Source organism: Streptomyces sp. NPDC006463, assembly GCF_042870715.1.
GTDB lineage: Bacteria > Actinomycetota > Actinomycetes > Streptomycetales > Streptomycetaceae > Streptomyces.
Genome location: NZ_JBIAHP010000038.1, coordinates 1 through 46,349 on the forward strand (window position 1 = coordinate 1; position 46,349 = coordinate 46,349).

A 46,349-nucleotide genomic window follows, 5' to 3' on the forward strand; every position below is an offset into this window, starting at 1 on the left:
CCCCGCCCCGCATCTGTGATGCCGCCCCGTGGACGTCCCGCCCCCGAGGCCCCCGCCCCGCATCTGTGATGCCGCCCCGTGGACGTCCCGCCCCCCGAAGCCACCACCCCGCATCTCTGATCCCGCCCCGTGGACGTCCCGCCCCCCGAAGCCACCACCCCGCCTCCCTGATGCCGCCCGGTTGAGGTCCCGCTCCCCACACGACGGGCAGCAAGGTTGGGCAGGCGTCTGCGACGCCCAGGATTGGACCGCTGCGGTAGTCGTGCTGAGGCAAACCCTGACGGCTCTATTTGAAGATGTGATCGTCAGGGTTGTCGGCGGGCGTGCAGGCACTGGATGCAGTCGGGGCGGCGAACGCGGAAGCAGAGAGGGAGAGGCATCCGCAGGCGAGTGCGGTCGCGGCGCCGAGGAGGGTGAAGCGCCGGGTCCTTGTGGGCATGAGAATCAGGTCCTTTCGTACGGACTCCATTGCGCGTCGAGCGGGCCACCTGGTCACGTGACGAAATCTCGGGACTTGACAGCCGCTATCGAGGGCACGGCGATACGCACGTCAGAGGTGATATCGCTTCCCGCTTGGGGCGTCTGGGGCCCACACGAAACGCAAACGGCTCCTCAGAGGTCGTTTTCATCGACGAAGCCCGTCTGCTCCCGATTTGGGCCCGCGTCCAGGCATCGCTGGAGGGCGGCGAGGTGCTCATGTGTCGAACGATGCGCCTGGGAGAACCGTATTGCCCGTCTCATCCCGCAGGGTCTGTCTCATTCCAAGAGGCGCTGACTCCATCCCTTTCGCCCGAGGTAGGCGCCTCTTGGAAATGAGACGTAAGAGGCGCCAGCAAGCAGATGGGGCACCAGAGGCGACGCAAACTATCTGAAAACGACCTCTCAGGGTCTCTGTTGGGCCCGATTCAGGCGGCAAAGGGGCCAGACGGAGTCTGATGCCGGATTTTTCAACCTCTCACTCCGCCAAGGCGTCTCGCAGTCCTCAGGTGGCCGCCAAATAGCAGAAACTGTCCGCTGTCGCGGTCTTGGGGCGTCTTGCCGTCGTGGGGGCCGTGCCGGGACTCGTGGCAGTGGGCGGACCGCGCCCCATTCGGCGTCCGTCATGTCCGACGGATAGCGTCGCGGCCTCCCGCCCCGCCCGACACCCCCTGCCACCCTGTCAGTTCGTGCCATACCTCTGGCCCCGACGCCGGTTTCTGACGTACCGTCAAATCTGATCCGCACGTCCCGTCCCGGAGGTCCGCCATGCCCGCCGACCGGCCCATCGGCCTCGACGAGTACCCCATCCACCAGGCGCCCCTGTCGATGAAGCACCTCGTCAGTGGTGACCGCAACGCCTACGACCGTTGCATCTTCCACGTCTTCGACCACGCCGGCCGCGCCGTCCTCATCCTCGGCCTCGGGGTCTACCCCAATGCCGGGGTCATCGACGCCTACGCCACCCTCCGCGTCGGCGACGAACTCCTCGCCGTCCGTGCCTCCGACGCCCTCACCGACGACCGGATGAACCTCTCCGTCGGCCCTCTGGCCATCACCGTCGACGCCCCGCTCAAGCAGCTCACGCTGCGCTGCGCCGCCGACCCCGACGACCCGGACGGGCTCTCGTACGACGTCACGTGGACCGCCGAGTTCCCCGCCGTCTGGGAGCCCCACCACATCCAACGGCGCGGCGACCGCCTCATGCTGGAGGGTCGCCGGTTCGTCCAGGCCGGCAGCGTGAGCGGCGTCATCCGGGCCAAGGGCGAGGAGTTCATCCTCGCGCCGGGGGAGTGGACCGGTACCCGCGACCGCAGTTGGGGCGTGCGGCCGATCCCCGGTGAGGACGGGGGGCGGGCCGCCGAGGAGTACCGGCCCGAGGGCTTCCACTGGCTCTGGATCCCGGTCCGCTTCGAGGACCGCTTCCTGATGGTCATCGCCCAGGAGGACGCCGACGGCCACCGCACCCTGAGCGAGGCGGTCCAGGTCTTCCCCGAGGACAGCGGCCGCCACGACGTCCAGCTCGGCTGGCCGCACACCGAGATCCGCTACCGGCCCGGCAGCCGGCACCCCGAGAGCGCCGTCGTCCACCTCACCGACCCGGCCCGCAAGCCCCTCGAACTCGGAGTGGAGATCCTGAACTCCTCCCCGCTCGCCGTCGGCGCCGGCTACCCGCCCGCCGCCGACTGGCAGCACGGCAGCTGGCAGGGCCGCGGCTGGACCGACCGCCGCGTCTACGACCTCTCCGACCCCACCGCCCACCCCATGGCCGCCTTCGGGGTCACCGACCACTCGGCGCGCTTCACCCTCGACGGGCAGATCGGCCACGGCATCTTCGAGCACGGAAGCTTCGGCCGCCACGACCCGAGCGGCTTCGCCGACTACTCCTCCGTCGCCCAGTAGAAAAGGGGTACCCATGGCCACCGCTCCACGTCCGCGCACCTCCACCCGGGAGCCCGAAGAGCTCGGCCGGCGTCTCGCCGCCTGGCTGGACACCAGGCTCCCCGGCGCGAAGGTCACCAACGTCTCCGTTCCCGGATCCAACGGCATGTCCAGCGAGACCCTGCTCTTCGACATAGACCACCCCGACACCCCGCTCCGCGCCTGCGCGCTGCGGCTCGCCGCCGACCCGGCCGCCTACAGCGTCTTCCCGACGTACGACATGCCGCGCCAGCACCGTGTGATGAGCCTGGTCGCCGAGCACACGGACCTGCCCGTTCCGCGCGTGCAGTGGCTGGAGGAGGACCCCGGGCCGCTCGGGGCGCCGTTCTTCGTGATGGCCCGGGCCGAGGGGCGGGTCCCGCCGGACGTCATGCCCTACACCTACGAGGGCAACTGGCTGCACGCCGCGACCGACGCCGAGCGCGCCGAGCTCCAGGAGGCGAGCATCTCCCTGCTGGCCCGCCTGCACGACCAGTTCCCGTGCGCGGAAGCGGAGTTCCTGCTCCCGAAGGGCGAGGGGAGCCCGCTGCGCCGCCACGTCGACGCCCAACGCGCCTACTACGCCTGGGTCGTGGGCGGGCTCGCCCCGTCCCCGCTCATCGAGCGGGCGTTCGCCCGCCTGGAGGAGCTGTGGCCGCGGGACGAGGGCCCGGCCGTCCTGAACTGGGGCGACGCCCGCATCGGCAACGTCATCTACGACGGCTTCACGCCGGCCGCCGTCCTGGACTGGGAGATGGCGGCGTACGCCCCGCGCGAGCTGGACCTCGGCTGGACCGTCTACCTCCACCGGTTCTTCCAGGACCTCACCGTCGGCTTCGGACAGCCCGGCCTGCCGGACTTCCTGCGCCGTGAGGACCTGGAGCGGCGGTACGCCGAACTCACCGGCCACACCCCGCGGGACATGGAGTTCCACACCTTGTACGCGGCCCTGCGGCACGGGATCGTGATGCTGCGCATCGCCTACCGGCAGGCGTACTTCGGAGAGGTCGAGATCCCCGCGGATCCGGACAGCCTGATCCTGCACCACGCCAGCCTGGCCGCCATGGTGCAGGGAACGTACTGGGAGTAGGCCCGGCGGAAGGCCGGGTCAGGCCGCCTGCACGTGCTGCTGTCGCGTCTGCGGCGGCACGGGGCTCACGATGCGGACCGGACGCGAGCCCGGACCGCCGACGTGCGAGAAGGGCTGCGTCCGCCAGTCGAGCCCCTGCGGCAGGCTCAGGAGCACCACCGGCTCCAGCTCCTGCGCCCCCACCGGCTGGATCATGCCGACGGTGGGCAGCGCGTCGCAGACGGGGCGCCCGGTGCCCGCGCACACCGTGAGACCGAAGGGGTTCCACGGGGTCAGGCAGAGCGCGTGCTGCGGCAGGTACTCCTCGTCGGCGACGAGAGCGATCGACTGGCCGCAGTCGGGGCAGACGGCGTGGTGGATCTCGAAGCCCTCGCCGTCGTCGAGGTGTTCGGGATACTCACCGTCCTCGGAATCGACGAGTTCGAGGGGCTCCGGTTCGGTGCGACCGGCGCGGGTGGTGTTCTGCATGGATGTACTCCCCCTTGGGTGGGCCGGGCGGGCTGGTTCTTCGGCCTCGGCCAAAGCAAGCACTTCCCGCCGCGCGGCACGAGTAACCACAACAGCCCTGCGTACGCCTGCATACCCTTGTGGCCTTGGTCACATGCCCGGCGCAGATGCCTCCAGTGGGCGGACAGCACTGTGCCTGGGATGCCCTTGGGCCTTAGGTTGAGCGGCTATGAGCGCAATGGAGGAGCTGGACCGCCAGATCGTGGATCTGCTCGTGCGGGACGGGCGGATGAGCTACACGGATCTGGGCAAGGCCACGGGACTGTCGACATCGGCGGTCCATCAGCGAGTACGCCGCCTGGAACAGCGCGGGGTGATCCGCGGCTACGCGGCCGTGGTCGACCCCGAGGCCGTCGGGCTGCCGCTGACGGCCTTCATCTCGGTCAAGCCGTTCGACCCGAGCGCCCCGGACGACATCGCCGACCGGCTGGCCGGCGTGCCCGAGATCGAGGCCTGCCACAGCGTCGCGGGCGACGAGAACTACATCCTCAAGGTCCGTGTCGCGACGCCGCTGGAGCTGGAAGACCTGCTGGGCCGCCTGCGCGCCCTCGCGCACGTCTCGACGCGCACCACGGTGGTCCTGTCCACCCCCTATGAGGCCCGCCCGCCCCGGGTGTAGCCGCCTCGGGGGGACCCGGCGGTCGGGCGGGCCGTGGGGACGCGGGAGACTGGTCCCCATGACTGACCGCACCGCCGCCTCCGCCGACGCCGCCGGAGCACCGACAAGGACCGTCCTCCTGCGCGGAGGCGAGGTACACAGCCCCGCGGACCCGTTCGCCACCGCGATGGTGGTCGAGCGGGGCCACGTCGCCTGGGTCGGCTCCGAGGGCGCGGCCGACGCCTTCGCGCAGGGCGTCGACGAGGTCGTCGACCTCGGCGGGGCGCTCGTCACGCCCGCCTTCACCGACGCGCACGTCCACACCACCTCCGCCGGCCTCGCGCTGACCGGACTGGACCTCTCCGGAGCGCGTTCCCTCCCCGCCGCGCTGGACCTCGTACGCGCGTACGCCGCGAGCCGCCCGGCCGACCGGGTGCTCCTCGGGCACGGCTGGGACGCCGCCCGCTGGCCCGAGCGCAGGGCCCCGCGCCGCGCCGAGCTCGACCAGGCCGCCGGCGGCCGCCCGCTCTACCTCAGCCGCATCGACGTGCACTCGGCCGTCGTCACCACCGCCCTGCTGGACCTCGTCCCCGGCGTGACCCCGGACGGCGACGAGCCGCTGACCCGCGACGCCCACCACGCCGTGCGCGCCGCCGCCCTGGCCGCCGTCACCCCCGCCCAGCGCGCCGAGGCCCAGCGGGCCGCCCTGGACCGGGCCGCCTCGCTCGGTATCGGCTCCGTGCACGAGTGCGGCGGGCCCGACATCTCCTCCGCCGAGGACTTCCGCGACCTGCTGGCACTGGCGGGGGAGCGGCCCGGGCCGCGTGTCTTCGGCTACTGGGCCGACCGGGACCTCGACCAGGCCAAGGCCCTCGGCGCCGTCGGGGCCGCCGGTGACCTGTTCGTCGACGGCGCCCTCGGCTCGCACACGGCCTGCCTGCACGTTCCGTACGCCGACGCCGCGCACACCGGCACCGGCTACCTGGACGCGCGCGCGGTCGCGGAGCACGTGGCGGCCTGCACCGAGGCGGGGCTCCAGGCCGGGTTCCACGCCATCGGTGACGCGGCGCTCACCGCCGTCGTGGAAGGTGTCCGCGCGGCCGCCGAGAAGGTCGGCCTGGCGCGGGTCCGCGCCGCCCGGCACCGGGTCGAGCACGCCGAGATGATGACCCCCGCCACCATCGCCGCCTTCGCGGAGCTGGGCCTGACGGCGTCCGTGCAGCCCGCCTTCGACGCGGCCTGGGGCGGCGAGGATGGCATGTACGCCGACCGGCTCGGCGCCGAGCGCGCCCGCACCCTGAACCCGTACGCGGCCATGCTCAAGGCCGGTGTCCCGCTGGCCTTCGGCTCGGACGCGCCCGTCACCCCGCTGGACCCGTGGGGCACCGTCCGCGCGGCCGCGTTCCACCGGACCCCTGAGCACCGCATCTCCGTGCGGGCCGCCTTCACCGCCCACACCCGGGGCGGCTGGCGGGCGCTCGGCCGCGACGACGCGGGCGTCCTGATTCCGGGCGCTCCGGCCGACTACGCCGTCTGGCAGACCGCCGAACTGGTCGTCCAGGCCCCCGACGACCGGGTCGCCCGCTGGTCCACGGACCCCCGTTCCGGCACCCCCGGACTGCCCGATCTGACCCCCGGCGCAGACCTGCCGGTGTGCCTGGCGACCGTGGTCGGTGGGCGGGAGGTATTCGTACGCCCACAGGGGTGATCCGGTGTGCCTCGGTTCGATACGGGCACCCGGACCCGGATAGGTTCGGCCGGGTCCACCACAGGACGCCCGTGCCGGACGGATCCGCCTTCACCCGCGCCCGCGCCTCGGGGGCGACGGAAGGTTTGGCCGGTTGGGGCACCTCCAGCGGTAGTTGGGGGAGGGTGGCCCCGGGGTCGGGGCCCGGCGGTCCAGTAGACAACGGTCACGGCGGCCCGCAGCCAGCGGGAGTCTGACCGGCCCGAAGGACCGCTGGCCCCGATCGCTGTTCTAAAGTCATCCTCTGCGACCAGACGTACAGGACGTGCAAGAGCACAAAGGGGACTCAGTGAGCGACGGCGGACAGCGGACCTACGGGCCGCTCGGTACAGCCTTGGTGATCATTCCGACCTACAACGAGGCGGAGAACATCGGGCTGATCGTCGGCCGCGTCCGCGCGGCGGTGCCCGAGGCCCATATCCTGGTCGCGGACGACAACAGCCCCGACGGCACCGGCAAGCTCGCCGACGAGCTGGCGGCCGGCGACGACCACGTGCACGTCCTGCACCGCAAGGGCAAGGAGGGACTCGGCGCCGCCTATCTGGCCGGCTTCGTCTGGGCCCTGGAAGCGGGCTACGGCGTGATCGTCGAGATGGACGCCGACGGCTCCCACCAGCCGGAGGAACTGCCCCGCCTGCTCACCGCGCTGGCCGGCGCCGACCTGGTCCTGGGCTCCCGCTGGGTGCCGGGCGGCCGTGTCGTGAACTGGCCCAAGAGCCGCGAGATCCTCTCGCGCGGAGGGTCCACGTACTCCCGGCTGATGCTGAACGTCCCGATCCGCGACGTGACGGGCGGCTACCGGGCCTTCCGCCGCGAGACCCTGGAGGGCCTGGGCCTGGAGGAGGTGGCCTCCGCGGGCTACTGCTTCCAGGTCGACCTGGCACGCAGGGCGGTGCAGAAGGGTTTCCGCGTGGTGGAGGTCCCGATCACCTTCGTCGAGCGTGAGTTCGGCGACAGCAAGATGAGCAAGGACATCGTGGTGGAGGCCCTGTGGCGGGTCACCCAGTGGGGCCTCAAGGCCCAGGCGGCCAAGCTGCTCCCGGGCAAGGGCGCGGACAAGGACAAGGGGCAGGCCTGACCTGCCGAAGCGGCCCGGACAGCCCTTAGGGGATGTCCGGTACCTCCGGCTGAGGCCGCTTTTACGCGGACCCGTGCACACTGGGGGCATGACGACCGGCGTTCCCACATCGACGGCCCCCCGGCGGCGCTCCCCCGCCCGTACGTTCCTCCCCCTGGCGATCGCCGCCTGGCTGATCCTGGAGATCTGGCTGCTCGGCCTGGTCGCCGACGCGGCCGGCGGGCTGGCCGTCGCCGCGCTGCTCGCGGGCGGGATGATCCTGGGCGTGGTGGTCATCAAGCGGGCCGGGCGACGTGCCTTCAAGAACCTCGCGGAAACCTTCCAGCAGGCCCAGCAGGGTCGGCAGCCCGCCGCGCAGCAGCCCGGCCAGGGCAACGGCCTCACCATGCTGGCGGGCCTGCTCCTGATCATGCCCGGCCTGATCTCCGACGTGGCGGGCCTCCTCTGCCTGCTCCCGCCGGTCCGGGCGTGGATCGGCCGCCGCGCGAGCCGGTCGCTGGAGCGCAAGATGGCTTCGGCCCCCGCAGGCTCCTTCGGTGACGCCTTCACGCAGGCCCGCATCCACTACCCCGACGGCAAGGTCGTCCAGGGCGAGGTCATCCGTGAGGACCGGCCGCAGCAACCGGGCGACACGGCGTACCGGCCGCCGCTCGCCCCGTAGGCGACGCGACCGGTCGGGGACGAGCCCGCATCAAGCGGGCGATACCTGACAAAGCCGACGGGCAACTGCAACGCCGAGGGGCCCCCCCCCCCCCCCCGGGGGGGGGGGGCCCCCGCGGGGGGGGGGGGGGCCGCGGGGGGGGGGGGGGGGGGGGGGGGCCCGCGGCCGCCCCCCCCCCCCCCCCCGCGCCCCCCCCCCCGGGGGGGGCCCCCCCCCCGGGGGGGGGGGCGGCGCCCCTCGGCTTGTTCGTTTCGTCCGGCTGTCAGGCGGACTTGCGGCTGTCCCGCGGATGCACGGCAATGTTCATGGCGCCGGAACGAAGGACCGCAAGCCTCTCGGCCAGCACTTCCTCCAGCTCCTCGCGGGTGCGCCGCTCCATGAGCATGTCCCAGTGCGTTCGCGCAGGCTTGCCCTTCTTCTCTTCGGGCCCGTCCCCGTCAACCAGGAGTGCCATGGCGCCGCACGCCTTGCACTCCCACTCCGGCGGAATTTCTGCCTCAACCGAGAACGGCATCTCAAATCGATGTCCGTTCTGGCATGCGTACTCCACCGCCTGGCGCGGGGCCAGATCGATGCCGCGGTCCGTCTCGTAGCTGGTAACCACGAGGCGCGTACCGCGGAGAGCTCGCTCACTCATGAATCGTGCCTCCCGGGCTTTGTCGCCCACAGGACAGGTGTCGCTGTCGTCGTCATCCGGTCAACGTCCGGTCGGCGGTATAGATTCCCGCTCCGGGTCATGCGTCGCCCGTCGTGCCGCCCCTTGTTGTACCCACCAATGCCCGTTTTGTCACATCTGGCAGCAGATGTCACCCAACGTCCATGCTTCTTTAGCGCGCAGTAACGGTCCGCCTGGCAGGCCAAAGGCGTACACTACCGGCCCTTTGCTTCAACGTCTAAATTCGTTCGGAATTCGTTCGTGGATCCGGGCCGGGCGCGCTCGCGGATCCGGTCTCAGATCCGCTCGGGTACAGGATTGCCTGCCGCCTCCACCGCGCGCCGCACCGGCACTCTGGCCAGCAGCACGAAACCCAGTGCGAAGAAGACCACCAGCGAGATGATCGCGTCCCGGTAGCTCCCGGTGAGCTGGTAGGTCAGGCCGAAGACCAGAGGTCCCACCCAGCTCAGCCCGCGGTCGCTCATCTCGTACGCGGAGAAGTACTCGGCCTCCTTGCCCGCCGGCACCAGGTGCGAGAAGAGCGAGCGCGACAGCGCCTGGCTGCCGCCCAGCACCAGCCCGATCATCGAGGCCAGTGCGAAGAACCACACCGGGGTCCGGGCCGGCAGGAAGTATCCGGCCGCCAGCGTCAGCCCCCACGCGGCCAGTGAACCCAGGATCGTGCGCTTGGCACCGTAGATCCGGGCCAGCCGGCCCATGCCGAGGGCGCCCGCAACCGCGAGGACCTGCACGAGCAGCACCGCCCCGATCAGCGTGGACTGCTCCAGCTCCAGTTCCTCCGACCCGTAGATCGAGGCCTGGGAGATCACCGTCTGCACGCCGTCGTTGTAGATCAGGTAGGCGAGCAGGAACGACAGGGTCAGCGGGTAGCGCCGCATGTCCTTCAGGGTCGCGACGAGCTGCTTCCAGCCGCTGACGGCCGGACCCGACCCGGGCTCGCGGACCACGGCCCGGTCCCGCAGCCGGCGCAGCGGGATCAGCGCGAAGGCCCCCCACCACAGGCCCGCCGAGGCCAGGCAGATCCGTACCGCCTCGCCCTCGGACAGGCCGAAGGAGTCGTGGCCCTGGAAGAGCACCAGGTTCACCACCAGCATCACGGAGCCCGCGGTGTAGCCGAAGGCCCAGCCCCGGGAGGAGACCGTGTCCCGCTCGTCGGGAGTGGAGATCTGCGGCAGGTAGGCGTTGTAGAGCACCATCGAGACGGACAGCGCGGCGTTCGCCACGATCAGGAGCAGCCCGCCCAGCAGGTAGCGCTCACCGCCCAGGAAGAACATCCCGGCGGTCGCGGCGGCGCCCGTGTACGCGGCCACCGCCAGCATCGGCTTCTTGCGTCCGGTCCGGTCGGCGACGGCCCCCACCAGCGGCATGAGCACCACGGCCAGGATCACCGAGGCCGAGACCGAGTAGGCGAAGAAGGACCCCGCCCGCACCGGAATGCCCAGCGGGTGCACGAAGCCCTCGGTGTCGGCCGCCGCCTTGGCGATCGAGGTCAGATACGGCCCGAGGAACACCGTCAGCACGCTCGCCGAGTACACCGACACGGCGAAGTCGTAGAAGTACCAGCCCCGCTGCTCGCGCTTGCGCGCCGCCGTCGCGGTCGCCGCGGCGGCCGATCTGCCGTCCTCGGCGCCGGATTCCGCTTCGTCTTCCGTCTGCGCACTCATTCGGTGCCCCCTCGCTGGTCCCCGTACCGCGCGGCCCCCGGGTGCCCGCGCGGGCACCCCTGCCCTTGTCAGGCCCAGGCCCCGCGCCGGTCCAGCACCGCGCGCAAGATGTCGATCCGGTCGGTCATGATGCCATCGACACCCAGGTCGAGGAGAGACTCCATACGTTCCGGTTCGTTCACGGTCCACACGTGCACCTGCAGGCCGCGCTCGTGCGCGGTCCGCACGAAGCGCCGGTCGACCACGCGGATCCCCGCCTGGGTCTCGGGAACCTGGGCGGCCACCGCCCCCACGCGCAGCGCCGCCGGGATCGCGTACGAGCGCAGCCGCAGGCCCAGCACCCCGCGCACGCCGTACGAGGTGGCCAGCCGGGGCCCGGCGATCTTCTGGGCCCGCGCCACCCGGCTCTCGGAGAAGGAGCCCACGCAGACCCGGTCCCAGACACCTGCCCGCGCGACCAGGTTCACCAGCGGGTGCAGCGCCGACTCGGCCTTGATGTCGATGTTCCAGCGGGCGTCCGGGAACTCCTCCAGCAGGTCCTCGAAGAGGGCCAGCGGCTCGGTGCCCCCCACCCGGGCCTCGCGGATCCGCTTCCAGGGCAGCTCGGAGATCCGGCCCTGCGCGTCGGTGACCCGGTCCAGCGTGGAGTCGTGGAAGGCGACGAGTTTCCCGTCGGCGGTGGCGTGCACATCGGTCTCGAAATACCGGTAGCCCGCCTCGGCGGCGCGGCGGAAGGCTGCGGCGGTGTTCTCCAGCCCGTCCGCGGCCCCTCCCCGGTGTGCGAAGGGAATCGGAGCCGGGTGGTCCAGATACGGATGGCGAAGGCGTACGTGCGTCACGGCGGCAGTATCCCTCGTGGCGAGGGATGGTGCTGGTACGCCGGGTGAACGGGGGGCGGAGGCGGGTACGCCGCTGGTGCAGGTGGACCGGCCCGTGGCAGTCTGTGTCCGCAGACTTCAATCCAATCCCGGCCTCCGGCTCCCCCGTCGAGGCCAATCCGACGAAGGTGGACCGGACGCAATGGCCGAATGGACCTCAGCGGTCGGTGCCGCACAGCTCGCCCGCCTGATCACCTCCCAGCAGGGCCGCACCGCCGCACCCGGCTCGCGCAAGCTGCCCGCGTACCGCACCCTCGCCGACGGGATCCGCCTCCTCGTCCTCGAAGGCCGCGTCCCGGTCGCCGCCCGGCTGCCCGCCGAGCGCGAGCTGGCCGTCGCCCTCTCCCTCAGCCGCACCACCGTCGCCGCCGCGTACGAGGCCCTGCGCGGGGAGGGGTTCCTGGAGTCCCGGCGGGGCGCCGGCAGCTGGACCTCCGTACCGGCCGGGAACCCGCTGCCCGCCCGGGGCCTGGAGCCGCTGCCGCCCGAGTCCCTCGGGTCGATGATCGACCTCGGCTGCGCGGCCCTGCCCGCCCCCGAGCCCTGGCTCACCAAGGCCGTCCAGGGCGCGCTGGAGGAACTGCCCCCGTACGCGCACACCCACGGCGACTACCCGGCCGGCCTGCCCGCCCTGCGCCGGATGCTCGCCGACCGCTACACCGAGCAGGGCATCCCCACCATGCCCGAGCAGATCATGGTCACCACCGGCGCGATGGGCGCCATCGACGCCATCTGCAGCCTCTTCGCCGGGCGCGGCGAGCGGATCGCCGTGGAGTCCCCCTCGTACGCGAACATCCTGCAGCTCATGCGCGCGGCCGGTGCCCGCCTCGTGCCCGTCGCCATGGCCGACGGGCTGTCCGGCTGGGACATGGACGTGTGGCGCCGGGTCCTGCGGGACTCCGCCCCGCGCCTCGCCTACGTCGTGGCCGACTTCCACAACCCCACCGGAGCCCTCGCCTCCGAGGAGCAGCGCCGTGCGATGGTCGAGGCCGCCCGCTCCGCGGGCACCGTCCTGGTCGCCGACGAGACCATGCTGGAGCTCCAGCTGGACCCGGATCTGGAGATGCCCCGCCCGGTCTGTTCCTTCGACCCGGCCGGCAGCACCGTGATCACCGTGGGCTCCGCCAGCAAGGCCTTCTGGGCCGGCATGCGGATCGGCTGGGTCCGCGCCGCCCCCGACGTCATCCGCAGCCTGGTCGCGGCCCGCGCCTACGCGGACCTGGGCACGCCGGTGCTGGAACAGCTCGCGGTGAACTGGCTGATGAGGTCCGGGGGCTGGCAGGAGGCCGTGGGGATCCGTCGCGACCAGGCCAGGGAGAACCGGGACGCGCTGGTCGCCGCGGTGCGCCGGGAACTGCCCGACTGGGAGTTCGAGGTCCCCCAGGGCGGTCTCACCCTCTGGGCCCGCGCGGGCGGCCTCTCGGGCTCCCGGCTGGCCGAGGTGGGGGAGCGGGTCGGCGTACGGGTTCCCTCGGGGCCCCGGTTCGGCGTGGACGGGGCCTTCGAGGGCTACGTCCGGCTGCCCTTCACCGTGGGGGGCCCGGTGGCCGTGGAGGCCGCCACCCGGCTGGCGGCGGCGGCCGCCCTGGTCAGCACGGGCGCGGCAGGCAGCGGCGCCGAGCCCCCGCGGACGTTCGTGGCGTAAGGGCCGTCCGGTACGGGAGAGCCCTTGGCGCCGGTGCCGGGCCGGGTCACGGGATCTCCGAAGTGGTGACGGCCTGCCCCCGCCGGGCCTTGCCCAGCGTCACGTCACCCTGCCGCTCCGGCAGGAGCTCCAGCACGGCCTGGCGGAACGCCGGGTGCGCGGCGTCGTCGTACGGGTCCGGGGTGGCGGGCACCTGGAGCCGGTGCACCGGCCCCGAGCCGAGCCGCGCGTAGCCGCGCCCCGGCGGCACCTGGGCCGTCGGCGTGGTGTGCGGCGGCAGCCCCAGGACGTCGGCGATCTGCTGGATCGCGGCGGGCCCGAGTACGACCCGGGCTCGGGTGTGCTGCCACACGGCGTCGCTCAGCAGCTCCAGGTGGTCGAAGTGTTCGCTCACCACCACGGTGATGTGGGCGGCCCGCCCGTGCCGCAGCGGCACCTGCAGCTTGGCGAGCGGGTCGGGTGCCCCCTCGGCGGCCGCGAGATGTGTCAGCACGCTCGGCCGGTCGAGCAGGATCCACAGGGGACGGCGGGTGTCCTCGGGCGCCGGGCGCCCGGCCTCGCGGGCCCGGTGGGTGGCGATGAGGCGCCGCTCGGTCTCCTGGGCGGCCCATTCCAGGGTGGACAGCGCCCCGATCGGCCCGCACTCCACGCCGAGGACGCCGCTGCGCCCGGACAGGCAGGAGTACTCGCCGCTGCCGCCGCCCTCGACGATCAGTACGTCGCCCCCGTGCCGCAGGGCCTGCAGGGCGACGGAGCGCAGCAGGGTGGAGGTGCCGCTGCCGGGCTGCCCGACGGCCAGCAGGTGGGGCTCGGTGGAGCGGGGTCCGGTACGCCAGATAACCGGCGGCACGTCCCGCGGCTCGTCGCCCTCCAGCACGGGCAGGGTGCGCTGGACGCTCCCGGAATCGGTGAAGCCGAGGACGGTCTCGCCGGGGGAGGTGACGAACGGCTGGGCGGCGATACCCGTCGGCAGCGCCGCCAGCACCATCAGGTCGAGCTGGTTGCCCTCCTCGTCCCAGTCGAAGAGATACTCCCGTCCGCGCCCGGACTTGGCGTGCAGCAAAGCCTCGATCCGGGCCCGTGAGGTGGCCTCGCCATCGGTGAAGTAGGCCGGGTAGCGGATGTGGAGCCGGGTGACGCGGCCCGCCTCGTCGAACTCGTAGCCGCTGAAGGCCTTGTCCCAGTCCCCGCCGTGGGCGAAGAGCGGGCTCGGGTCCTCCGGGATGGAGAAGTACGGCACGAGGGCTTCGTAGAGGGAGCGGAGCCGTTCGGTCTCGGCATCGCTGGGCACGGTCTTCACCGGGGCGCGGTCGCGTCCCTGCCAGGCCGCCGCGGCCATGAGGGTGATCAGGGCGGCGAGCGGTCCGTAGGGGACGAGCGCGACCACGAGGACGCAGGCGGCTCCCAGGAACAGCGCGGGACCACGCCTGTCCTTGGGGGTTTCGGACCATTTGCGCCGCCCGGCCGAGGCCAGGACGCGCAGGCCGCGTCCGATGGTGAGGAGCGGATGGAGGACGTCCGTGGCGCTGTCGGCGGCCGTGCGAGCGATGTCGCGGCCCCGGGCCAGCGACGCGGTGCCGCGCTGAAGGATGCGGGGAAGTGGGCGCCGGGCCACGGGCGTCTCCTGGAGTTGTGGATGCTCGGGTACTTCGGGTGGGGCTGGGCGTCTTCGATCGGCGGCGGCCTAGAGCTTGATCCCGCCGAGCAGGCTCGCGAGGCTCGCCGTGCTCGCCGTGATGCTGGGGGCGATGGCGGAGCCTGCGAGGAAGAAGCCGAAGAGCGAGCAGACGAACGCGTGCGTCAGCTTCATCCCGTCCTTCTTGAAGAACAGGAAGCAGATGATGCCGAGCAGGACGACGCCTGAGATGGACAGGACCATGTGCGTTTCTCCTGGTGGGTGGGGACATTCACCATCAGTTCTTCCAGGCTCACAGGAAGTATCAATGCGACAAAAGGTGCATACGGGTGAATCCAGGAGTTTTTCACTGGACCGGCTCACCCCGGCTGGCGCGTCCGGAGTGAAGGGGGACAAGGGTGATCATTGCCTCGGCCTGCCCCGGACATGTGCAGGTCCGGGCGCTACCCTGGCGATTCACCCGTACGGACGCAGTGCCGTGCACCCCCCTGCCCGCCCGGCCCCGGGGGAACGAGCAGCGAGTGAAAGGCGGTACGAACGATGAGCGAGCACAGCGCGGGAGGCCCCGGTTCCCAGGACGTCCCCGACGAGGACGTCATCGAACTGGCCACCAAGATCTTCGACCTCGCCCGTCAGGGTGAGACCGAGACGCTCACCGCGTACCTCGACGCCGGTGTCCCGGCGAACCTCACCAACGACCGCGGCGACACCCTCGTCATGCTCGCCGCCTACCACGGCCACGCCGATGCCGTCGCGGCCCTGCTGGCCCGCGGCGCGGAGGCCGACCGCGCCAACGACCGCGGCCAGACCCCGCTCGCCGGAGCCGTCTTCAAGGGCGAGGAGGCCGTCATCCGCGCCCTGCTCGCCGGAGGGGCCGATCCGAACGCCGGCACCCCCTCCGCGGTGGACACGGCGCGCATGTTCGCCAAGGCCGACCTGCTGGAACTCTTCGGAGCCAAGTAATCCGCTTTTGCCGGTGACATGGCGGGGCCAGGCCGCTTCCCGACCTCACAGGTTGGTCACGGCGGCCGTAAATGTGGTCGCGGCGCACAAACCGCCTGGGTCATCATGGCGACGGATTCGATTCGCGAACATGACGGACGGGCAGGAGCGGGCTGGACACAACGGGTGTCCATACCCTTCCTGCCGGACCGGCCGCCATGGCCGCGGAGCACCGACGAGAGTGAGAAGGCAATGGTCTACATCGAGCGGAACCTGACGGCGGACGTCCTCACATGCTGTTACGCGGCCCTGTGAATCCCGATTCCCGGTTGCGTCCCCAGCTTGATTTGAGGCCATTCCCATGTTCGAACCAGTCATAGCGCCGAGCGGCACCCTGCTCGGGCTCCTCCAGCGCGGCCGCGGCGACGGCACGCTGCACGCTCTCGCGGCACCCAGGGCGGAGGCCCTCGCGGCCCTCAACCAGTGCGTGCTCCGCGATCCGCGCCAGGACTGGCAGGTCGAGAACCGCTCCTTGTACTACGCCCGGCTGTACCTGGACCTCGACGGCCCCCTCGGCGAGATCGAGACCCACCTCTTCAGCGCCGACGACCTCGTCGACGAAGAGGACCACCGGACGGGCCTCGCCCTGTCCGTGCTGGGCCACCTGGCCTCGTACGGCCGTGACGACGCGCTCATGCTGCTGCGCCGGTACGCCGCCTCCGGGGCGAACTGGGCCTGGGCCCTCGACGAGCTCGCCCTGCGCGACGACGACGAGGGCCTGCGCGGCCTCGCCAGATCCGTCCTCGCCAGATTCCCCGCCACGGCGGAGGGCGAGGCGCGGCTGGCCGCCGCCGTCCGCGACGCGTACGAGCCGAGGCCCTGGAGCCTGTGGGAGGAGTCACCGCGGTACGGGGAGCGCCTGCGCGCAGCCCGTCAGCAGGGCTCCTTCGACCGCTGGCAGCGCCAGCTGACGCCCAGCGGGCCCCGGCCGGGCTGGGGGGTCCAGGCCGTCTTCGACTGGGCCGCCGACGGCCTGCGCCGCGGTACCCCGCTGCACGTGCCCGCCGCGCGCTGCCTCGCCGCCGTGGCCGCGCCCGAGGACCGTCCCGCCATCCTCGCGGCGGCCGCCGGAGCCTCCGGTGAAGCCGCCCGCGCCACCGCCCTGCACCACCTGGTCCTCGCCGAACCGGACAACCCGGCCGTACTGGACCTCATCGAAGCCGCGGCCGACGAGCCGGCCGTGGCCGCGTACGAGCGCATGTGCGGCCCGGAGGCCGTCGAACGCGCCCGGCGCTGGATCCACCGCCCCGACGCCCTGGGAGCGGCCGCCGCGGCCATCCTGGCCGCCCGGGGCGGAGCCGAGGACGCCGGCCTGGTCCTCGGAGCCCTGCGCTCCACCGTCCGCGGCTCCGGCCCGGACACGCAGCGGCTGTTCGCCCTGGTGGACGGGGCCGGCCGGCTCGCCATCGGCTGCGCGGCCCCCGTACTGCGCCACATCTACCGCGAGACGGCCTCGTCCCACCTGCGCGGCCGGGCCGCCCGCGCCCTGGCCAGTACGGACCCCTCGTTCGCGGCGGGCTTCGCCGTCGAGTGCCTGTGGGACTGCGAGGAGACCACCCGGGAGGTCGCCGCCCGCCACGCCGAGACGGCCGACGCCCGCGTCGCCCCCCGGCTGCGCCGCCTGGCGGCGGACCCCGCGGAGGAGGAGGACGTCCAGTCCGCCGTCCGCAGCCGCATCGCCCCGGAGTCGGCCGTGTAGCCCCGCCGGCCCCCGCCCGACGCGCACTCGGCCCGGCCACCCCGATGTGAGGTGGCCGGGCCGAGTGCTGTCCTGACGCACCTCGCCCCGGCCGGTGCGGCCGGGGCGAGGTGTCCGCGATCACCCCGTGGGGGCGTCCGGGTGCTCCGAGCGGTACTTCTCCCGGGCCTTCCTCATCCGCTCCTCCGCTTCCTGCTGTTCCCGCAATTTCTCCGGTGACAGCGTTCGCTGCGGCTGTGCCTCGTCGGCGGGCGGCGGCTCGTCCTCGGGTACGCAGGGCGGTATCCGTGAAGACTCGTGCACACCGAACCCCATGGCCTCCGGGAGCCTGGCCAACCGGGTCTCCGAGGGCATCTCAAGCACGAGGGTGTGGCCCGGGGGGACCGTCCTCGCGTTGATCCTCAGCACGAATCCCTTCTCGTTCGTGCTGAGCAGAGGCTCCTTCGGATCATCGAACGCCGGACCCATGGCCAGCATGTCCGTGGGACACTCCGACTTGGGCTTCCCGTAGACCATCGCGACGCTGACGCCCAACCCCCGGAGCTCGGCCTCCAGGCCGGGCAGCCCGTCGGGTTGGAACAGCTCGACCAGGATGCTGCCGTCGTCGGCCCTGGTCAGTGTGTAGGCGTGGGCAGGGGACGAGCCGCCGCTGTCGCCGAGGACGGGAAGGGCGATCAGGCCCGCGGCCGCGGCCGCCACCGCGCCGAGGGCGAGCGGAATGCGGTACCGCCGCGCGGCAGAACGGCGGTAGGGGGCAGGTACGGGCGCGGGCTGATCCGTCATCCTGACCAGCAGCTCCGCCTTCAGTCGCTGCTCGAACGCACTGGGCCTGCTGGTCATCGGGCCACCTCCAACTGGTGTTCAAGGGCGGTCCGCTGGATGTGCTCCGGGCCGCGCAAGGCGCGCCGGGCCCGGTGCAGGCGGACCCGGATGGTCGCCTGGGTGACGCCGAGGGCCTGGGCGGCCTCGGCCGGGGTGAGTTCGTCGATGACCACGAGGTCGAGCGCGGCACGCAGCGGCTCGGACAGGGCGGCGTGGCGCTCGGCCAGGTCCCTGAAGGCCCTCTGGGCGTCGATCCGTTCCTCCAGCGCGGCGACGTCCTCGTCGTCGAGCAGCCGGCGCCCGCTCAGCCGGGCCAGCGCGCCGCTCTCGCGGGCGAGTCCGCGGGCGTGGCCCGACAGGATGTTGCGGGCTATCCCGAACAACCAGGCGATCGGCGCCCCCCTGTTGGGCCGATAGCCGGAAGTCGAGCCCATCGCCGCGAGGAAGATGTCCGCCGTCAGATCCGCCGCCAGGTGCGGGTCGCTGACCCGGCGGGTGACGAAGCCGAGCACCGCGTCGATGTGTTCCTCGTAGAACGCCCCGAATCCCTCGGACGTGGTGAGATCCGGTGGTCCGGTCTCGTGTCGTGGGCTGCGCACCCGGTTCCTCCCTGTGTAGGGGGCCGGTCGGTCCCCTCACCCAGTACTTGGCCGAAGCCCCCTCGAACGTTTCATCGGGACCGGAGGAACCGGACGGGAACCCCCGGCCGGGCCTGCGCCGCCGCGTCCAGGGCCGGACCCGGCGGGACCACGCCCACCACCGGGTAGCCGCCCGTCACCGGGTGGTCGGCCAGGAACACCACCGGCAGGCCGTCCGGGGGGACCTGCACCGCACCCAGAACCATGCCCTCGCTGGGCAGTTCGCCCGCTCGGGCACGGACCAGCGGGGTGCCCGCCTCCGTGCGCAGGCCGATGCGGTTGGACTTCGGCGACACCCGGAACACCGAACGCCACAGCCCGGCGAGCGACGCCTCCGTGAACCAGTCCGCCCGCGGCCCCGGCCGCAGGGGGAGCAGCAGTTCCGATGGAGCCCCGGGCAGGCCGTACGCGTCCGCCCCGGGGGAGGGGGCCGGCCCGGCGGGACCCACCGGCAGCGTCGTACCGGCCGACAGGACCGGCGGCCCCAGGCCCGACAGCAGGTCGGTCGAGCGACTGCCCAGGACCGGCGGGACGGCGAGGCCGCCGCGCACCGCGACGTAGCCGCGCAGCCCCGACTCCGCCCGGCCCACCTCCAGCTCCGCACCGGCCGGCAGCCCGACCGGCGCTCCCCAGGCCGCCGGGCGGCCTGCCACCCGTACGGAACACGGCGCGCCCGTGACCGCCACGGTCACCGGGGCGAGGGCCCGCAGCCCGACCCCGTCCATGGTCGTCTCCAGCGCCGCCGCGTCCGGAGGGTTGCCGACCAGCCTGTTGGCCAGCGCGTAAGCCGCCGTGTCGAGCGCCCCCGAGCGCGGGACCCCCAGGTGCGCGTACCCCGGACGCCCGAGGTCCTGGAGCGTCGTCAGGGCTCCCGGCCGCACCACCAGCAGCCCGCTCATCCGTCCGCCTCCGTGAACCGCACCCGTACCCCGGGCGTGAACAGCGCCGCCGGTTCGCGCTCCGGGTCCCAGAGCACCGCGTCGGTGGACCCGATCAGCTGCCAGCCGCCGGGGGAGGAGCGCGGGTACACGCCCGCGTACTCGCCCGCCAGCGCCAGTGAGCCCGCCGGGACGGCCGTACGGGGCGTGGCCCGCCGGGGGAGGTGGAAACGCTCCGGCAGACCGGTCAGGTAGCCGAAGCCGGGGGCGAACCCGCAGAAGGCCACCCGGAAGACGGTGGCGCCGACGATGCCCGCGACCTCCGCGGGGGCCACGTCCCACAGCCGGGCGGCCTCGGCCAGGTCCGGTCCGTCGTACCGCACCGGGACGCTCACCAGCGGCCCCTGCGTCTCCGTCAGCGGCGGCACCTCCCACCGGGCGATCCGGGCGCCCAGCCCGGCCGGGTCCCGTACGCCGTCCAGCAGCACCGTGCGCGCCGCGGGCACGAGGTCCCGTACGGCGCCCAGCTCGCCCGCCTCCCGCCGGCGCAGCAGCTCGGCGTGGAGCGCGGCGACCTCGGCCGCCGAGCCGAGCTCGATCAGCAGCGCCTCCCCGCCCACCACCAGGGGTCTCACGCGAAGGCCTCCACCCGGACCCCGGCCGCGCCCAGCGACTCCCGGACCGCGCGGGCGAGTTCCGCGGCCCCCGGGGTGTCCCCGTGCAGGCACAGCGAGCGCGCGGCGACCGGGACCTCGGACCCGTCGGCCGCCGTCACCGCCCCCTCGGCGGCCATCCGTACGGCCCGCGCCACCACGGCGTCCGGGTCGTGCACCACCGACCCCGGCTCGGTGCGCGGCACCAGCGTCCCGGCGGGCGTGTACGCGCGGTCGGCGAAGGCCTCCGGTACGGGAGCCAGCCCGGCCTCCGCGGCGGCGGACAGGAGCAGTGATCCGGGAAGGCCGAGCACCGGCAGGCCGCCCGTGGCGCCGGCCCCGGCCGCCATCCGGACGCCCGCGACGACGGCGGCGGCCTGTTCGGCGTCGTGCACGGTGCGGTTGTAGAGCGCACCGTGCGGTTTCACGTACGACACTCGGGAGCCGGCGGCCCGCGCGAACACCTCCAGGGCCCCGATCTGGTAGGCCACTTCGTCGGCCAGCTCACCGGCCGGCACGTCCATGGAGCGCCGGCCGAAGCCCGCCAGGTCCCGGTAGGAGACCTGCGCGCCGATCCGTACGCCCCGCGCGGCCGCCAGCTCGCAGACCCGGCGCATGATGGACGGGTCCCCGGCGTGGAAGCCGCACGCCACGTTCGCGCTCGTGACGACGGACAGCAGGGCCTCGTCGTCGGTCAGGGTCCACCGGCCGAAGCCCTCGCCCAGATCGGCGTTGAGGTCGATCACCCGAGTGGATGCGATCATGGAAGCCATGCGCTGAGCGTAGAGCAGGAGGCCCGGGGACGATCCGGCCGAACCATGCCGTTTGGGATGTTGTCCGTGACAGCGCCTAGTCTTTGTCCGTGACTCTCCCCGCCCCGGCGAAGACCCTTCCGTCCCCGGCGCCGGGCCCTGCCGCCGACGAGGGCCTGGCCCGGCGGCTGCGCGCCCTCGCCTGCACCGCCCCGCTGCACGACCTCGACGTACGCAAAGCCAATCTGGCGGGCGAGTACGGGGTCTACGCGATGGCGGAGGTCGCGCTGGCCGCGATCGACCTGGTCACGCTCAACATGGACTTCGACACGGGCGCCGACCACGAGCAGATAGTGGCCAGGCTGCTGCCGCGCGTCGCGGCCCAGGCCCCGGCCCGCCCGGCGGCCGAGCACGAGCGCGTCGCCCGCTGGGTGCTGGAGAACCTGATCAACGTCGGCAGCGTGGACCGCGGCTTCCGCGCGATCTACGGCACCTTCGGCCCGGACGGGGTCTACGTCCGGCGCGACTACGACTTCAAGCTGATCGAAGAGGTCCCCGGCTACGGCGGCGCGGTCTACCTGCGCACCACCGACGAGGCCGTCAACGTCCTGGTCGGCGCCCTCGACACCGACGTCACCAGCGCCCAGATCGCGGCCGAGGTCAAGCTGGACGTGCTGATCAGCCGGGGCCGGCTGGCGGACGCCCAGCTCGCCGCCGAACAGGCCCGCTACCGCACCGTCCAGTACGCGGAGACCCTGCGCCGCACGCTGGACGCGACGCGGCGCAACGTGCGGGCGGTGGACTGGCTCCAGGCCGTCCCCGACATGATCGCGGAAGCCCTCGACCACGTCGCCGACCGCTACCGCCACGAGAACGCGATCCTCACCAACATCCGCAAGGCGCGGGACGAGGCGGAGGAGCCGGAGAACAAGCGGCGCGCGGCCGAGCTCGTCGACATCGTCAAGGACTGCATCCGCCGCCACACCCAGCTCCAGTCCCGGCTCCTGGACGCCGGACCGCTCTTCCGCGCCGAGCAGGACCGCCAGGCCTTCGCCGCGCCCGCGCGGCGCTCCGGCATCGACCTGTACGGGCAGCTGGTGGCCCCGCTGCTGCCGCTGCCGCTGGAACAGGCGAGGCGGGTGACGGACGCCTTCTTCGCCTCCGGCGCCGGTCTGCGCACGCCGGTCTCGGTGCGCGTGGGGGACCTGGTCGACATCCTGCTCACCCCGCCCGTGGAGCGGGAGCACCTCGGCGCGGAGATGCCCGAGCCGGACCTCATCGCGACACCGGACGACAGCCGCTTCAGCGAGGAGCAGCTCGCCGCCGCGATGGAGCTCCTGGACCTGCCGCACGACGCCCCGCGCCGGTTGTCCGGCCTCCTCGCCGAGGCCCGCCGCAGCGACCCGGACCTGCCGTACCTGGTGGCCCTGCTTGCCGTCCACGCGGCGAGCCCGGCCGTCGGCACGGCATACCGCCAGGGCGAGGAGCGGCTGCTCTTCGCGGTGGACGACGGCACGCAGCTCGACGACCCCGAGTTCGGCGGTGCGGACCTGATCGTCGGCACCGCGCTGCTCGACGCGGCCGGCATGGCCGCGGACCGCGCGGAGGCGGCATGAGCCGGCCGCTCGCCCTCACGGCGCGGGCAACGGCGGCCGCCGCCGCGTCCACCCGGCCATGCCCGGGCCCGGCCGTCGCCTCGCCTCCGCCGGGCCGCGCGGCCCTGCAGGCGCCCGCCGTGCCGGTGACCGCGCCCGCCGTGCCCGTCCCCGCGTCGGCTGCGGCCGTACCGGTGTCGGCTGACCGGGCCGCGCCTGCTGTGGTCGTGCCCGAGCCCGGTGCGGTCGTGTCCGCGCCCGGTGCGGTCGCTCCCGCGTCGGCTGTCGCCGCCGTGCCTGTGTCGGCAGTGGTCGTGCCGGCTCCTGCCATGGGCACGCCTGCGTCGGCCCCTGCGGCCGTGCGCTCGCACGCCGTGGCCGCTCCAGAGTTGGCTGTCGCCGTCCCTGCGTCGGCTGACCGGGCCGCGCCCGGTGTGGTCGTGCCCGCGCCCGGTGCGGTTGTGTCCGCGCCCGGTGTGGTCGCTCCCGCGTCGGCTGTCGCCGCCGTGCCTGTGTCGGCAGTGGCCGTGCCGGCTCCTGCCATGGGCACGCCTGCGTCGGCTGCCGTCATGCCCGCGCCCGCCGGCCGGGCCGCGCCCGCCGGGGCCTCTGCCGCGCCCCCTGCGGCCGCGCCCTCGCGCGCCGTGGTCGCCCCCGCGTCGGCTGACCCGGCAGGGCTCGTGGACGTGTGGCGGGCCGGGGCGGTAGGCGGGCCGCCCCGGTACGCGACTGCCCGGGGAGCCCGGTCCGGCCGCCGGGCCTGCGTGGCCGCGGCCGCCGCCGGGGCGAGGCGACGCCGCCCCGGAGCGCGGGGGCCCGCCGTCGACGCCGCCGCACCCCACACCACCCGAACCCGCAACACCCGCACCGCCGAGGAGACCCACCCGTGAGCGACCACCACGCCGAGCACACCGCGTGGAGCGAGCCGGCGCCGTCGGCTCCCGTCGCGCTCGCCCCCGCCGCCGCGGTGACCCCCGCCGACGCCGCCGACGCGGCCCGCCTCGTCGCCTTCGGGCTGCAGCCCAAGCTGCTCCCCGCCCGTGACGCCGAGTACGCCGAACTGCTGCGCCGCTACCGCGAGGACCCCGCCTTCGGCCGCCTCGCCGACGCCGTCGCCACCGGCCTCGGCCTCGTCGTGCTGGAGGTGTCCCCGCGCGCCGGCATGGCCGTGGCCGCCGGTGAGGACTCCGTCTTCGCCGTCCGCATGGGCGACTACGCCCGCCGCACCGCCGCCGACTCCGCCGACCGCTTCCTGCACGGCCTCGCGCACCTCGCCGTCGCCGCCCTCGCCTTCCCCCGCCCCGAGGACCTGGCCGACGACGGCTACATCGGCCGCATCACCGTGAACGGCGTCGACGCCTTCGTCCGGCAGACCTGCCGCCGCCTGGAGGAGCGTGCCGAGGAGCTCGGCGAGAACACCGACCCCGCCTCCGACGCCCCCGGCCTGGAGGCCGCCTGGCGGGTCTACGCCCGCCGCAGCGCGACCGGCGCCACCAAGGACGCCCGCCGCCTCGCCGGCTCCACCACCGGCATCGTCGGCAAGGCCGCGGCCTTCCTCACCGAGTCCGGCTTCCTCCAGCGCACCGGCGACGACGCCGGAGGCACCTACCGCACCACCCCCCGCTACCAGCTCCAGGTCCGCGACATGGCGGGCAGCGCGGCCATGGCCGAGCTCCTGGAACTGGGCGTGGTCCCCGTCAGCGACGGCTCCGCCACCCTCCTGCCGCCGCCCGAGGGCGACGACCTGCAGCTCGCCGCTGACGCCGGCCTGCCCTTCCACGCCTGAGCCATCCGCCCCGTCCCCGTCCCCGTACGTCCTACGAAAGACCACGAGAGTCCGCCGCCATGTACGAGCTGTCCCGGATCCGCCTCTACTCCATCGGGCCCGCCGGCGCGCGCTACGCCGACACCGTGCTCGACCTGCGCGGAGTCGGCGAGCCGGTGCCCCACCCGGCGCCGGCCCAGGCGGAGTTCTTCGAGGACGAGCCCACCGGCCCGCCGCGCCGCCCCGCGCCCGCCGGCGTGCTCTTCCTGGAGAACGGCGGCGGCAAGTCCGTCCTCCTCAAGCTGATCTTCTCGGTGATGCTCCCCGGGCACCGCAACACCCTCGGCGGCGCCAGCTCCGGCGTGCTGCGCAAGTTCCTGCTCGCCGACGACTGCGGCCACGTGGCCCTGGAATGGCAGCACACCCAGACCGGCGAGTGCGTGGTCGTCGGCAAGGTCAGCGAATGGCGCGGCCGCCAGGTCTCCAACGACCCGCGCAAGTTCGCCGAGGCCTGGTACTCCTTCCGCCCCGGCCCGGGCCTGAGCCTGGACAACCTCCCCGTCGCCGAGGCCACCGCGGTCCGCCCGCCAGTCGAAGGCGCCTCCGGAGCCCAGGGCCGCCGCCGCACCATGAAGGGCTTCCGCGACGCCCTCACCGAGTCCGGCAAGGCGTACCCGCACCTGGAGGTCTACTTCGAGGAGATCCACGACCGCTGGAACGAGCACCTCACCGAACTCGGCCTCGACCCCGAACTCTTCCGCTACCAGCGCGAGATGAACGCCGACGAGGGTGAGGCCGCAGGTCTCTTCGCGGTCAAGAAGGACTCCGACTTCACCGACCTCCTGCTGCGCGCCGTCACCGACACCCGTGACACGGACGGCCTCGCCGACCTCGTCCACGGCTTCGGCAACAAGCTGGGCCGCCGCGCCGAGCTGATGGCCGAGCGGGACTTCACAGCCGGTTCGGTGGACCTGCTCACCAAGATCGTGGAGGCCGCCGGGACCCGCTCCCGGCTGCGCGACGTCCACGCGGGCGCCGAACGCCGTACGCGCACCCTCGCCCGGCGGCTGTCCGCCCGCGCCGCCGAGGAACGCGGCCGGGCCGCCGACCTCGCGCAGCGCGTCACCGGCGCCGCCCACCAGGTCACCGCCGCCGAGTCCGCGCGCGCCCGCAGCGCCGCGGTCTCCGCCGAACTCGCCTACCGGCACGCCTCGCTGGCCCTGACCGTCGCCGACAAGGCGGCCGCCGCCCAGCGCCGCGAACTCCTCGAAGCGCGCACGCTGCACTCCGCCTGGCAGGCCGCCGAGAACGTACTGCGCCACCGCGCCGCCGCCGACCGCTCCGCCCGGGTCGCCGCCGCGATCCTGGAGGCCGAGCGGGACGCCGCCCCGGCGCTGGCCGCGCGCGCCACGGCCGCCGCCGAGCTCGTACGGGCCCTGCACACCGCCGCCGAGCACGGCGAGCGGGTCGCCAACGAGGAGGAGGAGCGTTCCGCCGGGCTGCAGGCCATCGGTGAGGCCGCCCACCGGGACGCGACCGCCGCCGCCACGGCCGCGCAGCGCGCGCGCAGCGAGGCCGAGCACCTGCGCTCGCGCCTCGGCGAGGTCCAGCAGGAGACCGCCGAGGCCGTCCGGGCCGGCTGGCTCGACGACTCCGCGCCCGACGCCGACCCGGCCCGCGCCGCCCTCGCGGCCACCGACGCCGAGAAGACCGCGGTCGCCGCCTGGGACGAGTCCCGAGAGGCCGCCCGCGCCGCAGCCGACGCCGCCCGTGAGGCGGCCGCCGCGGAATCCCGTGCCGAACTCACCGCCGCCCGCGCCGCGGACGCCGCCGACGCGGCCGAAGCCTCCCACGACGCGGAACACCGCGCCGCGGCCTCCCTCGCCGGATCCCCGCGCCTGGCCGACCTCCTGGGCCTCCCGGCCACCCCCGTCCAGGCCCCGGGCCTTCCCGGGCCCCGGGGCGAGGTCTCCAGCCCGGACGGGCACCAGGACGGGCGCCAGGACCGATCCGGCGACCCTGGCACGGCCCAGGACCACCGCTCCGCCGCCGGACGGCTCACCGCCGAGGACCTCGACCGGAACGCGGAGGACCTCCACCACCTGCTGACCGACGGAGTCGCGGCGGCCGAACGCCAGCTGTTCGAGCTGCGCACCGCCGCCGCCGACGACGCCCGCATCCTCGGCGCCCTCGGCGACGGCGGACTGCTGCCGCCCGGCCCCGACGTCCTCGCCACCGTCGAGTACCTCGGCGAACACGGCATCCCCGCCCTCCCCGGCTGGCGCTACCTCGCGCAGTCCGTGGACCCCGCCGACCACGCCGCCGTCCTCGCCGCCCGCCCCGAACTCGTCGACGGCGTCGTCATCACCGACCCCGACACCCACACCCGCGCCCGCGAGGTCCTCTCCGGCGCCGCCCTGCTGCCCCGCTCCACCGTCGCCGTCGGCACGGCCGCCGCCCTGCTGGCCCCCGTCCCGCAGACCGACGACGACGCGGTGTTTCTCGTACCGCCGAACCCGGCCATGCACGACGAGCACGCCGCCGACGAGGAGCGCCAGGCGCTGCGCACCCGCGCCACCGCCCGGGACACCGAGATCCGCGAACTCGCCGCGCGCCTCGCCGGGGACCGCGAGCTCGCCGCCCGGCTCGCCTCCTGGCGCACCGGCTGCCCGGCCGGCCGCCTCGCCGAGCTGGCGCAGCAGGCCACGGCCGCCCGAGCGTTCGCCGAGGAGGCCGACGCCGAGCTCGCGGAGGCCCGTACCGTACGAGCGGAGGCCGACGAGGCCGCCGCCGACGCGGCCCGGGTCCGCGACGAGCGGCAGGACACCGCCCAGCGCGCCCGCCGGGTCGCCGACGCCCTCGCCGGGCTCGCCTTCCGCCTGCGCGAACGCGCCGGCTGGCAGGCCCGACTGCGTGAACTCGCCGACGAGGCCGCCGAATCCGAAGCACGCGCCGAGGTCTGCCTGGACCGGGCCCGCGCCGCCGACGAGGACCGCCGCGCCGCCCAGCGGGCCGCCGACGACGCCCGCCGCACCGCCCGCGCCCTGCGGGCCGAGCGCGCCGAGATCGCCGGCGCCCCCGAGCCCCTCCCCGAGGACGACGGGACGGCCAAGGCGCCGCTCCCCGACCTCCGCGAGGCCTACCGCGCCGCGTCCCAGCTCTACGAGAAGGTCGGCGTCGGCGCCGACCTGCGTGCCGAACAGGCCCGCGCCGAGAGCGACGAGAGCGCCGCCCTCGCCGAACTCGACCGCCTCACCAACAAGGTCCGCACCCGCGCCGCCCAGCTCCTCGAAAGCACCGACGGAGCCGACGGCCCGTCCCGGCAGGCGGCCGCGGCCCGCGCCGAGTCCCTCGTCCAGATGCTGGAGACCCGGGCTTCCCACGCGAGCGAGCAGCTCGGCCGGCTGCGCGGCGAGGCCGAACGGCACGCCCCCGCCGAGGGCGGGGCGCACACGGATCTGCCCGAGGAGCTCATCCCCGAGGACGTCGAGCAGGCACAGGGCCTGCTGCGCACGGCCACCGCGCAGCTCGCCGCCCACACCGCCGCGGTGGAGAGCGCCCGGGCCGCCCACGCGGACCTGCTGCAGGCCCACCGCACCGCCGAGGACGGCGCCGGCGGCTTCGACGAGACCGCGGCCATGCTGCGCGACCTCCTGCGCGACCACACGCACGCCGAAGACGAGCAGGAGCCGGTGCCCCACCCGGGCACCCTGGAGGAGGCCCGCCAGTCCGCCACGGAGGCCCGCCGCTCCCTGCGCGGCTGCGCGGCCGACCTCTCGGCCGCCGAGGCCGCGGTGCGCGAGGCGAGCGACATCCTGGTCAGGCACGCCAACTCCAACCGGTACGAGCAGGTACGCACCCCCGCGCGGCAGCAGATCCGCGAACTGCCCGCCTCCGCCCTGCCCGAGCACGCGGCGGCCTGGGCCACGGCCTTCGCGCCGCGGCTGCGCGTCCTCACCGACGAACTGGCGCAGCTGGAGCGCAACCGCGACAGCATCGTCGACCGCCTGCGCGGCCTCGTGGAATCGGCCCTGGCCACACTCCGCTCGGCCCAGCGCCTGTCCCAGCTGCCGGAAGGGCTGGGGGAGTGGTCGGGGCAGGAGTTCCTGCGGATCCGCTTCGAGGAGCCGGACCAGGCCACGCTCACCGAGCGGCTCGGCGAGGTCATCGACGAGGCCACCCGCGCGGCCGTGAAGAAGAACAGCACCGCCTCCTTCGGCGAGGGCCGCCGCGACGGCATGTCCCTGCTGCTGCGAGGTGTCCAGGCAGCCCTCGAACCCAAGGGCATCTCCGTGGAGATCCTCAAGCCGGACGCGGTGCTGCGCGCCGAGCGCGTGCCGGTCGGGCAGATGGGGGACGTGTTCTCCGGCGGGCAGCTGCTGACCGCCGCGATCGCGCTGTACTGCACGATGGCGGCGCTGCGCAGCAACGACCGCGGACGCGACAAGCACCGCCACGCGGGCACGCTGTTCCTCGACAACCCGATCGGCCGCGCGAACGCCACGTACCTGCTGGAGCTCCAGCGGGCCGTCTCCGACGCGCTCGGTGTCCAGCTGCTGTACACGACGGGCCTGTTCGACACCACGGCGCTCGCCGAGTTCCCGCTGGTCATCCGCCTGCGCAACGACGCGGACCTGAGGGCGGGCCTGAAGTACATCAGCGTGGAGGAACACCTCCGCCCGGGCCTGCCGCAGCAGTCCCCGGAGGCGGAGACCATCCACGGCGAGATCACGGCCACCCGCATGTTCCGCCGGAGCTGAGCCCCGCCGCCCCGGACTCCGCCCGCCAGGCGGGTCCGGGGGCCGCCGGGCCGGTCAGGGCGGCCGGGCGGGAGCCGGCGGCCGCCGGGTGCGCGGTCAGCGGCGGCCGAACGCCGCGAGCGGGCCGTCCTCGCGGGGTATTCGCGCCGGGGCGGCCTTGCGCGCCGCACGGGCGGCCTTGGCGGCCCGGCGGGCCTCCCGACGGCGGCTGCGGGCCGTGCTGCTCGGCTCCGAGACCACCCCGTACCGCTGGTTCCACGTCTGCCGGGTGATCCACACGTCCAGCACGCCCCAGGTGGCGACGATCGTCCCCGCGACCGCGCCGAGCGCCATCGGGAAGGCCAGCCACGAGCCGGTCAGCGTGAGGAAGAAGGTGACCGTCGCCTGCGTCAGCGTCAGGGCCACGATCAGCACCGACCGCACCGCCGACGTCCGCACCGGATCCGGCATCCTCCGCCGCCGGGCCGGCTCCTCGACCCACAGCCCGCGCCCGCCCGCGCCGCCGACGCCCTCACGTGCGCCCGCACCTGCGCCACCGTCCTGCGCGCCGCCGCCCACATGTCCGTTCATGGTCCGCTCACTCCCCACCGCGCGGTCCGCAACGCCTACCCCGCCATGCCTACCCGGCCACGTCCACCCCGACGTGTACCCCCGAACAGAAGACGTACGGCGCCGCCGAGAGATTCCCGCTTCACGGACACCGTCACCACCGGGCCCGTTGATCGCGGAACGAATAATTCCAGCCATCCATCCAATTGCGGGAACTGACGCCTCACCAAGTGTCATCTGCCACATATCGGGCGGCACTTGACCGGAAGTATCGGACAACTCCCGATCTTCGGCCAGGGGTCCGGCCGAAAATGTCCGGACACGCCTTCGAAGCCGCCCCCCGGCAGTAGTAGGCTCACGCCGTTTAAATGACGGAACACCGAACCCCCCGACAACGGGGTTGAGCTGGGGGAGGCTGGGGAGGCCATGCGCTTTCGCGGGAAGTCCATCCGCCGGAAGATCGTGGCGTTGCTCCTTGTGCCGCTCGTCTCCCTGACCGCCCTCTGGGGCTTCGCGACCGTCATCACCGGCCGCGAGGCCGTCCAACTCCTCGACGTCGCCTACGTCATCGACAAGGTCGGCTATCCCATCGAGGACGTCGTCCGCGTCATCCAGAAGGAACGCCGCCAGACCCTCGTCGTCATCGGCGACCCCCGTGCCTCCACCGCCACCACGGAGCTCGCCAAGCGCCGCGCCGCCACCGACGAAATCGTCGAGAAGATGAGCGCGAGCGCCCGCGACCCCGAGGTCATCGAAGAGCTGAGCCCGCAGAACGCCCAGCGCCTGCGGAGCATCCTGGGCGCCTTGCACGGCATCGGAGCCCTCCGCCGCTCGGTCGACGAGAACACCCTCGACCCTAGTCAGGCGCTGGACCTCTACGGCCGACTCGTCGACCCCTGCTACGAGTTCCTCATGAATCTCCACGCGCTGGAGAACGTCGAGATGGACAAACAGGGCCGCGCCCTCGTCGGTATCACCCGCGCCCGCGAGACGCTCTCCCGCGAGGACGCCGTCATCGCCTCCGCGCTCGCCGCGCGCAACGTCAGCGCCGCCGACCTGCGCCACGTCTCCGACTTCGTCGCCAACCGCACCCTGCTCTACGACTTCAACCTCGCGATCCTCCCGGCCGGCGACCGCGAGCGCTTCGAGCACTACTGGGGCGCCGCCGAGACCAAGTTGCTGCGCGACGCGGAGGAGCGCTTCCTCGCAGGCGGCGCGGGCAAGAACCCGCGCGTCACGGCCGCCCAGTGGGACGAGGCCGCGACCAAGGTCCTCGACGAGCTCGCCGTCATGGGCACCGACGCCGGCGACCGCTACCAAAAGCGCGTCGAACCCGTCGCCATGGACGTCCTGGTCCAGGCCGCGGTCGCCGGCGTCCTCGGCTTCATCGCCCTCGCCTTCTCCCTCTTCCTCTCCGTCCGCATCGGCCGCGACCTGGTCCGCGACCTGTCCCGGCTCCGCAAGGAGGCCCACGAGGCCTCCGGCGTCCGGCTGCCGAGCGTGATGCGCCGCCTCGCCGCGGGCGAGCAGGTGGACGTGGAGACCGAGGCGCCCCACCTGGAGTACGAGAAGGACGAGGTCGGCCAGGTCGGCCAGGCCCTCAACTCCCTCCAGCGCGCCGCCGTCGAGGCCGCCGTCAAGCAGGCCGAGCTGCGCCGCGGCGTCTCCGAGGTCTTCGTCAACCTCGCCCGCCGCAACCAGGTGCTCCTGCACCGCCAGCTGACCCTCCTCGACACCATGGAGCGCCGCACCGAGGACACCGAGGAGCTCGCCGACCTCTTCCGCCTCGACCACATGACCACCCGCATGCGCCGCCACGCCGAAGGCCTGGTGATCCTCTCCGGCGCCGCGCCCTCCCGCCAGTGGCGCAAGCCCGTCCAGCTGATGGACGTCGTACGGGCCGCCGTCGCCGAGGTCGAGGACTACGAGCGCATCGAGGTGCGCCGGCTCCCGCGCCTGGGCATCGCCGGCCCCGCCGTCGCCGACGTCACCCACCTCGTCGCCGAACTCCTGGAGAACGCCACCGTGTTCTCGCCGCCGCACACCGCGGTCCAGGTGCTCGGCGAACGCGTCGCCAACGGCTTCACCCTGGAGATCCACGACCGCGGCCTCGGCATGAACCCCGAAGCGCTGCTCGACGCGAACCTCCGGCTCGCCGAGACACCCGACTTCGAACTCTCCGACACCGACCGCCTCGGCCTGTTCGTCGTCAGCCGCCTCGCGCAGCGCCACAGCGTCAAGGTCGTCCTCCAGCCCAGCCCGTACGGGGGCACCACCGCGGTGGTCTTCCTCCCCGCGGCCCTGCTGACCGATGCACCCGACACCAACGGCACGGGCATCCGGCTCGACGCGGCCGGCAAGGCCGGACGGTCCGGCAGGATCCCGTCCGCGCGGTCCGTGCCCGCCGCCGTCGAGCGGGCCCACGCCGGCGCCGGCCGCCCGCTGTCGGCCCCCGAACTGCGCGGCCCGGTCGAGCTGGAAGCCCCGATCGACGTCCTCGGCCTCGACGCGGAGCCCGCCGCCCCGGCCGGCGCGGGCGTTCGTCCGGCCATGGCCACCCTGGACGACGAGACCCCGCCGACCGGCACCCCGCGCAGCGCCCTGCTGGGGCTGCGCCCGGCGGACCGCCCGCACACCGACCGGCACCGGGACCGTCACGCCGACGGGCACGCCGACCGGCCCGACGGCCGCCCGGGCGACCGCGAGACGCCGGTCCCCACCGGCCCGGTCCGGCTCGACACCCAGCGCGTCGACACCCAGCGGGCGGAGACCCTCCGCCCCGACGGACCCCGCTCCCCGGGAGCCGTCCCGCTGCCGCGCCGCCGCCCCACCCCGACCCTGGTCGCCGAGCACGGCCGCCGCGTGGCGCCGCGCCCGGTGTCCGTGGTCCCGAAGCCCGCGCCGACCCCCGCACCCGGTGGGGCCGGCGCACCCGCAACGCCCGGTGCCGCGAGCGCCGGGCTCCCGCGCCGGGTCCGCCAGGCCAGCCTGGCCCCGCAGCTCAAGAACGCCCCGGCCGCCGCCTCCGACGCCGCGGCCACCGCCCCGGTGGCGGACCGCGACGCCGAGGACGTACGCACGCGCATGTCCGCACTCCAGCGAGGCTGGACGGCGGGCCGCAAGCAGCACGCTCAGCAGCAGTCCGAGACCGATGCAGGCACCTCCGCCGCAACCGGTCCGGGATACGAGAACGAAGGGGACGGTCGATGACCGCACCGCAGACCGGAAACGACACCAGGGGCCGCGGCTCCGGCCCGCTCAACTGGCTCCTCGACGAGCTCGTCGACAAGGTCGGTTCCATCCGCAAGGCGGTGGTCCTGTCGGGCGACGGCCTGCCCACCGGCAGTTCCAAGGACCTGACCCGCGAGGACAGCGAGCACCTGGCGGCCGTGGCCTCCGGCTTCCACAGCCTGGCCAAGGGAGTCGGCCGGCACTTCGACTCCGGCACGGTCCGCCAGACGGTGGTCGAGCTCGACGAGGCCTTCCTGTTCGTCATGGCGGCCGGTGACGGCAGCTGCCTGGCCGTGCTCGCCGACGCCGACTCCGACGTCGGACAGGTCGCGTACGAGATGACCCTGATGGTCAAGCGAGTCGGCGACCACCTGGCCATCGCCCCGCGCACCGGGCTGCCAGCCGGAGGGTGAGTCGGACGGCATGAGCGATTCAGGCCAGGACCGCCCCACCCGCACTCCGGCCGGGGACCGGGACCCCGCCCCCGACCACGCGCACTGGTTCGACGACGACGCGGGTCCCGTCGTACGTCCGTACGCCATGACCCGCGGCCGGACCAGCCACGCGGGCCAGCACCGGCTCGACCTGATCGCGCTCGTCGTCGCCGAACCGGCCGCCGACGACCCGGTCTGGGACCTGACGCTGTCCCCGGAACACGCCCACATCCTCGGGCTGTGCCGGGACCGCCCGCAGTCGGTCGCCGAAATCGCGGCCGAGCTCGACCTCGCGGTCGGCGTCGTCCGGGTCCTGATCGGCGACCTGACCGACGAGGAACTGGTCCATGTGACCCGGCCGGTACCGCCGGCCGAACTGCCCGATGAATCCATTCTGCGTGAGGTGATCGATGGCCTTCGGGCGCTCTAGCCGCACCGGTGCCATGCACGCCGTGTCACCGGTCGAGCCGCTGACCTTGAAGATCCTGGTCGCGGGCGGTTTCGGGGTGGGCAAGACCACCCTGGTCAGTGCGGTAAGCGAGATCAGACCGCTGCGGACCGAGGAACTCCTCTCGGAGCCGGGCGCCGCCATCGACGACACCGGGGGAGTGGAGGGCAAGAACACCACCACCGTGGCCATGGACTTCGGGCGCATCACGCTGCGCGAGGACCTGGTCCTGTACCTGTTCGGCACGCCCGGGCAGGACCGGTTCTGGTTCCTGTGGGACGAGCTGGCCCAGGGCTCGCTCGGCGCCGTGGTCCTCGCGGACACCCGCCGCCTCGCCGACTGCTTCGCCGCCATCGACTACTTCGAGCGGCGTGAGCTCCCGTTCGTCGTCGCCGTGAACTGTTTCGACGGCGCGGACCGGCACCCCGTGGTGACCGTACGGGAAGCACTCGACCTCGATGCCGGGGTGCCGGTGCTGCTCTGCGATGCGAGGGACCGGGAGTCCGTGAAGGACGTGCTCGTCGGGGTCGTGGAACACGCGATGTCCCTGGCACGGGCGCGGCGCCGGAGCCTCACCGCCGGGGCCTGACGTGGAGGCGGCCCGTACCCCCGCCGACTGGGGTACGGGCCGCAGCTCTCACGGGGGGATTCGGGTGTCCCGGAAGCGGTTGCGGGACCGTGGAGCGAGTGTGAACCCGCCCCCGGGGGCCGTCAAGCGTTCCGGCACACCCGCCGGCGCGCCCGTCGGCAAAACCTCCGGAAACAGCCATCGGTGACAACCCGCCGGGAACGCCCGCTCAGCGCACGGCGACGACGGCCGACCCGTGGCCGAACAGGCCCTGGTTCGCGGTGATCCCGGCCCGGGCCCCCGGCACCTGCCGGTCCCCGGCCGTACCCCGCAGCTGCCACGTCAGCTCGCACACCTGCGCGATGGCCTGCGCCGGAACAGCCTCCCCGAAGGAAGCCAGCCCCCCGCTCGTGTTGACGGGGACCCGCCCGCCCAGGGCCGTCGCCCCCTCCCGGACGAGCTTGGCCCCCTCGCCCTCCCCGCACAGGCCGATGTCCTCGTACCACTCCAGCTCCAGAGCGGTGGACAGGTCGTACACCTCGGCGAGCGAGAGGTCGTCCGGGCCGAGGCCCGCCTCCTCGTACGCGGCGCGCGCGATCGAGGACCGGAAGGAGCCCGCCGCGGGGCCGACGGCCACCGCCGAGTCCGTGGCGATGTCCGGGAGGTCCAGCACCGTACGCGGATACGTGGGAGTCACCGTCGACACGGCCCGGATCCGCACCGGGTCCGCGACCCCGCGCGAGCGCGCGAAGTCCATGCTGGTCAGCACCAGGGCCGCGCCCCCGTCGGAGGTGGCGCAGATGTCGAGCAGCCGGAGCGGATCGGCGACCACCGCCGACGCGGCGACCTCCTCGGCGGTGACCGCGCTGCGGTAGCGGGCGTTCGGGTTGAGCGCACCGGCGGCCGCGTTCTTCACCTTGACCTGGGCGAAGTCCTCCGGTGTGTCCCCGTACACGGCCATCCGGCGACGGGCGTACAGCGCGAAGTACGCCGGATTGGTGGCGCCCAGCACGCGGAAGCGCAGCCAGTCCGGATCGTCCGGCCGGTCGCCGCCCGCCGGCGCGAAGAACCCCTTGGGCGCCGCGTCCGCGCCCACCACCAGGACCACGTCCGCCAGTCCGGCCAGGATCTGCGCCCGGGCCGCCCCGATCGCCTGGGCGCCGGAGGCGCAGGCCGCGTACACGCTGGTCACCCGGGCGCCCTGCCAGCCCAGCGCCCGGGCGAAGGTCGCACCTGCCACGTAGCCCGGGTAGCCGGAGCGCACCGTGTCGGCGCCGACGATCGACCCCACGTCCGACCAGTCCAGTCCGGCGTCCGCCAGCGCCGCCCGCGCGGCGGCCCGCCCGTACTCGACGAAACTGCGGCCCCACTTGCCCCAGGCGTGCATTCCCGCCCCGAGGACGGCGATGTCCGCGCTCACGCCGCACCTCCGACCGGCTTGAACCGCCAGGTGGTCCAGGCGGTCCCGGTGTCCGCGTCCTCGTTCAGCACGCCGCCCACCACCTCGACCTCCATCCCGACGGCCAGATCGCCGACACCCACCCCGGGCGCCGCCTGCCCCAGCACCACCATCCCCTCGGCCTCCAGCTCCACCGCGACCAGGGTGTACGGCTCCCAGGGCGCGGCCGCGTCGGACACGTACGGCGCGGGCGGCCGGTAGCGCCCGTCGGTGTAGGACCAGACCCGCCCGCGCGGGGACAGCGGCACCTCGGCGAGCTCGCCGCCGCCGGGACAGTGCGGGTTGCGGCAGTACGCGTCCTCGCGCGGGAAGAACACCGCGGTGCAGGCCGAACACCGGGTACCGAGCAGCCGGAAGCCGCCGTCCGCGGTGCTTTCGGTGAACCACCCGCTCACGACGGGTGTGCGTGTGAGTGCCAAGACCCCTCCCCTACAGAAACTGACGCATCGTCAGGAGTCTGCCACGGGCGGGCTACCGGGTCACCGGTTCTCGGCGAGCCACTTCCGCGCGATCTCGCCCAGCTCCGCGTCCCGGCCGGCCAGCATCATCCGGATCATCTGCGCGTCCCCGCGCAGCGACCACCCCGGATTCCCGAAGGTCGCCGGATTGTTCCCCTCGATCAGGAAGTGCGCAGGCCACGCCGTCCCGTACCCGATCAGCGGGAGCGCGGCGAGATAGCGCATGCGGCCGCGCGCCAGCCCGTAACCGGTCACCGCGAGGCCGGTGAGCGTGCCGGCGAGATGGACCCAGCGAGTGGCGGCCCGGGAATGCATGGCGACGTAGTACGGCCAGAACTCCTCGTACGAACTGAAAGTCATGCGGGCACGGTACTCACGGCCGGACGGCGGCGACAGCGACGGGGAAGTCGAAATGCGTGTCGGGAAAGGCCTCGGGCCTGAAGGTGAAGTGCCACCATTCCTCAGGGAGGTTGACGAAGTCATGCTCACCGAGTGCGCGCCTCAGCAACTCGCGGCCCGCGCGGGCAGCGCCCACGATCCGGGGATCGTCGGTGTGGGAGAGCGGATCGAAGGAGTCGAACGCGGTCCCCATGTCCACCTCACGGCCGGAGAGGTCCTCCGGCGTCACGTCGACCGTACTCCCGCGGCCGTGCCCGGACTTCTCGGCGATGTACGCCTCGGGAATCAGCCGGCTCCGCTCCACCTACGGGTAGAACTCCGCCTTGGCCTCCCGGTCACCCGGGCCGTCCGGCTCCCGGGCCCACCGCACGAACCGGTCGACCGCCCGCCGCGGCCGGTAACAGTCGTACACCCGCAGCGAATGGCCGCGCAGCAGCAGCCCCCGCTGCGCCCGCCGCAACGCCTCCGCGGCCGGCCTGGCCAGCAGGCACACCGGCTCCTCGTACCCGTCCACCCCCCCGCCGGTGAAATTCCGCGCACCCGCGTACCCGCGTACCGCATGTCCTGCCGGATGCCCGGATCCACCTCGCGCAACGCGGCGAACCCCGGCGGGGCCGCCCCGCCGGCCAGCACCGCGAGCAAGCCCACAACCACCGTCATCCGCGTACCCCTTGGCATACCATCGCGGGATGCCGGAACAGCTGAGGGACTCGCACTGCTCCACCTGCGGAGCGCGCTACAGCGCGACCGACTGGCCCCGCGCCTGCGAGGCGTGCGGAGCCACCGCCTACCGCAACCCCCTCCCGGTGGCCGTCGCCCTCCTCCCGGTCGAAGACGCGAAAGGCACCGGCCTCGTCGTCATCACCCGCGCCATCGCCCCGGCCCTCGGCGGCATCGCCCTGCCCGGCGGCTTCATCGACTTCGGCGAGGACTGGCGCGACGCCGTCGTCCGCGAACTCCGCGAAGAGACCGGAATCAAGGCCGCCGCCTCGGAGGTCACCCTGGCCGACGCCCTCAGCTCCCCGGCCGGCCACCTCCTGATCTTCGGCCTCCTCCCGCTCCACCCGGCCGCCGGCCTGCCCGCCTCGACACCGACCGACGAGACCACGGGCTGGCACATCCTGCGCACCCCGGCCGAACTGGCCTTCCCCCTCCACACCCAGGCCGCCTCCGCATGGTTCGCGGGGCGCTACGCCTGCTGAGCCGCGTCGAGACCCCGTACGACGACGCCCTCCACCACATCCCCCGTCTCCGACTCCACGACCACCGAGTCCCCGGCCCACCGCACGGTGTACCGCTCCACCGCGCCCGGCTCGAAGCCCGGACCCGGATCCCGGATCACCACCCCGCCGCCCGTCCGGCCCCGCGCCGGAGCCCAGACCTCCAGGGTCACCCCGCCGTCACCCGCGGCGGACCGCACCGGCAGCACCGCCCCCGCCCGCGCCAGCACCGGGATCCGCCCCGGCGGCGCGTCCAGCAGGATCTGGCCCGGGCCCTCGTACGCCTCACCGCTCACGGTGTCGTACCAGCGCCCCCGCGGCAGCCGTACCGCCCGCCGGTCCGCCCCGCACTCCAGCACCGGGGCGACCAGCAGCGCGTCGCCCAGCAGGAACGCGTCCTCGCAGTCCCGCAGCCGCCGCTCCTCCGGAGCGCCCCACCACAGCGGCCGCACGTACGGCGCCCCCGTCCGCCGCGCCAGGTGGGCCAGCGTCACGAAGTACGGCCGCAGCCGCTCCCGCTCCGCGAGCACCTCGCGCGCCCGCTCCTCCACCTCGGGCCCGAATTCCCACGGCTCCCGCCGCCCCGCCCAGATCGCCGAATGCGTCCGGAACAGCGGCAGGTACGCACCCAGCTGCAGCCACCGCAGGTACAGCTCGGGGGAGGGGGACCCGCCGAAGCCGCCGACGTCCGGGCCCGAGTACGGCACCCCGCACAGGCCGAGCCCCAGCACCAGCGCCAGCGAGGCCCGCAGCCCCTCCCAGCTCGTCTCCACATCCCCCGACCACGTGCCCCCGTACCGCTGCATGCCCGCCCACCCCGACCGGGAGAACAGGAACGGCCGCTCGGCGGGCCGCAACCGGACCAGCCCCTCCCAGCCCGCCCGCGCCATCCCGAGCCCGTACACGTTGTGCCCCGCCCGGTGGTCGCCGCCCGCGCCGTCCATCGCGTGCCGCGCCGACCGCGGCAGCGTGGCGTCCCCGAAGGGGGTGAAGGACACCGGCTCGTTCATGTCGTGCCAGAAACCGGCGAAGCCCTGCCCGAGGCGCTCCTCGTACAGCCCGCCCCACCACTCCCGCACCGCCGGATCCGTGAAGTCCGGGTACACGCACTCGCCCGGCCAGACCTCGCCGCGCACCTCCCGGCCCTCCGCGTCCCGTATGAACGCACCGCCCGCCCCCACCGCGCGCCCCGACGCGTGCACCGCGTCCCCCGTCTTCACCGCCGGATCCACGATCGAGACGAGCCGCACCCCCCGCTCCCCCAACTCCCTCGCCAGCCCCGGCAGATCGGGGAACCGCTCCTCGTCCACCGTGAACACCCGGTGCCCGTCGTAGTGGTCGATGTCCAGGTGTACGGCCGACAGCGCGAGCCCGCGCGACGCGTAACCCCCGACCACCCGGCGCACCTCCGCCGCGCTCCCGAACCCCCACCGCGCGTGCTGGTACCCCAGCGCCCACTCCGGCGGCACCGCCGCCGCACCCGTCAGCCCCGACCAGCCCTGCAGCACCCGCGCCGGCGTGCCCACCAGCACCCAGCACCTGAGCGGCCCGCCCTCCATGCGCAGTTCGCTCGCCCCCGGACGGTCCACCCCCGAACCGGCGCCCTCCTCACCCTCGCGCAACACCACCCGGCCTTCCCACGGGTTGTCGTGGAACACCAGGTGCGTCCCCGCGTCCGCCACCACCATCTGCACCGGCATCGTGAGGTAGAGCGGATCGTCACCCGGCCCGAAGCCGCCCTTCGGGTCCGTGTTCCACAGCCGGTACACCCCGTCCCGCAGCCTCGGGCCCGCGGCCCGCCCGCCCAGCCCGAAGAACCGGGCGTCCGCCGCCACCTCGCCCCGCTGCAGCCACCGCGCCCCCGCCCCCTCCCCGTCGCCGTCGACGGCATCCACCGGCTCCCACCACCGCGGCGGCAGCTCCCGCCGCAGCACGGTCCCGCCCGGCGTGCGTACCTCCACCGCCCCGGTCCGGGACACCGCCACCGTCACCCGCTCCGACACCACCCGCCAGCCGCCTTCGGTGTCCGGCTCCAGCACCGCCCGCGGATCCGGCTCCGGCCCCGTGCCCACCACCGCGTACGAAGGAGTCGGCCCGGCCCCGTCCCAGCCCCAGAACACCGCCCCGCCCACGGTGACCCGCACCAGCAGCTCCGACCGCGCGAACCGCAGCACACCCCCGCCCGGCCGCGGCTCCGTACCGGTCAGCAGCCCCGGCACCCGCGCCCGCTCGGCGCCCCGGCGCGCGAGCCCCACCGCGTCCGCACGCCGGTGGCGCCACGACGAGAGCCAGGCGCGCCGTCCGCGCTCCGTACCGATGTCCTTCACCGCACGCACCAGATCACGACCGTTCATGCCGATCACCCTGCCACCGGCCTGCGGACCAAGGGGCTGCGTTCAACTGCCGTTCACCCTTGAAGTGATCTCACCCGGCCACCCGGGGCAGCCCTGGTGCGGACGTCGATCACATGGCATCGTCCCAGTGAGCCACCGTGCGTACACCCTCCGCGCGATGGCACCGTACGCACACGAAGCGCGAGCCGCAGACTTGACCGGGAGCCGACCCATGACCTCAGCCACGCAGCCGGAACCCCTCTGGGCCCCGGGCCCCGACCGGATCGCCGCGGCCCGGATCACCGCCTTCCAGGCCTGGGCGGCGGAGCGCTTCGGAGCCCCCGCCGAGGGCGGCTACCCCGCCCTGCACACCTGGTCCGTCGACGAGCTCGACACCTTCTGGCAGGCCATCGCCGAGTGGTTCGACGTCCGCTTCACCACCCCGTACCAGTCCGTCCTCGCCGACCGCTCCATGCCCGGCGCGCGCTGGTTCGCCGGATCCACCCTCAACTACGCCGAGCACGCCCTGCGCGCCGCCGAGGACCCGGCCCGCGCCGACGACGCCGCCCTGCTGTACGTGGACGAGACCCACGAGGCCACCCCCGTCACCTGGGCCGGGCTCCGCCGCCAGGTCGGCTCCCTCGCCGCCGAACTGCGCGCCCTCGGCGTGCGCCCCGGCGACCGGGTCAGCGGCTACCTCCCCAACATCCCCGAGGCCGTCGTCGCCCTTCTCGCCACCGCCGCCGTCGGCGGGGTCTGGACCTCCTGCGCCCCCGACTTCGGCGCCCGCAGCGTCCTCGACCGCTTCCAGCAGGTCGAGCCGGTCGTCCTGTTCACCGTGGACGGCTACCGCTACGGCGGCAAGCAGCACGACCGCCGCGACACCGTCGCCGAACTCCGCGCCGAGCTGCCTTCGCTGCGCGCCGTCGTCCACATCCCGCTGCTGGGTACGCAGGCCCCCGAGGGAGCCCTGGCCTGGTCGGACCTGACCTCCGCGGACACCGAGCCCGTCTTCGAGGCGGTCCCCTTCGACCACCCCCTCTGGGTCCTGTACTCCTCCGGCACGACCGGCCTGCCCAAGGCCATCGTCCAGTCCCAGGGCGGCATCCTCCTCGAACACCTCAAGCAGCTCGGCCTGCACTGCGACCTCGGCCCGGAGGACCGGTTCTTCTGGTACACCTCCACCGGCTGGATGATGTGGAACTTCCTCGTCTCAGGCCTGCTCACCGGCACCACCGTCGTCCTGTACGACGGCAGCCCCGGCTACCCCGACACCGGCGCCCAGTGGCGCATCGCCGAGCGGACCGGGGCCACCCTCTACGGCACCTCCGCCGCGTACGTCATGGCCTGCCGCAAGGCCGAGGTCCACCCGTCCCGCGACTTCGACCTCTCCGCCGTCAAGTGCGTGGCGACCACCGGCTCACCGCTCCCGCCCGACGGCTTCCGCTGGCTGCACGACGAGGTGGCCGAGGACCTGTGGATCGCCTCCGTCAGCGGCGGCACCGACGTCTGCAGCTGCTTCGCCGGCGCCGTCCCCACCCTCCCCGTCCACATCGGCGAGCTCCAGGCCGCCTGTCTCGGAACGGACCTCCAGGCCTGGGACCCGTCCGGCAAGCCCGTCGTCGGCGAGGTCGGCGAGCTCGTCGTCACCAACCCCATGCCGTCCATGCCGGTCCGGTTCTGGAACGACCCCGACGGCAGCCGCTACCGCGAGAGCTACTTCGAGATGTTCCCGGGCGTCTGGCGCCACGGGGACTGGATCACCATCACCGACCACGGCTCGGTGATCATCCACGGCCGCTCCGACTCCACCCTGAACCGCCAGGGCGTCCGGATGGGCTCCGCCGACATCTACGAGGCCGTCGAGCGCCTCCCCGAGATCAAGGAATCCCTGGTCATCGGCCTGGAGGAGCCGAACGGCGGCTACTGGATGCCGCTCTTCGTCCACCTCGCGCCCGGCGCCACGCTCGACGACGACCTCCGTTCCAAGATCAAGGCGACCATCCGCGAGGAGCTCTCCCCGCGCCACGTCCCCGACGAGGTCATCGAGGTCCCGGGCATCCCGCACACCCTCACCGGCAAGCGCATCGAGGTCCCGGTCAAGCGCCTCCTGCAGGGAGCCCCGCTGGCCAAGGCGGTCAATCCGGGCTCCGTCGACAACCTCGACCTCCTCTACTTCTACGAGGAGCTGGCCCGCACCCGCGGCTGAGGCCACTGTCAGTGGCTCTGATTACCCTGAGTGAGCAAGTGATCACCGCGCCACTCAGGGGGAGCCATGCCACCGAAGAACGACAGCACCGGGACGAACAGCACAGCCAGGACCTCGCGGACCGCTCGCACCGCTAGCACGACGCGGACCGCTCGGACCGCGAGGAACAGCGGCACCGACCGGCGCCGCAGGCTGCGCCGCGAGGTCCCCGGCACCATCGGCCTCCTGGCCGACGCCGGGGACTTCGCCGCCATGCGCGAGTACCGCAGCTTCGTGTTCGACGACCACCAGGACTACCTCCGCCACGTCGACGGGCTGCTCCGGTCCCTCGCGGCCCAGGGCATCCACACCACCGTCGCGCTCTTCGATCCCGAGGAGTACGCCGAATACGCCGCGGAGCACGGCCTCGACCCGGACACCGTCGAGGCCCGCACCCTGTTCACCGCGGAACTGGCGGGCACGGGCGCAGGCGTGCCCCATGCCGGCCGGCCCATCGACGAACTCGTCCCGCTCCTCGTGGACGAGGCCGTCCGGCAGGCCACCTGGGAATATGCGACCGCGCTCCTCGCCGGCGCCGGTACCTGCGCGGACTGCGGCGAGGACATCGGCCATGCCTCCTTCGAGCGCGCCACGGCCGCGCTCCGACGGCTCATGGCCGGCGCCGGACCAGGTCGGCACCACCTCGTGTGCAGCGTGCCGACGGAGACGGAACAGCTCGTCGCCGTCCTGCACGCCGAGACCGGCACCGACCCCGGGGAACCGCCCCGGATGGAGGGCCGTGACGGCCTCGACTTCGTGACCGTGCTGGCCGCCGGGCTCGCCCTCGGCGGCCCCGGGGGACTGGTACTGCGCAGCACCACCGAGGACCACGGGGACCGGGTCCACGGCTGGCGCCTGGACCGCGGCCGCCTCGCCGTGCTCCCGGCCGCGGCCGTGTTCAACGCCTACTGCACGGACGCCGACACCGGCGAGCCCGTCGCCCCGGAACCGGGCGTCGAGTACTGCCCGGGCTACGAGGTAGACGGCCCGGGCCCACACCACTGAAAAGAGCGGAGCGTGAAAGAGGAGGATGAGAGAGGGGAGCGCGGCAGAACGGCCGAGGGGCCCTCGCCACCGGCGACGGCCCCTCGATCGAACACGATCCGCGCTCCGCGGCTACTCGCCGGAGAGCACCGCCTGGGCGGCCACGCGGGCCTCCTCCGCGCTGTCGCACGCACGCGCCGCGGCCGCAGCGCGCTCGCACTGCGCCAGGGTGTACTTGGCGAGCGTCGCGCGCACGTACGGAATGGAAGCGGCACCCATCGACAGAGAGGTGACGCCCAGACCCGTCAGCACACAAGCCAGCAGCGGGTCCGAAGCGGCCTCGCCACAGACACCACAGCTCTTGCCCTCCGCCCTGGCGGCATCGGCCGACATGGCGATCAGGTCGAGCAGCGCCGGCTGCCAAGGGTCCTGCAGCCGAGACACCGCACCGACCTGACGGTCGGCGGCGAAGGCGTACTGGGCCAGGTCGTTGGTGCCCAACGACAGGAACTCGACCTCCTGGAGGATCGAGCGCGCCCGCAGCGCGGCGGAGGGGATCTCCACCATGGCGCCGAACTTCGCCTTCAGCCCGGCCGCGCGGCACGCGTCCGCGAACGCCTTGGCATCGGTCCGGTCCGCCACCATCGGGGCCATGACCTCGAGGTAGACGGGCAACCCCTCGGCAGCCTTGGCCAGCGCGGTGAGCTGCGTACGCAGTACGTCCGGGTGGTCCAGCAGCGAGCGCAGACCACGGACACCGAGCGCCGGGTTCGGCTCGTCGGCCGGGGTCAGGAAGTCCAGCGGCTTGTCCGCGCCGGCATCCAGGACGCGGACGACCACACGGCCTTCGGGGAAGGCTTCGAGCACCTTGCGGTAGGACTCGGTCTGCTTCTCCTCGGACGGAGCCTTCTTGCTGTCGTCCAGGAACAGGAACTCGGTGCGGAACAGGCCCACACCCTCCGCCCCGGCCTCCACGGCAGCCGGCACGTCCGCCGGACCGCCGACATTGGCCAGCAGCGGCACCTTGTGACCGTCGGAGGTCGCGCCCGGACCGGACGCCGCGGCGAGAGCGGCCTTGCGCTCGGCGGCCGCGGCCTCCAGCTCGGCCCGCTTCTCGTCACTCGGCTCGACGAACAGGTCACCTGTGCTGCCGTCGACGGCGATGACCGTACCCTCGGCGATCTCACAGGCACCCGGCAGCGCCACGATCGCCGGGACGCCCAGCGCCCGCGCGAGGATCGCGCTGTGGCTGGTCGGGCCGCCTTCCTCGGTGACGAAGCCGAGGACCAGCGTCGGGTCGAGCAGAGCGGTGTCGGCGGGGGCAAGGTCCCGCGCGATCAGCACGTACGGCTCGTCGCTGTCCGGCACACCCGGCATCGGAACGCCGAGCAGACGCGCCACGATGCGGTTCCGTACGTCGTCCAGGTCGGCCACCCGGCCGGCCATGTACTCGCCGGCCCCCGCGAGCAGGTCACGATAGGAGGCGAACGCGTCGTAGATACCGCGCTCGGCGGTGCTGCCGACGGCGATCCGCCGGTCCACGTCCGCCATCAGCTCGGGGTCCGTGGCGATCATCGCCTGGGCCTCGAGCACGTGCTGGGCCTCGCCACCGGCCAGCTGGCCGCGCGCGATCAGGTCGGCCGATACAGCCTCCACGGCCTTGCGGGCGCGCCCCTGTTCGCGCTCCGCCTCGTCCGCGGTGATCCGCTTGGCCGGCGGCTCGAGAACCGCCGTACCCATGTGCCGGACCTCGCCGATCGCCACCCCGTGGCTCACGCCGACGCCTCGCAGCGTTGTCTCCATTTCACCCGTCTCCGATTGAGCGGCGGCCCCAGCCGCCGCGGTGGTTGTCCGACTCGCCTGTGCAGGCAGAGGGCTTCACTGCCAGCTGAAGAGAGCGTCGTCAGCCTTCACGTCCCCGGATTCGACGACGTCGGAGAGGGAGCCGGCAGTTGCTTCGAGCGCCACGACGGGGCAGATTGCGGACTTGCCCGCGGCCTCGACCGCGGCCGGGTTCCAACGGATGACAGCCTGACCGCGGGTCACGGTGTCGCCCTTGTTGACGAGCAGCTCGAAGCCCTCGCCGTTGAGCTGGACGGTGTCGATGCCGAGGTGCGTGAGCACACCGTGGCCTTCGCCGTCGACTACTACGTACGCGTGCGGGTGCAGGGAGACGATCACACCGTCGACGGGGGACACCGCCTCCGAGGGCTCGCGCACGGGATCAATAGCGGTGCCCGGTCCCACCATCGCGCCGGAGAACACCGGATCGGGCACTGCCGCGAGTCCGATGGCGCGCCCGGCAAGTGGGGACGTCACGCTGGTCATGGGGGCCTCCCAGGGGTGGGGCTGCTCGCGTCGCCGTCACTGCCTGTCGCGAACGGCGTACTCTTCAGCAGGATATGTCACGGGATGTTCGGGTTCGCCCGATGCTTGTCCTGATCCGGGCTGGTCCTTAGGCACGGAGACTAGTGGACTAGACCGGTGGACTAGACCATACGCCTGAATCGATTTGCTTGGGCACCAGCAGGCCTGTACTGTCGAGACTCCCGCCAGGACGCCACGTGTGAACATCTCGCGAACGGCTGATGGACGGGACTCCTCCTCTTCAGCTCCGATCTTGATCTCGATCGCTCTTCCCATGCCTTTCGGTAATGCGGTGAGTGGTCAGAGAGACAGGGAATCGCTGATAGAGTCGGAATCGCTGGAAAGGGAAAGCGTGAAAGCGCAGAACCTGAAAAGCGCCGAGGAAATCGGACACGAAAGAGTCTGATAGAGTCGAAAACGCAAGAACACAGAACGAAAGCCCGGAGGAAAGCCCGCGAGGGTGAGTACAAAGGAAGCGTCCGTTCCTTGAGAACTCAACAGCGTGCCAAA

At 73.5% G+C, this 46,349-nt stretch carries 39 protein-coding genes and 1 pseudogene; 20 read left to right on the forward strand and 20 right to left on the reverse strand.

What is annotated here, in order from left to right:
• The first annotated feature begins 1,245 nt into the window (after positions 1-1,245).
• On the forward strand, positions 1,246-2,379 hold the full coding sequence (locus ACFYOB_RS38460) for a hypothetical protein (RefSeq protein WP_388568886.1): 1,134 nt from the start codon (positions 1,246-1,248) through the stop codon (positions 2,377-2,379).
• Positions 2,380-2,392: 13 nt separating this feature from the next.
• A complete protein-coding gene (locus tag ACFYOB_RS38465; RefSeq protein ID WP_388568889.1) occupies positions 2,393-3,487 on the forward strand; it encodes a phosphotransferase family protein in 1,095 nt (364 codons plus the stop codon).
• An 18-nt stretch (positions 3,488-3,505) separates the two neighbouring features.
• Here the strand turns inward: ACFYOB_RS38465 and ACFYOB_RS38470 are convergent, their stop codons facing one another.
• Entirely contained in the window at positions 3,506-3,955 is a 450-nt protein-coding gene (locus ACFYOB_RS38470) for a hypothetical protein (RefSeq protein ID WP_388568893.1), read from the reverse strand.
• A 217-nt stretch (positions 3,956-4,172) separates the two neighbouring features.
• On the opposite strand from ACFYOB_RS38470, the gene ACFYOB_RS38475 reads away from it, so the two are divergent.
• The 4 genes from ACFYOB_RS38475 (at position 4,173) to fxsA (ending at position 8,078) form a co-directional block, all read left to right on the forward strand.
• Entirely contained in the window at positions 4,173-4,613 is a 441-nt protein-coding gene (locus ACFYOB_RS38475) for an Lrp/AsnC family transcriptional regulator (RefSeq protein ID WP_030011705.1), read from the forward strand.
• Positions 4,614-4,671: 58 nt separating this feature from the next.
• Entirely contained in the window at positions 4,672-6,300 is a 1,629-nt protein-coding gene (locus tag ACFYOB_RS38480; RefSeq protein WP_388568895.1) for an amidohydrolase, read from the forward strand.
• Between the two features lie 328 nt (positions 6,301-6,628).
• Positions 6,629-7,417 (forward strand): polyprenol monophosphomannose synthase, encoded by a 789-nt coding sequence (locus tag ACFYOB_RS38485; protein WP_388568897.1) that lies wholly within the window; start codon positions 6,629-6,631, stop codon positions 7,415-7,417.
• 88 nt (positions 7,418-7,505) lie between these two features.
• Positions 7,506-8,078: an FxsA family membrane protein gene (fxsA, locus tag ACFYOB_RS38490; RefSeq protein ID WP_388568900.1), complete on the forward strand. Its 573-nt coding sequence runs from the start codon at positions 7,506-7,508 to the stop codon at positions 8,076-8,078.
• Between the two features lie 262 nt (positions 8,079-8,340).
• Here fxsA and ACFYOB_RS38495 read toward each other — a convergent pair whose 3' ends face one another.
• The 3 genes from ACFYOB_RS38495 to ACFYOB_RS38505 form a co-directional block, all read right to left on the reverse strand.
• Entirely contained in the window at positions 8,341-8,715 is a 375-nt protein-coding gene (locus tag ACFYOB_RS38495; protein ID WP_007262928.1) for an RNA polymerase-binding protein RbpA, read from the reverse strand.
• Between the two features lie 314 nt (positions 8,716-9,029).
• On the reverse strand, positions 9,030-10,418 hold the full coding sequence (locus tag ACFYOB_RS38500; protein ID WP_388568902.1) for an MFS transporter: 1,389 nt from the start codon (positions 10,416-10,418) through the stop codon (positions 9,030-9,032).
• A 68-nt stretch (positions 10,419-10,486) separates the two neighbouring features.
• Positions 10,487-11,257: a glycerophosphodiester phosphodiesterase gene (locus ACFYOB_RS38505; RefSeq protein WP_388568905.1), complete on the reverse strand. Its 771-nt coding sequence runs from the start codon at positions 11,255-11,257 to the stop codon at positions 10,487-10,489.
• A 181-nt stretch (positions 11,258-11,438) separates the two neighbouring features.
• Here ACFYOB_RS38505 and ACFYOB_RS38510 point away from each other — a divergent pair, with 181 nt between their 5' ends.
• Positions 11,439-12,941 (forward strand): PLP-dependent aminotransferase family protein, encoded by a 1,503-nt coding sequence (locus tag ACFYOB_RS38510; protein ID WP_388568908.1) that lies wholly within the window; start codon positions 11,439-11,441, stop codon positions 12,939-12,941.
• Positions 12,942-12,987: 46 nt separating this feature from the next.
• Here the strand turns inward: ACFYOB_RS38510 and ACFYOB_RS38515 are convergent, their stop codons facing one another.
• Together ACFYOB_RS38515 and ACFYOB_RS38520 are read right to left on the reverse strand one after the other, a co-directional pair.
• A complete protein-coding gene (locus tag ACFYOB_RS38515; RefSeq protein WP_388568910.1) occupies positions 12,988-14,556 on the reverse strand; it encodes a hypothetical protein in 1,569 nt (522 codons plus the stop codon).
• 69 nt (positions 14,557-14,625) lie between these two features.
• Positions 14,626-14,820 carry a hypothetical protein gene (locus ACFYOB_RS38520; protein WP_030031218.1) on the reverse strand — a complete coding sequence of 65 codons (195 nt, stop codon included), beginning with the start codon at positions 14,818-14,820 and terminating at the stop codon, positions 14,626-14,628.
• Positions 14,821-15,117: 297 nt separating this feature from the next.
• Between ACFYOB_RS38520 and ACFYOB_RS38525 the strand changes: the two genes are divergently transcribed.
• Together ACFYOB_RS38525 and ACFYOB_RS38530 are read left to right on the forward strand one after the other, a co-directional pair.
• On the forward strand, positions 15,118-15,540 hold the full coding sequence (locus ACFYOB_RS38525; RefSeq protein WP_388568912.1) for an ankyrin repeat domain-containing protein: 423 nt from the start codon (positions 15,118-15,120) through the stop codon (positions 15,538-15,540).
• A gap of 340 nt (positions 15,541-15,880) precedes the next feature.
• Positions 15,881-17,278 (forward strand): HEAT repeat domain-containing protein, encoded by a 1,398-nt coding sequence (locus tag ACFYOB_RS38530; protein WP_388568914.1) that lies wholly within the window; start codon positions 15,881-15,883, stop codon positions 17,276-17,278.
• A gap of 120 nt (positions 17,279-17,398) precedes the next feature.
• On the opposite strand, the gene ACFYOB_RS38535 is transcribed toward ACFYOB_RS38530, so the two are convergent.
• From ACFYOB_RS38535 to ACFYOB_RS38555, 5 genes are all read right to left on the reverse strand, one after another.
• Positions 17,399-18,118 (reverse strand): hypothetical protein, encoded by a 720-nt coding sequence (locus ACFYOB_RS38535; RefSeq protein ID WP_388568916.1) that lies wholly within the window; start codon positions 18,116-18,118, stop codon positions 17,399-17,401.
• Positions 18,115-18,699, reverse strand: coding sequence for an RNA polymerase sigma factor (locus ACFYOB_RS38540; protein WP_388568918.1), 585 nt, complete (start codon positions 18,697-18,699; stop codon positions 18,115-18,117). The genes ACFYOB_RS38535 and ACFYOB_RS38540 overlap by 4 nt, the downstream gene beginning before the upstream one ends.
• A 71-nt stretch (positions 18,700-18,770) precedes the next feature.
• Positions 18,771-19,637, reverse strand: a complete 867-nt coding sequence (locus tag ACFYOB_RS38545) for a biotin-dependent carboxyltransferase family protein (protein WP_388568921.1) — start codon at positions 19,635-19,637, stop codon at positions 18,771-18,773.
• Positions 19,634-20,251 (reverse strand): allophanate hydrolase subunit 1, encoded by a 618-nt coding sequence (locus ACFYOB_RS38550; protein WP_388568924.1) that lies wholly within the window; start codon positions 20,249-20,251, stop codon positions 19,634-19,636. Before ACFYOB_RS38550 ends, ACFYOB_RS38545 begins: the two co-directional genes overlap by 4 nt.
• Positions 20,248-21,015 carry a LamB/YcsF family protein gene (locus tag ACFYOB_RS38555; RefSeq protein ID WP_388568971.1) on the reverse strand — a complete coding sequence of 256 codons (768 nt, stop codon included), beginning with the start codon at positions 21,013-21,015 and terminating at the stop codon, positions 20,248-20,250. The genes ACFYOB_RS38550 and ACFYOB_RS38555 overlap by 4 nt, the downstream gene beginning before the upstream one ends.
• 116 nt (positions 21,016-21,131) lie before the next feature.
• On the opposite strand from ACFYOB_RS38555, the gene ACFYOB_RS38560 reads away from it, so the two are divergent.
• The 4 genes from ACFYOB_RS38560 to ACFYOB_RS38575 all read left to right on the forward strand — a co-directional run bounded on the left by ACFYOB_RS38560 (position 21,132) and on the right by ACFYOB_RS38575 (position 29,141).
• Positions 21,132-22,637: a hypothetical protein gene (locus ACFYOB_RS38560; RefSeq protein ID WP_388568926.1), complete on the forward strand. Its 1,506-nt coding sequence runs from the start codon at positions 21,132-21,134 to the stop codon at positions 22,635-22,637.
• A 548-nt stretch (positions 22,638-23,185) separates the two neighbouring features.
• The gene (locus ACFYOB_RS38565) at positions 23,186-23,506 is read left to right on the forward strand and encodes a hypothetical protein (RefSeq protein WP_388568928.1); all 321 of its coding nucleotides are present in this window, start codon (positions 23,186-23,188) and stop codon (positions 23,504-23,506) included.
• A complete protein-coding gene (locus ACFYOB_RS38570; RefSeq protein ID WP_388568930.1) occupies positions 23,503-24,402 on the forward strand; it encodes a hypothetical protein in 900 nt (299 codons plus the stop codon). The genes ACFYOB_RS38565 and ACFYOB_RS38570 overlap by 4 nt, the downstream gene beginning before the upstream one ends.
• A gap of 59 nt (positions 24,403-24,461) precedes the next feature.
• On the forward strand, positions 24,462-29,141 hold the full coding sequence (locus tag ACFYOB_RS38575) for a hypothetical protein (RefSeq protein WP_388568932.1): 4,680 nt from the start codon (positions 24,462-24,464) through the stop codon (positions 29,139-29,141).
• A 96-nt stretch (positions 29,142-29,237) separates the two neighbouring features.
• Here ACFYOB_RS38575 and ACFYOB_RS38580 read toward each other — a convergent pair whose 3' ends face one another.
• Positions 29,238-29,711 carry a hypothetical protein gene (locus tag ACFYOB_RS38580; protein WP_388568934.1) on the reverse strand — a complete coding sequence of 158 codons (474 nt, stop codon included), beginning with the start codon at positions 29,709-29,711 and terminating at the stop codon, positions 29,238-29,240.
• A gap of 405 nt (positions 29,712-30,116) precedes the next feature.
• Here ACFYOB_RS38580 and ACFYOB_RS38585 point away from each other — a divergent pair, with 405 nt between their 5' ends.
• The 4 genes from ACFYOB_RS38585 to ACFYOB_RS38600 are packed head-to-tail and all read left to right on the forward strand — an operon-like array spanning position 30,117 to position 34,392.
• Positions 30,117-32,900 (forward strand): nitrate- and nitrite sensing domain-containing protein, encoded by a 2,784-nt coding sequence (locus tag ACFYOB_RS38585; protein ID WP_388568937.1) that lies wholly within the window; start codon positions 30,117-30,119, stop codon positions 32,898-32,900.
• Positions 32,897-33,334 (forward strand): roadblock/LC7 domain-containing protein, encoded by a 438-nt coding sequence (locus ACFYOB_RS38590; protein ID WP_388568940.1) that lies wholly within the window; start codon positions 32,897-32,899, stop codon positions 33,332-33,334. Before ACFYOB_RS38585 ends, ACFYOB_RS38590 begins: the two co-directional genes overlap by 4 nt.
• 10 nt (positions 33,335-33,344) lie before the next feature.
• Positions 33,345-33,785 (forward strand): DUF742 domain-containing protein, encoded by a 441-nt coding sequence (locus ACFYOB_RS38595; protein ID WP_388568943.1) that lies wholly within the window; start codon positions 33,345-33,347, stop codon positions 33,783-33,785.
• Positions 33,766-34,392, forward strand: coding sequence for an ATP/GTP-binding protein (locus ACFYOB_RS38600; RefSeq protein ID WP_388568946.1), 627 nt, complete (start codon positions 33,766-33,768; stop codon positions 34,390-34,392). The genes ACFYOB_RS38595 and ACFYOB_RS38600 overlap by 20 nt, the downstream gene beginning before the upstream one ends.
• A 208-nt stretch (positions 34,393-34,600) precedes the next feature.
• Here the strand turns inward: ACFYOB_RS38600 and ACFYOB_RS38605 are convergent, their stop codons facing one another.
• From ACFYOB_RS38605 to ACFYOB_RS38620, 4 genes and pseudogenes are all read right to left on the reverse strand, one after another.
• Complete coding sequence (locus ACFYOB_RS38605; protein WP_388568948.1) at positions 34,601-35,791, reverse strand: lipid-transfer protein; 1,191 nt, start codon at positions 35,789-35,791, stop codon at positions 34,601-34,603.
• Positions 35,788-36,249 (reverse strand): Zn-ribbon domain-containing OB-fold protein, encoded by a 462-nt coding sequence (locus ACFYOB_RS38610; RefSeq protein ID WP_388568951.1) that lies wholly within the window; start codon positions 36,247-36,249, stop codon positions 35,788-35,790. Before ACFYOB_RS38610 ends, ACFYOB_RS38605 begins: the two co-directional genes overlap by 4 nt.
• A gap of 60 nt (positions 36,250-36,309) precedes the next feature.
• The gene (locus ACFYOB_RS38615) at positions 36,310-36,648 is read right to left on the reverse strand and encodes an Mpo1-like protein (RefSeq protein ID WP_388568953.1); all 339 of its coding nucleotides are present in this window, start codon (positions 36,646-36,648) and stop codon (positions 36,310-36,312) included.
• 13 nt (positions 36,649-36,661) lie between these two features.
• Positions 36,662-37,347: pseudogene (locus ACFYOB_RS38620) on the reverse strand (M15 family metallopeptidase).
• Between the two features lie 29 nt (positions 37,348-37,376).
• Between ACFYOB_RS38620 and ACFYOB_RS38625 the strand changes: the two are divergent.
• Positions 37,377-37,889 (forward strand): NUDIX domain-containing protein, encoded by a 513-nt coding sequence (locus tag ACFYOB_RS38625; RefSeq protein WP_388568955.1) that lies wholly within the window; start codon positions 37,377-37,379, stop codon positions 37,887-37,889.
• Here the strand turns inward: ACFYOB_RS38625 and ACFYOB_RS38630 are convergent.
• The gene (locus ACFYOB_RS38630) at positions 37,877-40,261 is read right to left on the reverse strand and encodes a TIM-barrel domain-containing protein (RefSeq protein ID WP_388568957.1); all 2,385 of its coding nucleotides are present in this window, start codon (positions 40,259-40,261) and stop codon (positions 37,877-37,879) included. The two genes, ACFYOB_RS38625 and ACFYOB_RS38630, sit on opposite strands and share 13 nt — an antisense overlap.
• 211 nt (positions 40,262-40,472) lie before the next feature.
• Between ACFYOB_RS38630 and ACFYOB_RS38635 the strand changes: the two genes are divergently transcribed.
• Positions 40,473-42,449 (forward strand): acetoacetate--CoA ligase, encoded by a 1,977-nt coding sequence (locus ACFYOB_RS38635; RefSeq protein ID WP_388568959.1) that lies wholly within the window; start codon positions 40,473-40,475, stop codon positions 42,447-42,449.
• A gap of 66 nt (positions 42,450-42,515) precedes the next feature.
• Positions 42,516-43,493 carry a hypothetical protein gene (locus ACFYOB_RS38640; RefSeq protein WP_388568961.1) on the forward strand — a complete coding sequence of 326 codons (978 nt, stop codon included), beginning with the start codon at positions 42,516-42,518 and terminating at the stop codon, positions 43,491-43,493.
• 111 nt (positions 43,494-43,604) lie between these two features.
• Here the strand turns inward: ACFYOB_RS38640 and ptsP are convergent, their stop codons facing one another.
• From ptsP to ACFYOB_RS38655, 3 genes are all read right to left on the reverse strand, one after another.
• Positions 43,605-45,275: a phosphoenolpyruvate--protein phosphotransferase gene (gene ptsP / locus ACFYOB_RS38645; RefSeq protein WP_388568964.1), complete on the reverse strand. Its 1,671-nt coding sequence runs from the start codon at positions 45,273-45,275 to the stop codon at positions 43,605-43,607.
• 75 nt (positions 45,276-45,350) lie between these two features.
• Positions 45,351-45,800, reverse strand: coding sequence for a PTS glucose transporter subunit IIA (locus ACFYOB_RS38650; RefSeq protein ID WP_388568966.1), 450 nt, complete (start codon positions 45,798-45,800; stop codon positions 45,351-45,353).
• Positions 45,801-46,139: 339 nt separating this feature from the next.
• Positions 46,140-46,349, reverse strand: a 210-nt coding sequence (locus ACFYOB_RS38655) for a hypothetical protein (protein WP_388568968.1), incomplete at its 5' end; no start/stop codon positions are given.

Bases quoted from the DNA above. Each gene is read 5' to 3' on its own strand.
- ACFYOB_RS38460 (WP_388568886.1), top strand. From the start codon at position 1,246: ATGCCCGCCGACCGGCCCATCGGCCTCGACGAGTACCCCATCCACCAG.
- ACFYOB_RS38465 (WP_388568889.1), top strand. From the start codon at position 2,393: ATGGCCACCGCTCCACGTCCGCGCACCTCCACCCGGGAGCCCGAAGAG.
- ACFYOB_RS38470 (WP_388568893.1), bottom strand. From the start codon at position 3,955: ATGCAGAACACCACCCGCGCCGGTCGCACCGAACCGGAGCCCCTCGAA.
- ACFYOB_RS38475 (WP_030011705.1), top strand. From the start codon at position 4,173: ATGGAGGAGCTGGACCGCCAGATCGTGGATCTGCTCGTGCGGGACGGG.
- ACFYOB_RS38480 (WP_388568895.1), top strand. From the start codon at position 4,672: ATGACTGACCGCACCGCCGCCTCCGCCGACGCCGCCGGAGCACCGACA.
- fxsA (WP_388568900.1), top strand. From the start codon at position 7,506: ATGACGACCGGCGTTCCCACATCGACGGCCCCCCGGCGGCGCTCCCCC.
- ACFYOB_RS38495 (WP_007262928.1), bottom strand. From the start codon at position 8,715: ATGAGTGAGCGAGCTCTCCGCGGTACGCGCCTCGTGGTTACCAGCTAC.
- ACFYOB_RS38500 (WP_388568902.1), bottom strand. From the start codon at position 10,418: ATGAGTGCGCAGACGGAAGACGAAGCGGAATCCGGCGCCGAGGACGGC.
- ACFYOB_RS38510 (WP_388568908.1), top strand. From the start codon at position 11,439: ATGGCCGAATGGACCTCAGCGGTCGGTGCCGCACAGCTCGCCCGCCTG.
- ACFYOB_RS38520 (WP_030031218.1), bottom strand. From the start codon at position 14,820: ATGGTCCTGTCCATCTCAGGCGTCGTCCTGCTCGGCATCATCTGCTTC.
- ACFYOB_RS38525 (WP_388568912.1), top strand. From the start codon at position 15,118: ATGAGCGAGCACAGCGCGGGAGGCCCCGGTTCCCAGGACGTCCCCGAC.
- ACFYOB_RS38530 (WP_388568914.1), top strand. From the start codon at position 15,881: ATGTTCGAACCAGTCATAGCGCCGAGCGGCACCCTGCTCGGGCTCCTC.
- ACFYOB_RS38535 (WP_388568916.1), bottom strand. From the start codon at position 18,118: ATGACCAGCAGGCCCAGTGCGTTCGAGCAGCGACTGAAGGCGGAGCTG.
- ACFYOB_RS38545 (WP_388568921.1), bottom strand. From the start codon at position 19,637: ATGAGCGGGCTGCTGGTGGTGCGGCCGGGAGCCCTGACGACGCTCCAG.
- ACFYOB_RS38565 (WP_388568928.1), top strand. From the start codon at position 23,186: ATGCCCGCGCCCGCCGGCCGGGCCGCGCCCGCCGGGGCCTCTGCCGCG.
- ACFYOB_RS38575 (WP_388568932.1), top strand. From the start codon at position 24,462: ATGTACGAGCTGTCCCGGATCCGCCTCTACTCCATCGGGCCCGCCGGC.
- ACFYOB_RS38580 (WP_388568934.1), bottom strand. From the start codon at position 29,711: ATGAACGGACATGTGGGCGGCGGCGCGCAGGACGGTGGCGCAGGTGCG.
- ACFYOB_RS38585 (WP_388568937.1), top strand. From the start codon at position 30,117: ATGCGCTTTCGCGGGAAGTCCATCCGCCGGAAGATCGTGGCGTTGCTC.
- ACFYOB_RS38590 (WP_388568940.1), top strand. From the start codon at position 32,897: ATGACCGCACCGCAGACCGGAAACGACACCAGGGGCCGCGGCTCCGGC.
- ACFYOB_RS38595 (WP_388568943.1), top strand. From the start codon at position 33,345: ATGAGCGATTCAGGCCAGGACCGCCCCACCCGCACTCCGGCCGGGGAC.
- ACFYOB_RS38600 (WP_388568946.1), top strand. From the start codon at position 33,766: ATGGCCTTCGGGCGCTCTAGCCGCACCGGTGCCATGCACGCCGTGTCA.
- ACFYOB_RS38615 (WP_388568953.1), bottom strand. From the start codon at position 36,648: ATGACTTTCAGTTCGTACGAGGAGTTCTGGCCGTACTACGTCGCCATG.
- ACFYOB_RS38625 (WP_388568955.1), top strand. From the start codon at position 37,377: ATGCCGGAACAGCTGAGGGACTCGCACTGCTCCACCTGCGGAGCGCGC.
- ACFYOB_RS38630 (WP_388568957.1), bottom strand. From the start codon at position 40,261: ATGAACGGTCGTGATCTGGTGCGTGCGGTGAAGGACATCGGTACGGAG.
- ACFYOB_RS38635 (WP_388568959.1), top strand. From the start codon at position 40,473: ATGACCTCAGCCACGCAGCCGGAACCCCTCTGGGCCCCGGGCCCCGAC.
- ACFYOB_RS38640 (WP_388568961.1), top strand. From the start codon at position 42,516: ATGCCACCGAAGAACGACAGCACCGGGACGAACAGCACAGCCAGGACC.
- ptsP (WP_388568964.1), bottom strand. From the start codon at position 45,275: ATGGAGACAACGCTGCGAGGCGTCGGCGTGAGCCACGGGGTGGCGATC.
- ACFYOB_RS38650 (WP_388568966.1), bottom strand. From the start codon at position 45,800: ATGACCAGCGTGACGTCCCCACTTGCCGGGCGCGCCATCGGACTCGCG.